Here is a 57671-nt window from a genome sequence, read left to right as displayed (position 1 = left end):
GCCTCGGAATCGGGCACCCTCTCGAATCGCCTCGGTCATCGACACGAGTGCCGGCCCCGATGGGGCCGGGTCGGCGAGAGCGTCCTGATGCGTCGATGTGAGGACCACGGCGATGTCGCCGTCGCCGGCGACAGGCAGCCGCGCCGTCGCGACCGTTCCTCGGCCGGGAGTGACCATCACCGTGCCCGGCCCCGCGGCGGTGGCATCGCGCAGGAACCCGACCAGGTCGTCGGTCTTCAACGCGCCGCCCCTTTGGATCACCGGGGCGAACATGTTGATCGCGGTGTCGGCGGCGGAGCTGCCCACCACGTGTACTTCCAGTCGTGAAGCGCCGACCTCGTAGTTGCAGGTGATGCCCCACACGGCCGGACTCGCCGGGATCTCGGGCCCGGCGGGCGCGGTGCCGACGGCGGGTGTGGCGGGCTGCGCGGGACGCGCCGGGGTCTCGCTGCCCTCGCTCTGCGGGTCTCCGGGCCGGACCGGTTGCGTGATCCCGGCCGCGCGGGCCGCCGCGGCGACATCGAAACGGAAGGGACAGGGCGTGCCCTTGTCGACCTTGCGCGTGCGCTCGCGCAGGTCCTGCACGGACATCGCCTCGTCCTCGTGGGGCGAGTCCGAGGTGCATCCGGAGGCGACCACGACGGCCGAAAGGCCCAGCGCCGCGATCGCCGTGCGTGTTGTTCCCGAGGCAGTGATCATCCGCAAGAAACTACCCTCGTGATCACGGACGCCGCCCGGCGGGAGTTCGCCGCCGTACCCGTTGCGCCGCACGGATATCCGCGCACCGGCCCTCGCGGCACCGATTCGGGAGGCCCACTGCCGGGTTCCGGCAGCGAAGAGGGCCCTCGCCGGTATCTCTTCCTCCCTGTCGCGGCCGCGTCAAGAGCGTGTAAGTTCCTCCTCGGTGTGCCGGGAAGCCTGGTCGGCGGTCAAGAGAACTCTCTTCGTCGATCGGGGGCTTGTCGTGGTGCTCATCGCGGTGTTCGGTGTCGCGCTTCTGGTTGCGGTGCTGTTGTCCGGTTTGGCAGCGCGATCGGTGTTGTCCACATCGTTGCTGTTCCTGGGCGGCGGCGCGCTGGTCGGCGACGGCTTCCTGGGGCTGATCCACATCACCCCGGACAGCGGGATCGTCTCGGTCACCGCCGACCTGGCGTTGTTCGCGGTGCTGTTCACCGACGGCATGCACGTCTCCTTCCCCAAACTGCGCACCACCTGGCGCAACCCCGCCCGCGCACTCGGTGTGGGGATGCCGTTGGCGTTCGTCGGCATGGCGTTGGCCACGCACTACCTCGTCGGCCTGGACTGGACCACCTCGTTCCTGGTCGGGGCCGTGCTCGCACCGACGGACCCGGTGTTCGCGTCGGCGATCGTCGGGCGCAAGGAAGTCCCGGCCCGGTTGCGCGAGTTGCTCAACGTCGAGAGCGGCGTCAACGACGGCCTCGCCCTGCCGGTCGTCCTGCTGCTGATCGCCGCCGCCGGACCCACCGCGCACTCCGCCGAGGCGTCACCGGCGAAGATCGGCGCCGAACTGGTCTCCGGACTCGCCCTGGGCGTCGTGCTGCCGCTGCTGGTCCACCTGCTCACCCGGTTCAGGCTGTTGGGCGCCGAACCCAAACTGCAGCCGCTGTTGCCGTTGGCGACCGGGGTGATCCTGTACGCGACCTGCCACCTCACCCACGCCAACCCCTACCTCGCCGCGTTCTCCGCCGGCGCCGTCCTGGCATCGATCTCACCGGAGTCCAAGGCGGTGTTCGAGCCGCTCGGGGAGGCACTGTCGGAGCTGGCGAAATTCGCCGCGCTGCTGGTGTTCGGGGCGCTGCTGACGCCGAGCCTGTTCGGGGACCTGTCGGTGGGCGGCTACGTCGCGGTGGTGTTGGCGATCGTGGTGATCCGCCCGGCCTCGCTCCTGGTGTCGCTGGTGGGCACCGACATCGACCGGCGCGAGCGCCTGGCCGCGGCGTGGTTCGGGCCCAAGGGATTCGCGTCCGTCGTCTACGGCCTGTTGGTGCTCCAGTCGGGCATCCCGCACGGCGAGGACGCATACACCGTGATCGCGGTGTGCATAGCCTTCTCGATCGTCGCGCACAGCAGCACGGACGTTCCCGTCGCCCGCGCCTTCGACGTCGAGGACCTCGTCGGCATCCCCGACGACGACGCGGCCCCCGTCCACGCCGTGGCCGTCAAGAAGCCGCACGTGCACACACCAGGAACCGGAACCACCGCCGGCGAGCAAAAAGGGAGTTCGTGATGCGCGCACATGACCTGGTGAACGAGCACTCGGGCGAGTCCCCACCCGTCGCGCGCGACGACCGGTCACCGGTACTTCCCCACCACACGCCCGGGAGGATGCGCATGACCCGCGCCGCGATACCCGACGACTACCTCGACACCTACACTCACATGCTCGCGGAGGTCTCCACCACCGGCCGCCGCCTGCGTCGCCCCGAACTCGACGCGCTGCGCGCGCAAGGCGAATACGCCGCCGAAGCCGGCTACGGATGGCGCGAACTCATCACCCTCTACCTCGCCGAAACCCGCAAACACTGGACCACCCTCCCCGGCATCGCCCGCCCCACGAACACCACCCGAGCCGCCACCGCCGGCGCCGACGTCATAACGGCCCTCGAAGCCGCCGTCGACGCCCTCGCCCGAGGCCACGAACACGCCCAACGCCTGGCGGTCCGTCAGGAGGAGGCGGCACGCCGCGAGTTCATCGACGACCTCCTGTACGGGCGCAGCGACCTGGGGCGCCTGGCCGAGCGCGCCGAACGCTTCGGACTGCGCTTGGCGCACGCCCACGCGGTGGCCGTCGCCGTCGGCGGCGACCCGTACGACGACGTCCACCCCCTGGTCCGGCGGGTCGAACGCGAACTCGTCGGCCGCTTCGGCGACCGCGACATCCTGCTCACCACCAAGGACGGCCGCATGGTCTGCATCGCGGCAAGCACCGAACGCGCCGCACTCGACGCCTTCGCCAAATACGCCACCCATCCCGGCGGTGACCGAGCCGGGGCGGACACCGTCGCCTTCGGCCGCCCGCACACCGGCGCCGGCGGAGTCGTGCGCTCCTACGAGGAAGCCCTCGCCGCCCTCGACCTCGCCACCCGCCTGGACCTGCCCGCCACCTTCCTGCACGCCGCCGACCTGCTGGTCTTCCCCGTCCTGATGCGCGACCGAGCCGCCATGGCCGACCTCGTCCGCACCGTTCTGGGACCCCTCGAACAGGCACGCGGCGGCCCCGACCCGCTCCTGGAAACCCTCACAGTCCTGGCCGAGGCCGGCTACAACGGCGCCGAAGCCGCCCGCCGCCTCAACATCATCCCCCGCACCCTGTCCTACCGCCTCCAACGCATCAAAACCCTCACCGGCTACGACACCACCGACCCCATGCAACGCTTCACCCTCGAAACCGCCGCCATGGGCGCCCGACTGCTGGGCTGGCCGGACCACGAGCAACCGTGAACGCCCTGGCGGAAGGCCCTGCCCCCGGCCGAGCGTGCGCGCCCTCATCCACCGGCGGGACCGCGTCGGAAGCCCGACCGGGTACGACCTCGCCGGAACCTTCCCGCCGCCGCCGTGAACGCGCCCGTCCGTTGCGGCACCGATCGCGAGTGTGCGGCCGATCCCGCCTGGTTAAGGTGTGAGCAACGCGTCGATGGCGCGGGGTGTGCCGGGAAGTCTGGTCGGCGTCGGTGGGCGAGTGCGCCCTTCAACCAGTCCGGAAGGCACCATCGTCATGGCATCCGAGAAGGAACCCCGCACCTTTCTGGGGTTGCCGTCGTGGCCGGAGCGGGCTGCGGTGGCGTCCGCGCTGCGCACCGAGACCGTCGGCGGAATCGTGCTGCTCGTCGCCGCAGTGGTGGCGCTGGCGTGGGCGAACTCCCCCTGGAGCAGCAGCTATGCCGACGCGCGGGACTTCCACTTCGGGATCTCCGCGCTCGGCCTGGACCTGTCGGTGGGGCACTGGAGCGCGGACGGGCTGCTGACGGTGTTCTTCCTGGTCGCCGGGATCGAGCTGAAACGCGAACTGGTCGTCGGCGAGTTGCGCACCCCGGCCACCGCGGCCCTGCCGGTGGTTGCCGCGGTGTGCGGGATGGCGGTGCCCGCCGCGGTCTACCTGACCACCGTCGGCGTCGGCGGGGGCAGCACCCAGGGGTGGGCGGTGCCCATGGCCACCGACATCGCCTTCGCCCTGGCCGTCCTCGCCGTGCTCTCCACCCATCTGCCGTCCGCGCTGCGGGCGTTCCTGCTCACCCTCGCCGTCGTCGACGACCTCGGCGCCATCCTGATCATCGCCCTGTTCTTCACCTCCGACCTCAACCCCCTCGCCCTTGCCGGCGCGGCCGCCGGGCTGGTGGTCTTCTACGTCCTGCAGCGGCTGCGGGTGCGCGGCTGGTGGTGGTACACCCCGCTCGGCGTGGCGATCTGGGCGCTGATGTACAACGGTGGCGTGCACGCCACCGTTGCCGGCGTCGCCATGGGACTGATCCTGCGTACCCGCCCCGACGACGGCACCGGACCCCATCCCCACGAGGACGCCTCGCCGGGAGACCGCGCCGCGCACCTGCTGCGCCCGGTCTCCGCCGCGCTGGCCGCACCGCTGTTCGCGCTCTTCGCCGCCGGCGTCACACTCTCCGGGCCCGCGCTGGGCGAGGTGTTCACCCACCCCGAAGCGCTCGGCGTGGTCTTGGGGCTGGTCACCGGAAAGACTGTCGGGATCTTCGCAGGCACCTATTTGGCGGCGCGCTTCACTCGCGCCCGCCTCAACCCCGACCTCGCATGGGCCGACGTCCTCGCCCTCGCCGTCCTGGCCGGCATCGGCTTCACCGTCGCCCTCCTCATCGGCGAACTCGCCTTCACCGACCCGGCCACCGCGGAACACGTCAAAGCCGCCGTCCTGGTCGGCTCCCTGCTCGCCGCCGCCCTGGCAGTGCCGCTCCTCAAACGCCGTGACGTGCTCTACCGCAGGTTGTTCAAGGCCGAGAACGCCGACCTCGACCACGACGGCATCCCCGACATCCACCAACACCCATGACACCGACCGACAACCGCCGACGTCCCCGGCGCCGTAAAGACAACGCCACCGACCGGCAGCGAATCCTGGACGCGTCGCGCACTCCCCTGTTCCACCCGGGCATCAGCATTCGGGTCTCCCCACGAGTAGCGGCCTTGCTTCACCGCCGCAACGGCGTCCCGGTCGACCTCACCCGGGACGGCACTGTGTGCGCCGGCGAATCTCGGGGATCATGGCCGCCACCGCGGGCAAGAGGGTCACCGCCGCGTCGTCCTGGAGATCGGCACCGGCCTCGGCCGGATCGCGGCCCTCCTCGCCCGATACCTGGGCAACGAGATCGTCGTCTCGGTCGGGATCGGCCCAGCACTCGTGGACGACGCCCGCGCTGCCCACGCCCGGGTTGCGACTCGCGCCCACGGTGATCACCGGCGACGGGACACTCGGCGCCCTCGACATCGTGAGGCGTTCGGGCATAGAGGCGTCGCGGGTCTCGGCCGACGGGGTGGTCTTGTCGGTTGAGACATCCCATGACGCTGGGTGTCAAGCCGCGGCGAGGTCGCCAGGGTGAGCCCAGGCGTTGGCCTCGTCGCAGCGGGTGCGGGCGGTCGGTCTCGATCCCGACCACCACCTGCTCGGGTTCCTGATGCTCGCCACCGTGCCGGGCGACCAGGGCGTGCAGCCTGGCGATGCCCTCGACGCCCTCCATCAGCCGGGCTACCGAGCCCGCGATCCGAGGAGTCCTGGACCTCGACATCTGTGGCTCGGGTCGGCCGGACCGCAGCGGGTACGCCTGATGTAGGCGCTTGCGATGTCGGCGGGCATCGGACGGCGAGAGGAAAGGACGATGCCTCGAGGCCGAGTGGCTGTGACGCGGGCTCCGCTGCTCGCGGTGATCGGCGTGTTCGCCGTCGCAGCCCTCTCGCTCGCCCCTCCTGCCTCGGGGTCAACGGTGCTGGTCACACGGGTGGACGACACAATCACCCCGGTCATCGCCGACCATCTGGCCGACGGCGTGCGGGTCGCCGAGCGGGACGGGCAACAGGCGTACATCGTCGAGCTGGACACTCCGGGCGGGCTTTTGGAATCGACACGCGACATCGTGGGCGACTTCCTCGGCGCGCACGTGCCGGTCGTGGTGTACGTGGCTCCGTCGGGCGCGCGGGCGGCCTCGGCGGGGGCATACATCGTGCTGTCCTCGAACGTCGCGGCCATGGCGCCGGGCACCCACATCGGCGCCGGTACGCCCGTCACGGGAAGCGGCGATACGGCGAGCAGTAAAGTCGTCAACGACGCTGCGGCGTTCGCCATCGCCGAACAGCGTGGCCGCAACACCGCCTTTGCCGAGGACATGGTCCGCGAGGGTACGGCCATCACCGACCGGCAGGCGCTGGACGACGGAGTCGTCGACCTCACCGCCGCCACCCGCGGCGAGCTGCTCGCCGGCCTCGACGGCCGTGAAGTCACCGTGGCACCCGACCGGCAGGTGACGCTGCAGACGGCCCGGGCCAAGGAGGTCGGGCACGACCTCGGCTTCTTCGATGACGTACGCCAGACCCTCGCCAACCCGGAACTGGCCTTCCTCTTCCTGTCCATCGGCACGCTCGCGATCGTCTACGAACTCGCCGCTCCCGGCGTGGGCCTGGCCGGCGTCGCCGGCGTCGTCTTGTTGGTCCTCGGGTTCACCGCCTTGAGTGTCCTGCCGTTCGACGTCGCGGGCCTGCTTTTGCTGCTGCTCGCGGCGGCGTCGTTCGCCGCCGAGGTCTTCACGGCCGGATTCGGGGTCTTCGCCGTCGGCGGCACCGCCGCCCTGGTCTTCGGCGGTCTCCTGCTGTTCGACGGCGACGTCGGCGTCGACCCCGCGGTGTTGTGGCCGACCGCGGTGGTCACCGGCGCCGGCGCGCTGCTCGCCGGGCGCCTCGCATGGCGAGCCCGCAAGGCCCGACCCACCACCGGCCAGGAAGCACTCGTCGGACACGACGCGGTCGTCCACCACGCCGACGGACCCACCGGCCAGGCCTGGGTCGACATCGGCGCGAAGGGCCCGGGACTGTTCCTCATCATCCCGTTCGTGGACCGCATGGTCCGCGTGTCCCTGCGCACCGTCACCATGGACATCCCACCGCAGGACGTCATCACCAAGGACAACGTCACCGTCCGCGTCAACGCCGTCACCTACTTCAACGTCGTCGACCCCAACCGCTCCGTCGTCGCCGTCGAGAACCACATCCAGACCACCCTGCGCAGCATCCTCGGCCAGGTCGACCTCGACGAACTCCTCGTCAACCGCGACGAGATCAACCAACGCCCACAGCAGATCATCGACCAGGTCACCGACCCTTGGGGCATCAAGGTCACCCTCGTCGAGGTCAAGGACGTCGAACTGCCCGAGACCATGAGGCGCGCCATGCCCGGCGGGCCGAATCCGAACGCGACCGACGCGCCAAGGTCATCCACGCGCGCGGAGAGTTCGAAGCCGCCGAAGCGCTCGGAGCCGCCGCGATCCCCTCGAGGAACACCCCGCAGCCCTCCACCTGCGCATCCTGTCGACCATGGCCGAAGTCGCCGGGGAACGAAACTCCACCCTCATCTTCCCCCTCCCCATGGAAATCCTGCGCCTCGTCGACCTGCTGCGCCAACCCGCCACCGCAGCGTCCACCGATACGCCACAACCACCCGAGCAAGCCTCCACAGCCGCCAAGACCGGACCCGCGTAACCCGTGCCGGCGGCCTCTCACCGCCCGTCCCCGCAGGCGGCCGTCGGCACAAGGCAGGTGAACCGACATGGATACCTCGAACGGCGACGACCGCGTCCTCGCCGGAATCGAACAGCGCCTCGCCGACGACGATCCCGACCTCGCCGCCCGCCTCGCAGCTCTCAACCGCCGCCTCGACGAGGCCCAACCACACACGAACCCCCGGCGCCAGTTCGTGGCGGTGCTGTGTGCCGTGCTGATCACCGCAGTGGTCGTGTTGGCCTCTCTCGCCAAGGTCGAATTGGAGGACAACAACCGGCCACCCCCGGCACCGAGCAGCCCGGCAGTACCGGTACCCGCCAACCCCGGACCACCAGGCGCACCGTAGACCGTGACGTTGACGGCCGGGGTCGGCGTGTGGAGGTCGGTGTCCTGGCCGCCGCCCGCTTTCCAGGGCATCAGGGTGAGGATGGCGCCGACGACCAGGGCTCCGATCGCGACGCCCCAAGCGGGCGGCGAGCAGGAAGCCTGTGATCGGTCAGGCCGCGTCATCCGGTCCAGCGCGGCGCGCGCTCGGGCCTCGTCCGGATGTCCTGGTCGGCCTCGCCATGCACCACGACGAGAGGCAGCGCGAGCACGGCGAGCACCCGCCGCAGCCCACCGGCCGCGTCGGGGGCGCGCTGCACCGCCCACGCCGGCGCCTCAGGTCGTGGCCCACGGATGCAGCTCCGACAGTTTCAGCAGCGCCTCGCGCGCCGCGATCAACGCGAACTCCTCGCCGCAGGCGGCCGCGTCGACCAGGCCCCGCGCAACGTTGCGCGACGTGCGGTCCACGCCGGCCGAGCCGTCTCCGAACATGTCGTGGTCGCGGTCCGTCGGGTCCAGGCGTGCGAGGAGGTCGGCCCAGGCCGCCACGGTCGTACCCCACGCAGCCTCGGCGCTGATGCGTGTGAGCGCCGCTTCCGCGGCGCTTCCGCCACCGGCGGCGTCGTCCGCGTTCAGCCCGTCCAACACCTCGAGCGTCAACCGCCGCACCGCGTCACCCCGCACGAGCAACACGAGGCGAAGTAACGGCCGGTGACGGTGGGTCCTCGCACAGCGGGCCTGGTCCAGGCGCACGAACGGCTCGGCCCCGCCCCCACGCGGACGTGGGGGCGGGGCGCACTGTGTCACTCCGAGCCCACGTTGCTTGCGGCCGGGTTCCAACCGGAAGTCGGGACGGTCTCGGTTTTGACATGCACTGCACCCGGACCCCGCACGGGATCGAATCCCCCGAAGGTCTTGCGGCAGTGGACTGCGGTTGGCACGGGCTGTTTGCAGGTCGGACACACGTCCGCGTCGACCTCACTCTTCATCTTGACTATTTCTTCTAGTATGTTCATTTTTGTATGTCGGAAAGTGTTTTTCTTCGTCGCCGACTCGAGGCAGAGGGGATTCCCCGTCTCGACCCGGTGAACCGGCCGGGGACTCGGGGCCATCCACCACGGGTGGGGCGTTGGGCGCCTCGAAGTGCTCGGTGGCTGCGGAGGCGTCCCTCGGTTTGTCAACCTGTTTCGGATCGCCTGTCGGGGTCGGCCTTCTGAGGCTGAGCACCACGGAACCGGTCAGGACGATGACGATGACCGCGAGGCTCACCGGTGAGGGGATTTCCGGGATCCCGGGGCTGACTATCTTGTGGGAAGCCTGAAGGATGAGCTTGACCCCGATGAAGGCGAGAATGATCGCCAGGCCTTTGTTCAGGTAGTGGAAACGGTCCAGGAGGCCCGCCAACATGAAGTAGAGCGCCCGCAGGCCGAGAATGGCAAAGGCGTTGCTGGTATAGACGATGAAGGCGTCGTCGCTGACGGCGAGGACGGCGGGGACGCTGTCGACGGCGAAGATCAGGTCGGCGGCCTCGATGGCGGCGATCACCGCGAGCAGCGGGGTCGCGATTCGCTTGCCGGCCTCCTTGACGAAGAACTTCGTGCCCGCGTATTCGTCGCGGACCGGGATGATCTTGCGGAGCAGCCGGACGGTGAAGCTCTTGCCCGGGTCGAAGCTTTCTTCTTCGTCGTTGAGGAGTTTGTAGGTGCTGTAGAAGAGGATGGCAGCGAAGGCGAACAGCACGGCGGTGAAGCGACTGACGACGGCGACGCCGAGAGACAGGAATATCCCGCGGAAGACGAGGGCGCCCATGACGCCGAAGAACAGCACGCGGTGCTGGTAGGCGCGGGGAACCTTGAAGTAGGCGAAGATCACGGCGAAGACGAAGAGGTTGTCGACCGACAGGCTCTTCTCCAGCAGCCACGCGGTGGTGTACTCCGTGCCCGCAGTGGTGCCGAGGACGAGGAAGACGACCGCGCCGAAGATCAGGGCGAGGCTCACCCACAAGGCACTCCACGCGGCGGCTTCCTTGAAACCGATGACGTGCGCGGTTCGGTGGGCCAGCAGGTCCACCGCCAGCGACACCACCACCGTCGCGGCGAACGCCCCCCACAACCAGAGCGGGACCTCAAGCACGCCGAACACCTCACCATGGCCTGCGCGGAGTGCGCCGGCCCCTATACCGCAGTGTGCGGCATCACGCTCCCTCCGGCATTCTGAGCAGCGCCCGCCAAACGTCCCCGACCGAACACCGGGCGTGATGAGGCGCAGGTCGCCGTATCCCACGGTGCTGACCGTGGTGATCGCCCACCACAGCGCGTCCGGAGTCGGTGATCTTCGCGTCCTCGCCCGACATTCCGGAGCCAGGACCGTCGCCGCCCCGGCGACGATGAGGTTCAGCACCGAGACGGTCGTGCTGACCAGGAGTCGCTCGGCGCGTCCCGGACGGGCGATCATTCCGATGCGTCCGACGACCGCGATCAGCCTCGGCACCCGAAACGCGGGCAGGATCACCGCCGCCAGGTCCAGGGGAATGGGTGCGCACGAACGTCAGCCGTTCCTCGCTCAACGCCAATCGCACGAGGTAGTCCGCCAGGAACACCGCCCAGATCGCCTACCCCAGGACGATCACCTGCGAACTCGTGCGGCGGTGGCCTCGCTGACGACGAACCGCGGTCACGGACACCAGGCCAGGAGCGCCAGAAAGGGTGTGCTCTTCTTCTCCCAGCGTGCACAGGCTTCCGCCACAACCGACCCACCTACGCGAATCGGCATCGTAGTCAAGCAGCAATCGACCCCACGGGAAGCCACCGGGCGTGCAGGTCGGTGTCGAAACGCGCTTCCACCACATCGAACGGCGTGAACACCTCCGGACTACCGAATGGTTGACCAACGCCTCCGTCCACGGTCGGAAGCGTCAAGCCGGGCGGATTCACCGGACGACGGCGCAGCGGGAGGCGCTGACGGGCGTGGGTGTCGACGTCACCGAGCAGGAGGAGCAGTCGGCGGTGTCGGCGGCAGGGCCGATGCGGGCAGACCGGTGGACGCTCACCCTCGCCGCTGCAGCTGCGTACCGGCGCCGCGAAGGCCACCTCACCGTCCCCCGCAAACACGTCGAAGCCGTCGAACACGAGGGCGAAACACACCATGTGGGATCCGGGCCGGCAGGCGGAGTCGTTCTTTGAGGGCGCGTCCGTCTCTTTGGGGTGAAGTTCCCGCGCTTCGGCGGGGATTGTCAGCACGGTGGGTGACTCGTCGCCGAAGGCCACACCTCCAAAGAGATCGGCGACATCCTCGTCATCAGCACCAAGACCGTCGAACGCTACCGCGCCAACCTCCTCCAAAAACTGGGATGCGCGACCGCCTCGAACTCACCCGCTAAGCCATCCGCGTCGGCCTGATCGAACCGTGACCACACCCAGCGGCTGACGGGCACAGACCGCGAGGTGTGTTTCCCGGCTGCCGACCCCTTGCTTGCTACTGATCACGCACGGTGCCGCGGCGGGCATGTCGGGCGTCGACGGCGCGTCAACACTGCCGAAATCCGGCAATGACCGCGCAACTCGGCCTCCGCCATCATGGCCGCATCGACGGCACGAGCCGAGGAGCAGGCACGGGGTGGGGTGGACGAGATGACCGACACGTTCCCGGGGTGAACAATGCTCAAGACCTGTGGATCGGTGTCGAGGAGGAACGCGAAAGGGCGTACCTTCCCGAATGATCCTTTGATGGTCATCGAGTAGGCCGACGTTGGCGCGTCGGTCGGGAAGGCACGCCCGTGCTCACGGTAATCAATGCCGACGGTTCCACGCCAAGCGGGTCGTTGATCGACGAGATCGTCCGCGAAGGCGCGAGGCGGATGCTCGCCGCCGCTCTCGAAGCGGAAGTCAACAGCTACGTATCCGAGTTGGCGGGCGAGCGCGACGAGGCGGGACGGCGTTTGGTCGTCCGCAACGGATACCACCAGCCCCGGTCGGTCACCACCGTCGCCGGGGCGGTCGAGGTCAGGGCCCCGCGCGTGAACGACCGCCGCGTCGACGAGGCGACCGGGGAGCGCAGGCGGTTCTCCTCGGCGATCCTGCCGCCGTGGTGCCGCAAGTCCCCGAAGATCAGCGAGGTGCTGCCGCTGCTCTACCTGCACGGGTTGTCCACCGGCGACTTCGTGCCCGCCCTGGAGCAGTTCCTCGGCAGCTCGGCCGGTCTGTCGCCGGCCACGGTGACCCGTCTGACCGCGCAGTGGCAGGCCGACCACACCGCGTTCATGGACCGGGACCTGTCCGGCTCGGACTACGTCTACGTGTGGGCCGACGGCATCCACCTGCGCATCCGCCTCGACCAGGCGAAAGCCGCCGTGCTGGTGATGATCGGGGTGCGCGCGGACGGCACCAAGGAACTCGTCGCCCTCGCTGACGGCTATCGCGAGTCGACCGAGGCCTGGGCCGGGCTGCTGCGCGATGCCGCCCGCCGCGGCATGCGCGCCCCGGTCCTCGCCGTCGGCGACGGCGCCCTCGGGTTCTGGAAGGCCATCGCGGAGGTGTTCCCCGAAACCCGCGAACAGCGCTGCTGGGTCCACAAGACCGCGAATGTCCTCGACAGCATGCCCAAGTCCGCGCAGCCCGCAGCCAAACGTGCGATCCAGGACATCTACAACGCCGAGGACAAGGACCGGGCGCTGGAAGCCGTCACTGTGTTCGAGCTGCAGTACGGTGGAAAGTTCCCCAAAGCCGTCCGGAAGATCGCCGACGACGCCGACGAACTGCTCGCGTTCTACGACTTTCCCGCGGAGCACTGGATCCACCTGCGGACCACGAACCCGATCGAGTCGACCTTCGCGACGGTCCGCCTGCGGACCAAGGTCACCAAAGGCGCGGGCTCCCGCGCGGCCGGGGTGGCCATGGTGTTCAAACTCGTCGAGTCCGCGCAGGCCCGCTGGCGCGCGGTCAACGCACCCCACCTCGTCGCCCTCGTCCGCGCCGGAGCCCGCTTCGAGCGCGGCCACCTCGTCGAACGCCCCGAGACCCTGGCCGCTTGACCAGATCAACTGTGAGGAGGGGCTGGTGAGCTTCGACGTCATCTGCCTGATCGCCGAATGGGAACCTGCTGTCGTGGCCTGCCGGAAGTCCCGTGGCACCGACTTCTACTGGGACGCACCCGAAAATCCCAACGGGGACGATCTTCCGTTCGCGATCGAACGAGACTATCGCGGCTTCGATTTCATCGAAGCCGGCTTCTACTACGAGATCTTGCGCCGTCAGTTGCCGGGTCGACTGCGTGACGAAGCAGACGCCTTTCTCGGCTGCATCTTCGACGACCTTGGACAGGGCTGTCCCGAGCCGCCCGAGGACCTGGCCGACGACGTCGACATCGAACTTGCGGAATACGAAACGTATTACTCGATGCGTCCGGCAACGGTGCGGGCAGTACTCGAACGCGCGAGGTCGGTGCCGTGGCCCGCGCTGGAACAAGCCGCCGCGCAAGCGGCAATACCAGCACGTATCACCAGACGTGACGTCCGTGACATCGAGCACTTTCTCCGCATCGTGGACATGCACGAGAACTGGTTGGAGGAAGCAGCCCGAACAGGACGCGGGCTGATCGTCCTCCTCAGTCAGTAGCCGGCGCGAGATCCCAGCCGCTCAGCACCACATCCACAGTTCTTGACAATTACTCGGGGGTTCGACTTCGTTCGACGCGGCTACGACTGCGACCACGGGCACCAGGTCATCACCGTGCTGCGGCAGCGGCGAGCATGCAGCGCCCCACCGGAAGACACGACCGCCACCGCATGACAGGCACGTCCCGTATGCGTCCCTGCCGGTGGCGACTATCGAGCGCGCACAGCGTGGCCGTTGCCCCTCTGCGCCGCACAGTTCCGCCGAGTGCCGGCCGACGTCAGCCACAAGGCGTTGCGGGCGCTTCGTTAGAGTGCGTGGCCTGTCAGGAGAGGCACGTCTCCCCGCACCACGGGCGATCACCGGCGCGGAAACGTTTCTCAACCACGAACGGCGCCACCCGTCCAGGGACGGGGCACGGCCGCTGCCGGGCCAGGCCCGGGCGAGACGAAAAGGGGGACCGGGTCTGCCCCCTCCGCGTCTGAACACGACACCGCTGCCGGGAATCGGCGTCAAATACGACCTGACCACCCGCGAGCACAAGCACCTGTCCGTGGTGGCGCACCGCGACGGCAGCCGCACGCTGAACGCCTACCGCTCCGACGACCCCGACGCCTGCTCGCTCTCACTCAAACTCACCGCGACCGAGGCGGAGGCGCTCGTGGACGCGCTCATGCCCGCACACCACAGCCCCAACCTGCTGCACACCACCGGGCTGGGGCTGGTCGCCGAGCGCATCGAGATCGCCGCCACCTCGCACTGGAACGGGCGCCTGCTGGCCGAGACCCAGATGCGCACCGCCACCGGCGTGTCGATCGTCGCGGTGCTGCGGCGTACCGACGCCATCCCCTCGCCGTCCCCGGACTTCCGTCTTTCCGGTGGCGACGCCGACGCAGATCGGCAGCGAGGACTTCAGCACGCTCGACGAGAGAGCACTCATCCGCGAATAGACGCGAACCGGCCCGGCTGGAAAGCCCAGGTGAACTGCCGCGCGTCACGCAACAGCGCCGACCACCGAGGCCGTGCACCACCGCGCACAGTGCGGCCATCGACCCCGTACGTACGCACTTCACGATCGAGCCAAAGGAGCTCTGTGGACGATAGCCACGAGACCGAGCGAGCGCGCCCTCCGCGTGCCGGTCGCCATGGCAGCGTCGGGGGGCTGTTCGTGATGTGGCTGATCTGCCTGCCGGTCGCCTTCTTCTTCGTGCAGCTCACCTGGGACGTCCCGATCCGCAGCGTCAAAGCGGTGGGGGCCGCGTACGACTGGTACGGCGAACGCGGCACCGTCACGGTGACCCAGACCAAGAACGTCTCCGTGCCGGAGGGAAAGAGGCGGCAGTGCCACGGCGACTTCCGCCCCGCCAACGGCGACGCGATCGTGGTCGACGTCCGCGTCCACGTCTCCGGGGCCTGCACGCAGGGCCGACAAGCCGAGGCCCGCCTGGTGCGCAAGGACACCGGCAGTTGGCTGATCACGCACGACGACCACGAGGCCTACGCCGGCACCGGAGCCGCCGAACCCATCGTGGTGGGCCTGTTCATGAGCGCCTTCTGTCTCGTCGTCGGCGGCCCGTTCGCGGTGTGCGCCGTCTTCTTCCCGTTCCTGATGGTGATCACATGGCGCCGGAACCGCGATCTCAACCCGACCTGACCAACGTGCGTCACCCAGACCACGCGCGCCGGTACAGCGTCCTCGCGCGCAGCCCGAATCGCGCCGCGCGCTCAGCCCGGTCGATTGCTTGGACCGCGCTGAGCGCCGAGGCGCGCCCATGACCGACGCGCGGCGCGGCCGCCACCAGCGCAACCTCGCGTTTATCCGCCACGGCGACCCGCCCGCGGCCGCCGCCGCGGCGCGACCACGCCGCGGACGCGTCACGTCTCGGGCGAGGAAGCGTTCGTCGTCCGCCGTGCGGCCGGCGCGGATCTCGTCGAACTCCGGGACCGGGGCGGTGTCGCGGGCCGGCATGAATTGGGCCAGGCCCCGCAGCCACCCCGTCGCCGAGCGGCCGTCGGCGGCGACGGTCACGGCGAAATGCCCCAACCGGCCCCACGGGAACACCAGATCCCCACCGGGGCGCAGCTGTTCGATCCATGTCCAGGGGACGCAGTCGACGGCGTAGGTGGCGATCACGCGGTCGTGGGGGGGCGGTGTCCGGGTGCCCGATGGCGCCGTCGCCGAGGACGACGGTGGTGGTGGTGTCGAAGCCGGCCCCGGCCACGGTGGCGCGGGCGTTCGCGGCGAGGTTGGGGGCGGCCTCCACGGTGGTGACGTGTCCGGTGGGGCCGACCCGGTGTGCGAGCAGGGCGGCGTTCCAGCCGGTGCCGGTGCCCAACTCCAGGACGTTGTGGCCGGGTTCGACGTCGAGTACGACGAGCATGCCCGCCACAACCGACGTGTCCATCGCGTCCATGGCACGGGTACGGAAAGGGTCGAGGTCGGGGTCGGGGTTCCTCACGGCTTCGGCTTCCGGTGTTGGCCGTCCGGCTCCGGCTCCTCAGGGACCTGGCCGTGCTTGTTCCCGGGCGGTGGCCTGCCCTTCGACGGATCCGGGTCTGGCTTGTTGTGCTCGCCCACGTCCCGCCCCTTTTCTCATCTTGTCACGGTAAGGAGTATCATAATTACGTTCCGTGGAAGTTGAAGGGAACCCCCGCCGGGAGTACACGGAAGCCGAGACGATGCCGCATGCCGGCCGTGTGAGCGGGTCGTACGGCCCTGCCGCAGTGCCGGGTCGGCGTCGGGCCGGGAAGCGCTCTGGCGAGGCTCGGTCTTCGCCGTTTGTCGCCGGTGCCCGCTCGGTGGGCTCGTTAGCCTGGGATCATGGGGCGTAGTTACACCGATTTGACGATCAAGCTCTTGTTCGGCGGCGCGCAGTCTTGCGCGTACCCCGGCTGTGGGCACTCCTTGATTCTGCGGGAGCGCGGTCGTCTGACACCGGTCGTGCAGATCGCGCATATTGCCGGTCATCCGGTTGACGGTGCGGCCGGGCACGCGTCGCCGTCCAAGCAGTCACCACCACCACGACGTAGACGGCCGCGTGCTTCCGGTATGGACGCATGACTCCCCCGTGGACTCGGACCCGCGACACAGTAGCCACGGCTCCCGACACCGGCGCCCACCGATCCACGCACGGTACGTTCGGGATTCCGGATGAACGCACGGAAGGCCGCCCGGAGTCGGGCTCGACCCTTGAGCGTCGTTGTCGGCGCCGCACGGTCGGACCGGACCAGGCCCCGGTGTGTCCGGGTCAGCACGGTCACGGGGGGGGAAAGGCGGCCGCCGGTCAGCCCTGCGGTGTGAGGCGTTCGAGGAGTCGGCCGCGCTGTCGGACACCGAGGCCGCGGATCCGGCGGCTCTCGGAGACTCCCAGTTCGGCGAGGAGTCTGTCGGCACGTACCGTCCCGATGTAAGGGAGAGCCTCGAGCAGGGCTCGCACCGGCATCCTGCGGACGGCCTGGGAGTCGGTGGCCAACACCTCGCGCAACGACAACGTGCCGTGTTTGAGACCCTCTCGCACCTCGGCTCGCTCCCTGCGGACGGCAGCGGCCTTGTCGAGCGCGGCTTGGCGCCGCTCGGAACTGAGCGGTGGAGGCGCAGTCGGGGCCGCGACGAAGCAAATTGAGCAGCTCGGATCGATGGGGGCGTTGGCCAAGGCGTCCCCCGACTTGCTCGCGGCGGCGCGGCCGCGTGAGGGAGCCGCTGCGGACACCTCCGGTCAAGGAGCGACTGACGGCCGTGCAGACCGCGGGCAAGGACCTGCTTGCCACGGCTCCGACGAGTGGGTCCGCGGGCTCTGCGGTCCCGGCGAAGCCCTCGGTCACCCAAACCGGGCGGGGTCCACGGTCGTCTCGAACGCCGAGGCGCTCGCGGCGGCGATCACGAGCACGGAGACCAAGCCGATCACTCCGCCGGCCGCCAAGGGTGGCCGCGACCTTCCCGACATCGTTTCCCTGGTCGGCTCCCTCGTCGGCACCCTCACCGGCGGCGGCTTGGCGGCCTGAGCCCGCCACCACCCCCTGGTCGACGGCAACGCCGACCCGGAACCGGGCGGGCCACCTTCTCGGCGTCGAGGAGGCGGCCCGCCCGTCCAGGGGCAGTGGGTCCGCCACATGAGCGGCAAATCCGTTCGACACGCGCCTGCCCTGCCGCACTCCGCCCTGCATACATTGCCGAATCGACGCGATCGCGACTGTCCGGCCCCTCACATCCGAGCCATCCGCGGGTCGCGAACCGCGCAGGGTTCGATTGTTGACCCATCGGGCTGACACGCGGGCGCGTTCGTGTCCGACGGTACGCACCGGGAAAAGGCTTTTGTCGCCTCCGCGACTCTTCCCCGACAAGGAGCTGCTCGAATGGCCACACAACTCGACCCCCGGGAAATGACCGGCGCAACCGTTCTCGATCCCGAAGGCACCAAGGTCGGCACTGTCCGACAGGTGTATCTCGACGACCGTTCCGGACGCCCCGAATGGGTCACCGTGCGCACCGGACTGTTCGGAAACAAGGAATCCTTCGTGCCTTTGAAGGGCGCTCGGCACGACGAGGACGGCCTCCGGGTCGCCTATCCGAAGGACACCGTCAAGCACGCGCCCCGCATCGACGACGACGGCCACCTGGAACCCGCCGAGGAGCAGCGCCTGTACAGCCACTACGGCCTCGAGCAACCCGGACAGGGCAATGCCTCGGACGCGGCCGCCGGCGCCGCCGTCGCCGGTGGTGCCGACTCCCGCTCTGCCCGTCGCGACGCGAACGCCGGTGGCGAAGAGAAGGCGGACGCCATGATCCGCTCCGAGGAGCGCATGGTCGTGGAAACCGAGCGCCGACAAGCCCGGGCGATCCGGCTGCGCAAGTTCGTGGTGACCGAGGAGGTCACCACCACGGTGCCGGTCACCCATCAGGAGGCACGCATCGAACGCGAGCCGATCACCGACGCCGACCGTCGCGCGGGCGCGTCCGGCGGCCGGATCAGCGAGGAGGAGCAGGAGATCACCCTCTACGAGGAACGCCCGATCACACACACCGAGGTCACTCCCGTGGAGCGCGTGCGGGTGTCCACCGAGGAGGTCACCCGGGACGAGACGGTCACGGGGAAGGTCCGCAAGGAACGGATCGACGTCGAAGACCAGGAGGGCGCCCCGCGGGGCAAGCACCCCAAGGACGAGCGCAAGCGCGACCGTTGACGCGTGGTCGGCGTACGGCGGCCCCGTCGTGCGCCGACCCTTCACCGGCGGCCCGGACCCGGCTGCTCGCGCGGGGGGGGAGGTGGTGCCGAACGTGGTGCGCAAACGCCGGCAGTCGGCGGTCGACGCCCGCATCCGCCGCTCCGAGGTGAACTGCGGGCGCGGACGCAGACGTCCACGCGGACCTCACGGACGCGGACGTACGGAAGATGGAACGCCACAGGCGCGCCACCGTCCTACCCTCCGACCGGATCGAGTTCTCCTGCCCCATCCGGGTTTCGCCTCCGTGATCAGCACCGGCGTCCGGGGATCGATTCCTGTTGCTCATCGCCACGTCGTCTTCGCGGCGACCGCCCATGTCAGTCGCGCAGGGCGGGCAGAACGTGGTGCTGGTAGGCGTCGAAGAAGATCTCGTGCTGCGAACCGATCTGGCCCACGTAGACCTCGTCGAAGCCGGCGTCGGCGTAGGCCCGGACGGTTCGCACGTGCTCGTCGGCATCGTCGCCGCAGGTGACGGCGTCGGCGACCATATCGCGGGTGACGAGTTCGGCGGCCTGCTCGAAGTGAGCGGGTGTGGGCAGGATCTGGGCGAGTTCACCGGGCAGCAGCTCATTGGGCCACAGGCGATGCACCGTGTCGACGGCCTTGTCCCGGTCCGTGCCCCAGCACACCTTGACGCCTCCGATCACCGGCTTGTCGAGCCCGCCGCCGGCCCGGAATGCGCGCACCAGATCGGTGTCGGGGGTCATCGTGACGAAGCCGTCGCCGATCCGCCCGGCGAGTTCGGCCGCGTTCGGCCCGAAGCCGGACACATAGATCGGCAGCGGCGCCTCGGGCGCGGTGTACAGGCGCGCGTTGTCGACCGTGTAGTGCCGACCCCGGTGATTGATCAGGCGGCCGGTGAACAGCTTTCGCATGACTTCGACGGCTTCCTCGAGCATGTCTCCCCGGTCCGCGAAGGCAGGCCAAGGATTGCCGTTCACATGCTCGTTCAACGCCTCTCCCGTGCCCACGCCGAGCACGAAGCGCCCACCGAGCAAAACGAAGGATGTGGCGGCGGCCTGCGCCGTGATGGTGGGGTGCAGACGCACGGTGGGACAGGTGACCAACGTAGTGACCGGCAGGTCAGTGGCCTGCGACAGCGCGCCGATCATCGACCAGACGAACGGGCTGCTGCCCTGCGCGTCGTTCCACGGGTGGAAATGGTCGGAGATCGCCAAACGGGTGAAGCCCGCCCGCTCGGCGCGTCTGGCCTGGTCGAGCAATTCCTTGGGGGTGAACTCCTCGCAGGACAGGAAATAGCCGTACTCGGTCATCGTTTCGTGCTCCCTCGCCACTGGTCCGACTCTCGCCACGCCGGTACCCCGTCACGCTCGTCGGATGCCTGCGCATGCCGCGACCGGCGAGCGCTGTTCGCAAGCCGACAAGGACGCCGGCCCGGTGGCGCTCCCAGGCGCGTGGAAGCCCCGCGACAGGGCGCACGAACGGGATGTCGAGTTCGATGAGGGCGTTGCGCCTTCGATGTGTCGGCAGCGTGCTGCCCACCGGTCCACCGAGTGGCGGGAATGTCGAGCGGGCGCGAGCCGTAGCCGCCGGCGCCGTGCGCGGCGCCTGGGAGTTCCGGAGCCGTAATCGTGCGCCGCGATCTCGACCGGCGGGCCCCGCAAGCTATCCGCCACCACCCGGCGATAGCCGAGGGACTTGCCCCACGCCTCGCGGGGGATTCCCGGTGGTGCGCGGCTGGGTTCGATGATTGTCGGGGGTGGCGCGTGGTGGTCCGTCGGATTCCGAGTGGGAGTTGGTCGGGCCGTTCCCGCCGGTTGGGCGAGCGCGGGCCAGCGCCGTTGGATGTCGGGTGCTGGGAGTCACAACGTGCGGACGGCGCCCGGCACACCCTCCGCGCAATATGGATAGCGAGTCACGAAGGGCAAGCGGAAGATCGTATTCCTCTTAATGCCGCGATTGCCGGGGAAAGCCCGAGGTCCTGACGTGGTCACGTGTCATCCGCCTTCGACGCACGCTCAGGGCGCCTACGCCCGCGAGCCCCCTTCCCCACGGGGCCGGCCCGCCGCCGACGCCGAACGCGTCGCGCACCGGACCCCCACCATCGGACTTCTCGCGGGGCCGCTCGTCATCGAGGGAACGCAGTGAAAGCAATAGTCGTCGGCGCGGGTCCTATCGGCTGCCTCATGGCAAAACGGCTCAGAGACCGGGCTTTCGAGGTCGACGTCTACGAGAAGGGGCCGGATCCCAGGCTGCCCGCGTCGGGCTCCCGGCGGACCTATTCCTTCAATCTGACACTCACCCTGCGCGGGACCGGCGTCCTCGAACCCGAACTCCGGACCATGCTCGAGTCCGAGGGTGTGCGGTGCGGGCATCGCATCGTCCATCACACCGACGGGACGTTGTCCGCGCACGCGTACGGCTCCGAGCCCGGGCACCACCTGCTGTCGATCCCCCGTCACCGGGTCCACCACATCATGCTCGACGAGGCCGAGCGCGCCGGGGCGCGACTGCACTTCGGCCACGAGTGCGTACGCGCCGATGCCCGCGCCGGCCGGGCCGTGTTCATCGCCGGCGGCGACCACCTCGTCCACGGACAGGCCGCTCTTCTCGTGGGATGCGACGGAGCCGGCAGCGTCGTCCGCCACGCGATGTCCCGCGGCGGCAGCCGCCTCGACGTCCATCAGGAGTACATCACGCACGGATACATCGAGCTACGGATGCCCGCCGGCCCGCGCGGCCAGGACATCCTGGTCGAGTCCGCCATGGACCCGGATCTCCCTGCCGGGCTGCATGTCTGGCCGCGAGGGGACCACCTGCTGCTCGCCCAGCCGAACCGCGACCACTCCTACTCGGCGTCGCTGTTCCTGCCGATGAGCGTCGACGATCTCGCCGTTCCCAGCTTTCGAGACCTGCCCACGGCAGCGGACACGGAACGATTCTTCCGGACCGAATTCCCCGACATCGCCCGCCTGTTCCCGGGCACGGCTCTCCATTTCCCGCACCGGCCGCCCGCATCGCTCAGGATCATCGAGGCCGGACGCTATCACCACGGCCGAGCCGTCCTGGTCGGCGACGCCGCGCACACGATGGTTCCGTTCTACGGCCAGGGCATCAACTGCGGCTTCGAGGACGCGCACGTCTTCTTCGACATCCTCGACCGCGTTCGCGGACGTCACACGGGGGACTTCGTCCCCGAGACGTTGGCCGAGTTCACGGCGGCACGCGTCGGTCCGTGCCACGCCATCAGTGCCCTCTCACGTGCGCACCTCGACACCTTGGCCGACGACACGACGGACGCGACCTTCGCACACCGCAACCGTGTCGAGCGGTTGGTTCAGGAGGCACACCCGCACGACTTCACCCGGCTCTACGAGAGCGTCGCATTCTCCCGGATCCCCTACGACCGGGTCGTGGACACGCACGACCGGGGCAGGCGGCTGCTGTACGAGTTGTTCCGCACCTTCGATGCCGAGTCCCAGGCGGAGCGAATCGTCGAGGAATTCGGCCGCCGAGTCCGGTCATCGCGACCCGCCGAACTGTACAGCGCGTAGGCATCGCATACCGCCCCACCTGCAACTCTCCGCCCACACCGCGAACGAGGGACGACGACGATCCATGGCCGAATTCGCCCATGACAAGGCCCCGGAACCGGCCGGCCCCTCGGGGCCGGGACTCAACCTCTCGATCGCGCAGTCGCGACAACTGCTGGAAACCGTGTCCGCGTATGTGCTGAGGTTCCACCAAGACCTCGCGGCCGGCGCCTATCCCGCCTCCTACGTCGACGACTCCCTCGACGTCGCGGCCTACTCCGACGGCCTGCGCGTTTCGAAGGAACTACGCGAAGACGACGTCCCCACGGCACCCACGGCCCTCGAACCGCTCCTGGACACGCTCTTCGGGCCGGCGATGACCAACGGCACGATGCATCCCCATCCCGGTTTCATGGCGCACATCCCCTCCGGCGGCCTGCTCCAAAGCGCCGTCGCCGACTTCGTGGCCGCCTCCGTGAACCGGTTCGCCGGTGTCTGGATCGCCGCGCCGGGCTTCCAGCAGATCGAGCGCAACGTCATTCGCTGGTACTGCTCGATGCTCGGATACGACGAGGGGTCCTTCGGCTACCTCACCACCGGCGGCTCCATCGCCAATCTCATGGCCCTCGTCTGCGCCCGCCGACACCACGAGCGCATCTCCCCCGCCCTGCGCACGCCCAGGATGTACGTCTCCGGCGAAGGACACTTCTCGATCTCCAAAGCCGCCCGGACCGTCGGCCTGCCGGCGGCATCGATCACCACCATCACCACCACCGCGAGCCACACTCTGGACGTCGACGAACTCATCGCGACCATCGAGTCCGACCGCGTGGCCGGGCTGAGCCCGATGTGCGTCGTGGCGACCGCCGGCACCACCAACTCGGGCGCCATCGACGACCTGGACCGCATCGGCGCCTACTGCGAAGCCAACGACATCTGGTTCCACGTCGACGCCTGCTTCGGTGGCTTCTTCCGCATCACCACCCGAGGAAAGGCCGCCCTCGCCGGGATCGAACGCGCCGATTCGATCGCGGTGGACGCGCACAAATCCCTCTTCCTCCCGCACGGCAACTCCGCACTCCTGGTCCGGGATCGACGCCGTCTCGCGGACGCCTTCGAAGTCCCCGGTGCCGCCTACCTCCCGGGCCTGACCGAGGATGAGGACGTCGTCGACTTCTGCGGCCTGGGGCCGGAACTCTCCAGGGAGATACGCGGCCTCACCGCGTGGCTCCCGCTGAAGATGCACGGAATCCGGGCCTTCGAGGAACGCCTTGACGCGACCATGGACCTCGCTCACCACCTCGCCGAAGGCATCAGGAAACTGCCCGGCGTCGACCTGGTCCAGGCCCACCCCGCCGTCCTGCCGGTGGTCACCTTCACCGCCGCCGCCGACCCCGCCGACGCCGGACAGGAGAACAAGGACCGGCGGAACGCCCGCTTGTGCGAGCTGATCTGCTCCCGCAAGAACACCTACCTGACCACGACGGAACTCCCCGGCGTCGGTCTGGTCGTACGCGCCTGCATCCTCCACCCGCGCACCGATCGCACGGTCGTCGACCGCCTTCTCGAGGACATACGTTGGTCCGTGACCCGGCTGGCCGCCGGACCGGCGAAGGCATGGTCCTGATCCCGATCGCGTCGAAAGCGAAGACTCGGTCGGACCGGCGTTCCCCGTCCGATCGGCCCGGGCGAGCCGCTCCACACGACCCCACCGGTGCGCGTCTTCACAAGGGCGACAATCGCGCTCCGTTGCGGGAGCCGTTGTCCGCCGCGCTGTCGGCCAGGGTGAGCCCCCGGCTGTCGAACCGCGTGGCGATCACAAGGGCCAGGAGTACCTCCGACACGGCGCCCGGGCTTCCGCCTCGGTGACATCCGGGACCCGTCGGGTCGCGACCGAGCCGCAAGGCGATTTCCCGCCTCCACCGGGGCGCAACGGTTCGTCGCGGATCAGCTCGCTTCCGTTGGGAGGAACCATCCGCTTCAACGCCTCGCGCTGACCGTCAACCATCACCGGAACCGTCGAACATCACGCGAGACACCGTCAGGGATGTCCCAGGACCGAACTGTCAAGCATCTCCCTGGCCCTCCCTTTCGGGCAGATCAAAGGTTCTGTCGCGAGTTCCGCGATCTCCTTCGTGTTGATCTTCATCGGTAGAGAACGACGCGTTTGCGGAGGAGGTCGGGCTTGGCCCGGGTCGGCGCGCATGAACCTGCGGACGGTCTCGGGGTCCCAACCGAACTCGGCGACGATCCCGGTTCCGTAGACGTGGCCCTTCTTCAGAGCGAAGTCGTCGACCCCGAGGGCCCGGACCGTGCGGACCTCCGGGTCGGGCAGGGCCCGGATCAGTCGCAGGAGGGCGTCCTTGCCCAGGCCGATGGCCTGCACCTCGGTGAGACGGGCGGCTGGCCCGGCCGCCGAGCGCGAGGGCGATCGCTTCGCGGATCGTGCGCAGGAGCACGGTGCAACGTCCGTACCGGAAGCGCAGATCGGGTATCTGCTCGGCGAAAGTCCGCTTGTCGCACGCACCGGCATCGCAGAAGAACCGGCGAACATACAGGTGGAGCACTGTCTGCCGGCTCCCGCACCCGTGCGTCCGGCGCAGCAGAGTGAGGCGCAGCTCGAGCGCTGGTCCCGCGTGGCGGGCCCATCGTGCGCGAGGGCCGAGCGCGGGACATCGCCGACGACGGCCCGCGTTCCGTCTGTCTCGGCGCCGCCTCGCCGGCCGCTCGGCGACGAACGTCAGTTCGTCGTTGTCGGGATCGCCGCCGAGAACGGATTGCCCGGCCACGCCCGACTCCCTGCCCTCCTCGTGCTCCGCAGCGGGGTGAACCGCGCCGGCAGGTGCGCCAGGGCGCTGTGGAAGGGGCCGATACGTGCTTCCAATTCTTCCTCGGGGATGGTGAGTTCGAGGTCGGTGCAGCGCCGGATGAGCTGTTCGATCGCGGTGGTGGCGATCACGAGAGCATCGTGACGCACCGGACACGCGTGCGGGCCGGCGGACCAGGCCAGATGCGCGCCGCCCCCGGCGATCCGGTCGGTACCGGGCCCGTTCGGGTCCGTGTTGGCTGCGGCGAAGGACACCATGACGAGGGTGTGCGCCGGAATCGTGGTGCCGTGGAAGTTGACCGTGCGTGTGGGGTAGTGCGGGGCGAAGTTGCTCATCGGCGGTCGCTCCCGCAGGATGCGACCGATCGCGTGCTCGGTACTCAGCGCGCCGTTGGACAGGTCGTTGTAGTACTGGTTGTCGCTGAGCATGAGCGAAAGTGTGTTGGCGATCAGATTGGTGGTCGGTTCCTGCCCGGCGGCGACGGTGAGAACCACAGTGTGCAGCAGTTCCTCCGTGGACAGGTCGGCCGGGTGGTCCAAGAACCAGGACGTCAGGTCGTTGTCGCGCCGCTCGAGCTTGGCACCGACGAGCCGGTTCATGTACTCGTAGAACTCCGCCTCGCCCGCCCCGCTTTCCAGCAGGCTCGCCAGCGCGGTGATCAACTGTGGTGCGGCATCGTCGCGTTGGCCGAAGAGCCGGTTGAAGACGTAGGAGGGAAGCGGACGGGAGAAGTCGGTGATCAGGTCGACCTGCCCGCTGTGGGCGAATCGGTCGATGAGCTGATCGGCGATCTCGCGGACGAGGTCGCGCAGGTGATGCGGCTCGACCAGATCGAAGCAGTCGGTGACCACCCTGCGGTACCGTTCGTGTGCGGTGCCGTCGGTGTACAGCGGGTTGGGACGCGGCCCCAACATGCCGAGGATGGGGTGGTCCGACGACAGGCTCGCGGCCCAGGTCGTGGGATCCTTGCTCCACGTCTCGGTGTCGTGCAGCAACTCCAGCGCTGCCCGATAGCCGATCACCAGATGGCCGTACACCCCCGGCGCGATCTCCACCGGAGCGATCACCCCGTGGTTGGCGCGCATGTCGCGGTAGTGGCCTTGCTGGTCCCGGGCGAACTCCCGGCTGTACAGCTGGTAGGCGTTGGGCAAGTACAGCGGTGTGGTCACGAGGCGGCGTCCAGGCGGATTCGGGTGAGGGCGTGGCGGACCAGTTCGATCAACGCGTCCAGCGAGGACGTGAAGTCCAAGGCGTTGCAGGACACCACGGGAGTGTCCGCGTCCAGGTCGAGGTGGTCGCGCAGTACGTCGGGGCTGACATCGGGTGAGGTGGGGAAGCGGTTGACGGCCACGCAGTACGGCAGTCCGCTGCGTTCGACCAGGTCGAGCGCTTCGAAGCTCGCGTCCAGCCGGCGGACGTCGAACAGGACAAGGACGCCCTTGGCTCCGTAGGAGACGTCGTCCCACGCCTCTTTGAAGCGGCCCTGTCCGGGCGCACCGAACAGGTAGAGGATCGTGTCACCGGGGTCGAGCGTGATCCGCCCGAAATCCATGGCGACGGTGGTGGTCGTCTTCTCGGGAGTGAACTCGAGGTTGTCCAGGGATACGCTCGCGGCCGTCATCACCTCCTCGGTGTGCACCGACCTCATCTCGGAGACGGCGCGGATCAACGTCGTCTTGCCGACGCCGAGGCCGCCCGCGACGACGATCTTGACCAGGTACGTCGACGACTCGTCGAGATACGCCGGTTCAACGGGCGAGGTCGTTCTCGCGAGCCTTGACGAGTCCATTGAGCACTCTCTCCAAAAGATCGACGTCGGGAAGGTCGGCCGGCGGCACGGCCTGCACTACGCCCAGGTCCACCAGGTCGCCGACCAACACGCGGATCACGAAGACGGGAAGGCGCAGGAAGGCCGCGGCATCGGCGATGGTGAGCGTCCCGCCGGCCAGTACCTCCAGGAGCCGAAGGTGGGGTGAGTCCAGGCCGTTGGGTACGTACTCCCCGAGCCGTGAGAGCCTGGTGAGTTGGTCGTAGGTGTTCCGGTGCGTCGCGCTGCGTCCGCCGGTGGCCAGGTACGCAGGCACGGTCCGTGGGGCCTGCCTGCGTGCGTTCATTGGGCGACGTCCTCCCGTGTCTCGGCGCCCACGCCCCGCCCGACCAGCGCGATCAGCTTGAGCATCGAGTAGGCGGCCGTGCCCAGTTCCGCGTCGGGCGTGGTGAAGGCCGCGAGGCGGGTGTTCTTCCCGGCGTCCATGACGATCAGGTAGCCCTGATCGGTGTCCACGACCACATTGCGAATCTCCAGTTCGGCGCCGTTACCGGGAGCCATCGCGCGGACCGTCGCCTTCGCGGTGCTGTGCAGGCCCGAGCCCATGCTCGCGACGCTGTCCTGGGTGTCGACGTCCATCGCGTGGGCACCGGCCTTGAGACCGTCCGCGGTGAAGAACAGGGCGCTGGCGATGCCCGGTTCGGACCTCACGAGTCGCTCGGCCCACGCTGAATGGTCCGGCTGCTCGTTCATCGAGTGACGACGGGCCTGGGTCATGTGGGATTCCCTTCGATGTATTTGGGACGATCGGCGTCGACACGGTGCTGCCGGGTGACATCTTGGAAGCCGGCGAAGCGGTGGCGCACCTCGTCCGCGTCCTGTGGTCGTTCGCTCTCCAGCGATACCGGCTTCGGGTCCGGGCGCTGCCGTCGCCGCCGGGGCATGCCGTCGGGCGCGGTGGCGGGCAGCGCCGCAGCCGCGGCTTCGGGCGTCGACGCCCGGGATTGTTGCCGCAGCAGACCCACGGGTACGGCGGCGGCGGCCGAGACCGGCTGAGTGACGGGATCCATCGACACCAGCAAGTCCTTCGCGATGTGTACGGCTGCGTGCACTCCTCCGTACTGGGACACCGAAACGTTCACGTCGATCGGATACTCGCGTACCAAGCGGCCGATGCCCGCGAAGCCCAGCCGCGGCGGTGACCCGAGCTCGGTCAACAGCACACGCCTGCTGCCCGAGGTCATCCGGTCGACGAACTCCCGGTCGTCGGGATGGATTCCGGGGCCCGCGTCGTCGATGACGACCAAGGCTCCGGTGGCCGTTTCGTGGATCGCGACGGAGACGGGCACCGTTCCCGTGGAGAAGTAGGCGGCGTTCGCCATCAACTCCGCGAGGATGACGGCCACCGGTTCGGCCGCGTGCGCGACCACGCCCACGCGTCGCTCGACGCTGAGGTTGTTCACGGGCCTGATCAGTTGGTAGCTCTCGATGCGCGCCTGGGCGCCGGCGACCAGGTCCTCCAAGTGCGAGTCCACGCGCGACAGTCCGGTCGAGTCGCCGCAGGCGACCGCCATGATCTGCCACAGCCGCTTGGTGCGCTCGTTGAGGTGGTCCAGCTTGACCAGGCTGTCCAGGATCTGCGGATCCTCGAATCGGTCCTGGGCCTCGATCAGGATGCGCTGCATCTGCTGCGAGAGGGTTCGTGAACCGGCCGCCGTGCGACGCAGGATGTCCTGCGCCGCCTCGTCCACGCGGATGCGTTCGTCGCGAACGCCCGAGGCCACGACGTCCAGGATCTGTCGTTGCAGTTCGCCCAGTTCGGTCCCCGCCCAGCGTGGATTGTCCAGGGGCGGCACGGGCACGTGGGGATGCGCGAGGTGGGTGATCAGGCCGGGGAGCCGAACCTTGCCCAGGTGACGCAGCTCCTCGTGGACGTCTCGGAGATCGACACGACACGTGTCGGTCTCGATCCGGAGTGCTTGGAGAGCCTGCTCGGCTCGGGCGGTGCCGACCTCGGCCTCGTGCAATGCCCGTCCAAGGCGGCGTGCACGCCGTTCAGTCCGGATCAGCCAGGGCACTGCGATGACGCCGGCGGCGGCGACGACGGTCAGCACCACGGCGAGTGCGTGGGGTATCTGCATCAGGCGATGTCCAGTCGGGCGAGGGCGATTTCCCTGGTCGATATAGGTGTCGTGCGATGAACTGTCGTGTGGATCGCACCCTTTGGTGATCTCGAATTCGCAGTCGGGATCCGCCTGTGGGCGGCATCGGAGGTGACGCGATTCACGGTCGTCAGGGAACTTTCGCAACCGGCAGGGTCTCTGCGGCCGATGTGTTCCCGGGTCGGGTCTGGTCTCGGTGTGAACGTGAGGGGTGGCGCGCGACCGGGCTGTCGGAATCGGCCGTCCGTGGGAAGACGAACAAGCCATGGGGCCTGCCGACGATATCCGGCCAACCGTTACGATGCATCTATCAGGAAGGAGGAAACAGCACGAAATCAACGCTGTCGTGGCCGAAAACCCGCAGAACTCCTCGCGAACATCCGTAAAACGCGAGGCGAACGTGCCGGCCCGCGCTGCGTGGCCGAACGTGGCTGGGCCCGCGAGGGCGTGCCGCTCGCTCCTCGTCCATCGGCCCGGGAATCACGCCCACGGTTCATCCATCTGCGCCTTCGGTTCGGTCACGTCGACGAATTCCATGGCGTTGCCCTGCGGTTCCGGCAGGCGCGTACGGCGGTACTCGCCCGGAGTGACTCCGTACCGGCGTCGGAAGCCGCGAATGAGGACCCCGGGGTCGGTGAAGCCGACGGACTGGCCGACCGAGCTGACGGAAAGGTGCCGTTGCCGGGGATCGGCGAGTCTGCGACGGGCTTGGTCGAGGCGGGTATCGCGGATGAACTCGGCGGGAGAGCTGTCGCCTTCGCGAAAGACCAGGTCGACGTAACGGGTCGAGACGCCGAAAGCGGCGGCGAGCGTTCTCGGGGACAGGTCCGGGTCGGCCAGATGGAGGCGGATGAACTCGCGCATGCGCGTCGACTGTGCACGCCGGGAGAGTTGCACGTCGGAGCTCCACATACCTGGTCCTGCGGCTGTGCGAAGTGTGGACACGAGCAACTCGTACGTGGTGTGCCCGAGTTCGGCCAGGACCTCGGACGGTCGACCGAGCGGGCTGCAGGCGAGTTCGGTGACGACCGCGGTGAGCACGCGCAGCGTCGGGTCGTGGGCCGGGATGACGCGACCGACGGCGGGAGCTGTGCGCAGGTCCCGCCGGAGCGCGGCGCGTGGCACGTGGATGGACAGGTAGTGGGCGAAGGCGTCGGCGGTGAGCGAGTAGGGCTGGGTCGAGTCGACCAGCACGGCGTCGCCCGGGCGCAGCAGAGCGTGGTGCGTGCCGGCGGCGGCCCGGCTGGGCCGCACTGCGAGCAGGAGGAGGTACATGTCGACCGGATTGCGTCTGATGAGGCGGGGAGTTCGGGCGACTTGTACCGGATCGGAGGCCACATCACTGATGCTGACGGCGCCGAAGTCGTGGACGTTGACCCAACCCGTATAGCCGCGGGGGTCCGGCGGGCGGAACGGGGTGGCGTCCAACTGGAAGATCGCGTCACGCAGGATCTCGCGCCAGGTGTCGACGTCCGGAGCGGAGCCGGCCGAGGGCGCGGCACCGGGGCGCGGCGTCGACCGCCGGCGACCGTCCGAACCGATGCGGTGGCGTGGGGCGTTCCCGGAGCCCAAACCCGCGAGCGACCGCTTCCGTGAACGCGGCGTGTCGGGTTCTCGTGGACCTGTCATGCGGCCAACTTCTTTCCAATGTGGGCATATCGGGGAGCGTCCGCCCATCGACGAGGGCCCATCGTAGGGGCGGCGCGCCGACGGTGTCCGGCCGAGGACGGCCACCGGGAGGTGCGGGGGTCCTTCCGGTCACCGTGCGCGGATCGCCTGTTCGCTGTGCGCGGACCGCCGATTCCAATGCTGCGCCGCTTGCGAGGGTCTCGGTATACGACGCGAGACGGTTTTCGTCGCCCGGCGCCGCTGTGCCGCGCGACCGGGAACGAGACCCGCCTGCGTCGCAGGTGCTTGGTGACACGGAGGTTTTCAGGATGGCTCGCACAGCACGATCCCGGCTTGTCGGCAGGTGGGCGACCCGCCCGTCCGCCGTGCTGTTCCTCGCAGCGGCTCCGCTGCTCGTTGCGGCGCCCGGCGTTGCGGCGCCAAGCGGTGCGGCGCCAAGCGGTGCGCCGGCGGCAGCGGTCGAGAGCGACGCCTACAGTGCGCGCTACCTCGTGCAGCCCAATCCGCTGCCATCAACCAATGGGTTGGCTTTGGATGGCCGGGGGAACCTGTATGTGGCCCAGGCGCTCTACGACCGCATCACGCGGATCGATCTCACCACGGGTGCCGCCGTGCGCATCGCGGACGACACCGATCCGGTGGCCGATGCCTTGCAATCTCCCGACGATGTGGCCGTCGGCCCGGACGGGAACCTCTACGTCACGAACGCCTTGAAGAAGTCGGTGGTCCGGATGGCGCCGGACGGCTCCGCGCGGACCACCATCGCCTCCGAGGTGACCGACGGGGTCACCGGGCCGAACGGCATCGCCTTCGCCTCCGACGGACGGCTGTTCGTGAGCGATCTGGCGTTCGACCCCGCGCACCCGGGTGGCCTGTGGCAGGTCGATCCCCAAGGAGCAGCCGCTCCGAGGCAGCTCACCCACCGGCTTCGCGTGCCGGAGGGCTTCGGCATGGCGTCCGACGGTCTGGCATACATACCGGAGTACTACGCCGGGCGGATCGCCGTCGTGGACCCCGGCAACCCGGGCTCTGTCGCCGGACTCTCCACCCGGTTCCAGGGTCTGGTGTCGGCGGTGAAGGTGATGCCGAAGACTCTCGACCCGGCCGAGTCGTTGGTCCTGGTGGAGAACCTTCCGGGCCAAGGCAATGTGTGGCGGGTGGACCGGGCCTCGGGGAGCAAGACGCTGCTCGCCGCCGGCCGCGGAGCCTTCGACAACCTGGCAATCGATCCGGGCAGCGGCACGATCTACGTCTCGAACTTCGTGCAGGGCGGGATCCAGCGGGTGAATCCGCGCACGCGCACGCTGACCGGGGTCTTCCCGACCGGGCCGCTGGCCACCCCCACGTCGTTGAGCCTCAACCCCGACGGATCTCTCCTCGTCGCCGGTGCCACGTCGCTCGCCTCGGTGTCGCCCCGCGGCCGGGTGACGACGCTCTCGCAATTCCTGATCAGCCGGAACCAGGGCGTCACCCCCGGAGCCGTGCAGATCGGCACCACGTTGTACTACACCGACTGGCTCGACTCTTCGCGTCCCGGACGCCTGATGAAACTCGACCTCCGCACCGGCGCCCGAAGCGTCGTCGCGAGCGGGTTCGTCATCCCCTGGCATGTGCGGCAAGGCCCTGCGGGCACCGTGCTGGTGTCCGACGAGGCACTGGGCAACGTCTACCGCGTGAACGTCGCCGACGGCGCCCGGACGGTAGTCGCCACGGGGCTGAATTCTCCGGCCGGCCTCGCGTACGACGCCCACACGCAGCAGGTCTACATCGCCGAGGCGGGCGCCGGGCGCGTGGTTGCCGTGCCGGTCCAGGGCGGCACCCCCGGCACGGTCGCCGGCGGTCTCGACAAGCCCGAAGGCGTGACGCTGGACGGCCAGGGCCGACTCCTCGTCGTCGATGCCCAGGGCAGTGCCCAGCAGAACCCCGCCGCTCCCGGCAGCCTGCTGCGCGTCGTTCCCGGGACCGCGAGCCGAACCGTTCTGGCGACCGGGCTGCCCACCAAGATCACCGGAATCACGTTGATTCCCGGCTTCACCTTCACGTCGGATGTGGTTGCGCGTGCGGACGGCACAATCGTGGTGAGCGGGGCGGCCAACGGCTCGATCATCGAACTCTCCCCGAACCGCTGACCCACTCGGCACGGGATCCTCGTCCGACGGAACCGGTTCCAGCGTCCGCAGCCCCGCAGCGATGCGGGGCTGCGGGTCCCACTTGGGACGTTCGAGGCCGGGACCTGGCGCTGGGACGCCTGCTGAACGTGCCCTGCACGGACAGGTACGCCAAGGCGACGGTCAACTGGAGTCGGTCGGCGCGCGCGGCATGGGTGAGGTCTGGCAAGGCGTCGACCGCGGACTCGACCACACCGTGGCCGTGAAGGTGCCGCCCATGGAACCGACGCGTCAGGAGCGGTCCCGCCAACGGGGCGGGCACCTGCGCCGGCCCTGGCATCGCGGGCGGACGTCGACCAGGCCAAGGGCCTGCCGATGGCCCGATACGGCGTGGACGCCAACCGCGCGTTCGCGATCCTCTCGCGGACCTCCCAGGAACGAAGCATCAAACTCCGCACCAGCGCCCGCGAGTTGCCCGCATCGGTCACCCCCACCCGGACCGACCACACGCCCGCACCACCGTGAACCAGGCGCCACACGGATCGGGAGGTGCACGTTCGCAGTACGCAGGACCGCGGTGAAGTGGTCGGCCGACCACCCGCCCGCGAAGCGGCGCCCGCCGCCCGCGGCACACCGCAGCGCCGATCCGGTGACTCCCGGCACAACGGCCCGAACCGGCGGCACGGCCCGACACGGCATCGGGCGCGGGCGGCACCCGTGCGGTCGGGCGCCTCCTCCCCCGCCGGAAGGAGACGCCCACCCACCACACGCCATCCCTCCCCGGTCGGGAAACAGAGGGGAACGGCGTCCACCACCCCTGCCCCGCCCGCCACGACCCTCACGCGCCCGACCGAGTGAAACCCGACACCACCGCCCGGACCGACGTCAGCCCGGATCCGACCGAACCCTGCACCGAATACCGGCACGTCCACCGGATCCACGTCCTCCCACAGACCAGCAGGCGGATCGGTGGCGCCACCTGCCTCGATATCGACGTCGAACCGAACGCACCGGGCCCTGACCCGCTACTGAGAAGACACACCCCCCATCGGGAACCGAGCCCGGAAGTCGTACGGGAAACCAGACAGGAAAACCGAGCGAGAACCACAGGCCACCACCGGCACGGCCCCGTTGGTCACGGTCGTCCACGACAGCAACCACGCCCGTGTTCGGCGCACCGGCTGCCGGACCGCCTGCCGCCCGACCGGCACGGCGGGACGAGGGCCGGGTCAGGAGCGTTCGGGGATCTCGCGATCCGGGCTCGCGTACCAGGGGCCTGGTGGACCTCTCCCGCGCCGACGGTCACGGTCAGACCGAAGTCGAACACCTCCGGGCGACCCACCCGGTCCCACCAACGGTAAGCCTTTTCGACCTCGGTCCACAGCGAACGCGGCCCCGGCTGAAGGACGTTCGGACGACGACCATCGGCAAAGCCCGCCGCGGCCACCGAGGGAACCGCACCGCCGGCCGTCAACCACAGCGTGCCGTCACCGGCACCCTCGCCGGGAACCAACACCGGCACACACCCCGGAACCCGCAGACCGACGACGAAGGCGATCGGATCGTGGGGACCACCGACCACGTCCGCCGGTGCCAGCTCGGTGCCGCCGGCACGCGCCACGCCCGGCCATCCCTCGGGGAGGTCGATCACCGGCGGCACCGCACGTTGGGCGCGCAGCTTCATGAACGAAACCGCCATCGTGAACGGCCCACTCGCCCGGCCCAGTCCCGAACTCCGAAAACTCCGTTCCATAGTCGGGTTCAAACCGCTCCGCGAAGTCGGGATCTTGGCCACCGAGACGGTCCATCGCGGCCCGCACACGAGGTTCCCACCCGGGCATGCCGAAGTGGTCGGAGACATCCCTGCTCGGCGCCGCTGCAAGGAGCATGAATTCCTCGGAGGACAACTCCTCCTGCAAATACACCAGGTAGGCGACGCGTGGCCTCACGTGCTTCTCGATCCCAGCCAGTACGCCGCGTCCGAACTGCGCCGGCGTGCCGGATGTCCCCGGATCATCGCCGCGTAGTCGACCCCGGCCCCTGTCACAAACTCCCCGATGCTCAAAAACCGTTACCAACCACAGCGAATGGTGGCCTGTGCCGAGCCGGGTCGCGAACGTCGACCGCGGTCATGGTGGCCTCCGGTTTCACCGATCCCGGTTCGATGATGTCGATCCTGATCTGGGGACTCTTCGGCGGTGTCCTGGTCCTCACGGTGGCAGGCGCCCTGCGTGGCGACTGGTACTTCAGGGCTGACGTCGACGGGCCTGCGATCTGCGCCACGACGATCCGCGGCGAGTACCTCGCCCGTCTGCCCTGGGAGCAGGTGCAGGCCATCGTCATGTGGAAAGCCCAGCACAACCTGTGGATCGGCGTCGTTACCCCGGTGTCCCGACCTGCCGCAACTCGCTCTGCCGCTTGATGAGATCGCGCCGCACGTCACCCTCGTCGACCACAGCCGCCGCCGATCGATCGTCCATCGCCGGGGTATCGACCCCAACCCGATCGGCTGACCGCGCGGTTCCGCAGGGGCCACCGGAATCGTGCAGGAAGCTCGCTGAGACGGGCTCCCGCACAAGCTGCGGCCGGCCCGTCAAACGGCTTCCCCGCCACGCCGGGTGGTCCGCCCACCGGCCATCGAACACGCCCGCCGCGACGCCCCCGGGGAACTCGATCCCGGCCACGCCGTAGGTCTCCGGGTGTGCGCGAGAACGGCAGGCCGACGGGAGAACCCGCCCTCCACAGGCCACCACACCACCGCTGTCGGCGTACAAGTGAACGTTGACCCGTACGCCGACAACCGCCGGATCCTGGACGGCACGCACTGGGCATCCCTGACCACCGGGCGTGGGACAGGGGCACCCTGCCGGAGGCATTGGCACCCCTGCCCGACCCCGACCCGGCCGTCCGGGCCGACGCCGCAACCGACGCGCTCGGGGAGGTGAACCGCCAGACACCATCTACGAGGCCACCGTGCCCGTGGCCCGCTACGTCGCGGCCATCCTCGACCAACCCCACCTCACAGCAGGCGACTTCGACCCCGACGCCGCAGCGCCGTCACGCCCGACCCTGGTGAGACTGCTGGAATGGCTCGGCGACATCACCTACGACGCGGACGACGAATGCGTCGCCATCGGCGAACGCATGCACGGGGAGCGGTTTCTCCACGAGTACGCGGAGATGCGCGCGTTTCGAGACCTGCGGCCGGTCATCCTCGCCGCCGTCCGGCCCTTCCTCGGCCACGAGAACGCGGACGTCCGCGACGCGGCTTTCGTCGCCACCATCCCCCTCGCCGAACACCCTCTCCTGGGCGGGCATCGCAGCGAGCGGGCCGATCACGCCCGCCGCCTCCTGGCCACGAGCACCGATCGCCACAACCGGGACCGCGCCCTGGATCTGGGCGCGCTTGCCGATGGTTGATGGGGGTGGGTCGGTGAGCGCCTCTGCGAATCGATGGGGCTGCCAACGCTCAATGAGCGGCTTGGCCTCGTCGGTCACTTGTCGACGGCTCGGTGGAGAACAGCGCGGAGATGGCCGATGTCGGCGCGGCCGTTGTCGAGGAGGATCGCGGTGCAGAGCCCGTCTGAGGCGGCGACGAGGGCCGCGATGGCCCGGGGGTCGTCGGTGAGGGTGGTGCCCAGTTCGGCGATGTTCTCTCGCCAGCGCCGTGCCACTGGGCGCAAGGCGGGACGGCGGGCGGCAAGAGTCGCCAATTCACGTTCGGCGAGGGCTCGATCCCTTCCCGAGCCGGCGGTCTCGGCGATCAGTTCGGCCAGCCCGGTGAGCTTGTCACCGTCGCCGTCGATGATGGTGCGGACACGGGCGGTATAGGCGTCTGCGACGCTGGTCAGGGCGGCGACCAGCAGGTCATCGAGGGTGGCGAAGTAGTAGGTGCTCAGGGACGTGGTGATGCCGGCCTGTTTGGCGACAGTGCGGTGGGTGACTCCTGCCGCACCGTCGCGGGTGACCACGGCGAGGGTGGCGTCGATGATTCCGGCGCGGCGCTTCTCTCCGCGCGCCCGGCGTCCGTCGGCGTGCTCATCGGGGTCGTTGTCAGCCATGCAGTCCTCCTCGCGCCTACCTCCAGAATAGTCGGACCATTGTTCAAATGTTGGCGTCGATGTCCTGGTTGTGTCCAAGGCGGGGGAAGTGGCGCAGCATCGAAAGGCACAGCACGGTAGCGGCGGCGATGGCCACACCGGCGATCAGGGAAGCGACGTTCAGACCCGTGGTGAAGGCCAGTCGGGCAGCTTCCACGGTCACGCCCGGGCGATCCTCGGCGATCGCGACCGTCGCGCTCAGGCTGTCGGTGAGCGCGTTCGACGATTCCGGCGAAAGCTCCTCGGGCACGCGGACCTGAGCGCGGTACACCGCGGTGGTGAGGCTGCCGAGCAGCGCGACTCCCACGGCGATGCCCAGTTCCTGGACGGTCTCGGACATCGAGGCGGCTGAGCCGGACTTCGATGCCGGGGCCGCGCCGACGACGATGTCGGTGCCGAGGGCGGCGATCGCTCCCAGGCCGAGATAGACGAACGCGAACCCGATCGCGACGGAAACCTCGTCGCCGAGCCCGGCGGTCGCCAGCAACGCATAGCCGACGAGGGAGACACCGAGGGTGGTGCCCATGACGTAGCCGGGTCGAATGCGCCGGGCGATCAAGGGTGCGCCGACCGCGGCGGCGAACATCGCCAGCGCCGGCGGGCCCATCCACAATCCCGCCGCGAACGGTGTGAGGCCTTCGACGAGTTGGAGGTACTGGGTGACCAAATACATGGAGCCCCCGACGCCGACGAGTCCGATCAGCAGCACGAGGAGCGCAACGGTGAAGGCCCGATCGGCGAACAGGGATACGTCCAGCAGCGGGTCGGCCAGGCGACGCTGCCGGCGCACGAACACCGCACCGGCCGCGAGGCCCGCGACGGCGAGCACCACCGGCCGGCCGCCGGTCCCGTGGGCGGCGACGTGCTTGACGGCGTAGATGACCGGCAGGGTTGAAGCCAGCGACAGACCCACGCTGATCAGGTCGAGCCGACCCGCCGAGGGGTCGGCGTACTCGGGCAGCAAGGTGCGCCCGCCGATCAGGACGATGACCGCGATGGGCACCGCCAAGAGGAACACCGCGCCCCACCAGAAGGCGTCGACCAGCAGCCCGCCCACGATGGGTCCGGCTGCCATACCGAGGGCGAACATCGTGGCCCACACGCCGATCGCGACCGCGCGCCGGCGGACATCGGGGAACATGTTCGAGATCAGGGACAGCGTGGAGGGCATGAGCGTGGCGCCGGCTATTCCCAGCAGCGCACGCGCGAGGATCAACAACTCGGCCGTGGGCGCGAACGCGGCGAACACCGAGGCCGCAGCGAAGGCGACCATGCCGATCATCAACAGGCGCCGCCTGCCGATCCGATCGCCCAGGGTTCCCATCGTGATCAACGAACCGGCGATGAAGAATCCGTACGCGTCCATGATCCACAGCAACTGCGCCCCGGAGGGCGAGAGATCGGCCGTCATGCTCGGTGCCACGAGATAGAGCGCCGTCACGTCCAATCCCAACAGTGCCGTCGGCAACGCCAACAGCCCCAATCCCGCCCACTCTCTCGCTCCTGCACGCATCGGCTTCTCCCGTCCGTGTGAGACCCCCGGCAAACAAGTTGAACCATAGTACAACTAGTACTGTCGTTCAAATAGTTTCGCGCCGTGCCGCCGCCTCTCGACCCGATCGAGGTGCTGATCCGCAGTCCCTGGATCGGCAAAGAGAACGGGCCTGCCTCACATCCGGTGGCAGCAGCCGAGGGTTACGGGGCGCCCCAACAGACAGGTCGACGAGCTGACATTCCGGAACGGGTGGGCCGCAGGCGGCGCTGCAGCGGGTGGCCGTGATGCCGGCCGCGCCGGCTCTCGCCCTGGCGCACACGCTCGCGGTCCGGGCGAGGTGGTCGACGCACTTGCGGCTGACACGCCTCCTGCCGGAACCCGTCCACGCCGAGAGTGCTCGCGAGCTGATCATCGGCCTCACGGGGGTTGATGTCCGCGATCGGTCGATGCGGGCCGTCGTCGGCTACCGCTGCACGCGCGACCCGGGTCGTGGCGGCGTCCGACTCGAGGCCGAATCCCGCAATGAACCGGTAGTCGTGCACAACTACGGACACGGCGGCAGCGGTGTGACGTTGTCGTGGAGCTGTGCCGTGCGAGTCGCGGCGATGCTCGGTGGGCCCCAAACCCCAACGACGCCGGCACCTTCGCGACAGCCTATGCATCGCCTCCTGCGCGAAATGGTCGTGGGCGTCCTTGAAGACTTCGAAGCGGGAGACGCCTGACGAGATCGTTCTGGTCTCGACTACTCCCCATCAATCATCGTGGCGTTCGCCCTGGTCGCGAGCGACCAGGGCGTCCAAACCGTCGGCGTGGACGGCATGACCGTCACCGACGTCGAACGGGACGTCGAAGCACCCTGGTTCCTGAACGGCCCGCGCTCGGGCGTGAAGTCCGGCACGTTGCGACGCCCCCCTGTTGACACGCCAACGACAGGCTTCTTGGGCGCCAGAGCACGTCGAGGCCCTCACCGCACTCCGGATGCGGCGGGCGTAGCGCCGACGACCAGGCGCCGGTCTCGGGCACAACCCTCCGGCGAGAATCCTCAGCGCTCTTGCGCAGCTCTCTCGATCCAACACTGCAGGTCGACCACGCCCGCCCCGCGGTGCGCTGTGGCTTGCACAGGTGATGCGGAGGACGTCTTGCAGGACAGCCGTTTGAGGGAAACATCCGTGTCGTCCCGTCATCGACCCCAGAATCGTCCGTTAAGCTCGCGCCGCCATGCAGGTTCCGACTTTTCACGGAGGGCAGGACGGCGAGGATCAATCGCGAGCGTCTCGTCGGAACGCTGACGTTCTGGCTGCGTCCGGCCTTCGCGCTGCGCGTCGTCAATCGGTTTCAGCGGATCCTTGGTTTCGACCGCTCGATGGCCCTGGCGTCCAGCGCTCTCACCGCACTGATTCCGCTGGCGATCCTCGGTAGCGCCGTCCTGGGCGACTTCGTCCGCTACGACTCCGGGGGGCGGATCATCAAGCGCTACCGTCTCACCGGAGCGGGCGCCGAGGCGGTCGAATCCCTCTTCTCCCCTGCCGAAAGCACGAACGCGAGCGTGGGCACCTTCGGGGCGGTGTTCCTGCTGATCTCGCTGCTGAGCTTCGCGCGAGCCGCCCAGCGGCTCTTCGAACAGACGTGGGAACTCAAGCCGCTCAGCGTGCGCAACACGCGAAACGACCTGTGGTGGATCCTCGCTCTCGGTGGCTACACGGTTGTCATCGGGTGGCTTTCCGCCGTTCTCGGCGGGAGCAGGCACGGTGTGGTGGCCGCCGTCGGCGAGGCACCGGTGACCGCCGTGTTTCTCGTCTGGAGCGGCTGGATCCTGTCGGCGAAGCGGATCGTGTGGCCCGACCTGATCCCTTTCGGTGTCACCGCGGCCGTTCTGACAGCGGTCTATTCCGTGGGTGCCGGCCTCTACCTGCCGCGTCTGTTCAACGCCTCCGTCTCGCGCTATGGGGTGGTCGGTGCCGTCTTCGCGATGATCTCGGCCCTCTTCGCGGCCATGCTCGTCCTCGTCGCATCGGCTGCGCTGGGACGAGAAGTACGAGACGAGCTCGGTCGGATCCGTGAAGGCCGACGCCCTTCCGACCACGAGGTCCGCCGGCAGTGGGACAGCGTGGTCGAGCAGACACGGTCACGGTGGCGGGCGGCACGTGAACAGGTCTCCCGTCATCGGACCAACGGTGCGGACCGCTGATGGGCGCGACGGCTGACCAGCGCGTTCTCACAGCGACGCGATAATGGCGTCGCGGATGAGAACAGGGCGCGGATCTTGAGACGTACACGATGGAGGGTCTCAACTCCCGCCGCGGCCAACCCCATGCGCCCGATGACCTCCCTGGCGCCCCCGCGCGTCCACCGCCTGCGCGCGCAACTCGGGTGCCCGCTCCACCACGGTCACCTCGGCCCCCCGCCGGCGCAGCCAGTGGGCCAGCGCGGGCCCCGCGATGCTCGCCCCCGCCACCAATACGCTGGGTCCACCCACTCGCGTCCCCTGCCCGCTCGACCGGATCGCGTACCCTCGGTCGAAGTCGTCGACGCTCATCACTGCCTCCCCGTGCTTCCGCCCGCGCCGGCACGTTCCCGGCACAGACCCATCGCCGTCGGTGTATCCAGCCGTACCGACCACGGATCCGCACGAAACTCATCGGTCACGGCAGACATCGATGAGAAACGCCCACTCCGATGAGACACGCATCGACCCAGAGGGGCGTAAACCAGCCTGTCAGCCAGACCGTCTCCTGAGACTTCGCCAGAGGAACCCGGTCGGTACGAGGAGGCCGAGACCTGGTAGCGGCGTTGTGCCGACGCGGGCGACACGGCTGCGCTGTTCAACCTTGGGTGGCTGTGCAGAACATTGGTGGCAGATCTCGGCTGATTTCGGCAACGCCGCGGCCTCGTCGTGGTTCCCGTGCTCGGCGAACATCCGTCCCAGGTCGGTCAGAGCGTGAACATGCTTCGTGTCGGCAGCGGTCCGCCACAACCGCTCGGCGTCTTGGAAACATCCCAGTTTCCGGCGTCGACGACTCGACGGCACGTCTGCGCAGGCTCACGGGATCCTCGCCGCCGGTACCCCGGCGGGTCTCGGCGGCGCGCGATGCGTGGGTGTGGGAAGTCGCGAGGTGGATGATGAGTCCCGGCCTTGACGCCGGCCTTCGACATCTCGGCCGTGGCCCCGGAGCACATTCGCGGCGCCGTCGGGTCCCTCGGTGAGCTCGCGTCGTCGGCACGTCCACCGGGTGCGTATGGCGGGTGACGCGGTCGGGTCTACTCGTCGTCTCGTGGCGCGCGGACGAGATGGACGATGCCGGCGGGGTTGGTGATCCAGTGTGCGTCCGTGTCGGGGGCGAAGGCCTCGAGTTCGTCCTGGGTGTGGATGCCGCGTTCGGCAAGGTGTCGACGTGCGAGGGGAACGTCGTCGGTGAACAGTTCGAGCCACAGGTCGGCGCGGGCGAGGTTGTCGACCTGGTCGAGCCACAGTTTGACGGGGCCCAGTCGCACGGAGGCGCATCGCGAGACGACGCCGTCGATGCCGGTGCCGGTCTCCTCCACGACGTCCATGCCGAGTGTGTCGCGGTAGAACGCGACGGTCTCCTCGAAGCGGGCCTTGGGGAGTTTCATGGCGACGTTCGCGCCACCGCGGAATGTGGGGGTCACGGGTTGGTCTCCGATCGGCGGTTGAGGTGGTCTTCGAGTGCGCCCAGTCGGTTGTCCCAGTCCTGGGCGAGGGCCGCGAGGAATGCCTGGGCGACGCGTACGGGTTGGGCGTTGGGGTGGAACCGGACGCGTCGTCGTTCGCCGGTCTCGGGGCGGACCAGGCCGGCGTCGCCGAGGAGTGTCAGGTGTTTGGCGATGGCCTGGCGACTGATGGGCAGGCGGTCGGCGAGGTCGGTGGCGGTGGCGGGTCCGCGGCGGGCGAGTTCGGCGAGGATGTGGCGCCGGGTGGGGTCGGCCAATGCGGTGAACACGTCCGCCGCGATGGTCTCGGCGTCGGGTTGGGATGCGGTCATGGCTCAGGCGGACGTGTCGAGGAATTCGACGAGTTCGGCGAGTTCGGTGCGCCAGCCCTCGACGTTGCCCGTGTAGGCCGTCACGGGGTCGTCGCCGGCCCCGAGTTGCGCGAATCCCGTCTCGACGACGGTCAGACGGGTGCCGGTCCCGATCGGGTCGAGAGTGAACTCGACGTAGGTTCGCCGCGGGTCGTCGGCGGGCAGTCCCTCGATCGCCCAGGTGTAGCCGAACCGATGTACGGGTTCGACGATCTGGATCCACAACGTGGAGCGGCCGATTCCGTCCCAGTGCACGTGTGCCTCGCCGCCCGGGCGCAGGTCGATGTCGGCGTTGTCGCCGAACCAGCCGCCGAGCCCTTCCGCCGTGGTCAGGGCTTCCCAGACCTTCTCGGGGGGATGAGCGAGGTCGAGCACGCGCTCGATTCGATCGGGGATGGTCACGAGCCCCTCCTGGATGGCAATCGTCGGGTTGCCATAAATATATAGCAACGCTTGGGTTGCGACAAGCGTGGACGACACGATCGCCCGCCGCCCGCCGCTCGCCTGACACGGACGGCGGCCGGGCACCCCGGGACCGGACGGGCCGTCGCCCCGATCGTCGCGCCGAGGGCGCCACCCGGCGAGTCGGGTCGACTCGGAATCGACACCCGGACTGCGGCCCCGCGCAGGTCGGGCGTCGACGGCGATCCGTTCGGAGAGTTCGAGGTCCACCAGCCCGTTGACGAGGCTCCGCTGGGAGGTTCCGGCAAGAGTGCCGCAACCACCCGGGAGAGCATCGTGGCGGCGTGTCAGGTCTTGGAACCGCCCAGTGGTTGCGTGACTGCGGATGAAGCGTCATCGCGCTCGTGGCACACTCGTCCGCCGCCGGTTACTCGACGGTTGATTACCGGCGCGGCACGAGCCCACCAAGGGCACCGGCGGGTGGGCGTTGTCGGCGACGGGCTTGAGAACCTCCCGGCCGGCCATGGTGGCCATCGCGGCGGGATCCGAGGCCTTGACTGGCGTACGCGTCGCCCTCTGCGCGGACGGGGACGTTGCAGGGCAGTAGCAGGCGATGAAGCGGTCCGCCTCGATCGCCCGGTGAGCCAGGGGGGCTCGCGGGCGCCGAGGACCAGGTAGGTCCCCACGTCGTGGCCGATTGTCTCCCTCCGCGTGGCCTGCGCGTCGATCTCGGTCAGGATGCCGAAGCCCTACTTGGCCAGGGCCTCGCGTACGCCCCTCACGGTCTCCTCGAAGTCGCCGTCCACGTGCACGGTGCGGCTGTGGGTCATCGTCATCACCTCTTCCTCGTCTGCTGGTCCCGCTGGGCGCGGAAGCCGCCGGATACCCGTCCGGGCACGGCGACCGACCCACGGAATATACCCCCGGGGGTACGGGTGTTACAGTGGAAATTGATACCCCCTGGGGTAATTTTCAGTGCGAAAGGAGCATCCGCGTGTTCTTCGTTGACACCATCGAGCTGGAAGGTCTCGGCAACCGCAGCTACCTGGCCGGCGGTGAGGACGCGGCGGTGGCGGTGGACCCGCCACGTGACATCGACCAGGTCCTGGCGGCAGCCGCCCTGCGCGGCGTGCGGATCTCGCATGTGGTGGAGACCCACATACACAACGACTACGTCAGCGGTGGCCTGGAACTCGCCCGGATCACCGGCGCCCGGTACCTCGTACCGGCCGGTGCGAACGTCCCGTTCGCGCGGGTGGCTGTCGCCGACGGCGACACCGTGGAGATCGACACGGGCAGCCGGGTGACGCTGGTGGCGATCGCGACCCCCGGCCACACCCCGCACCACACCTCCTACGCGCTGCGCGAGGCGGGGCGCCCGGTGGTCGTCTTCACCGGCGGGTCGCTGCTGATCGGCACGGTGGGCCGGCCGGACCTGGTCGAGCCGCGCCTGACCGAAGCGCTCGCCCGCGCCCAGCACGCCTCCGCTCACCGTCTTGCCGTCGGCCTTCCGGACGACACCGCGGTGCTGCCCACGCACGGCTTCGGCAGCTTCTGCTCCTCGGCCCAGTCCGAGGAGGAGGAAACCACCATCGGCAAGGAGAAGAGCGCCAATGCGGCTCTCACCGTCGATGTGGACACCTTCGTCGCCGACCTGCTGGCCGGGCTGGAGGATGTGCCCGCCTACTACGCGTACATGGGCCCGGCGAATGCCGCAGGCCCGGCGCCGGTGGATCTGACCCCGCCCGCGCTCGCGGACCCCGCCGAGATCGCTACGCGGCTTGCCGCCGGGGAGTGGGTGGTCGACCTGCGCAACCGAGTGGCGTTCGCCGAAGGGCACGTGGCCGGGTCGTTCAATTTCGAGGCCGACGGCAAGATCGCCACCTATCTCGCCTGGATGATCCCCTGGGGCAAGCCGGTCACCCTGCTCGCCGAATCGGCCCAGCAGCTCGCCGACGCCCAGCGTGAGCTGGTGCGGGTGGGTATCGACCGGCCGGCCGCCGCTGCCACCGGTGGCCCCGCCGTCTGGCTGCCCGCCGGTGAGGAACCCGTCTCCTTCCCGCGCTCCACGTTCGCCGGACTCGCCGACCGCGGCATCGACGACGTGGTCGTCCTGGATGTGCGCCGCGACTCCGAGCGGGCGAACGGCTGGATCGAGGGATCGGTGCACATCCCCATCCACGAACTCCGCGGCCGCCTCGCCGAGGTACCGAAGGGAGAAGTGTGGGTGCACTGCGCCGGCGGCATGCGCGCCGCGATCGCCGCATCCCTGCTGGACGCGGCAGGCCGGAATGTCGTCGCCGTCGACGACGGCTTCGACGCCGCCACCAACGCCGGCCTGCCCCTGACCACCGGCTGACACCCACCCCCAGCACCGCACGAGAAAGGGGAGAACGTCATGTTCCCCTTCCGCCGCAACCAGCGCCGCGTCAGCGCGGAACAGGCCCGCAGCCGCACCAGTGGCCTGGCCCCCGACGCGATCCTGCTCGACGTCCGCGAAAGGCCGGAGTGGAACGCCGGCCACGCCCCGGGCGCCGTGCACGCCCCGCTGTCGCAGCTCGTCGCCGGCGGCGAGCTGCCGCCCGGAGCATCGGGCCGGCCACTGGTGGCCATCTGCCGCAGCGGACGCCGCTCCCAGCAGGCGGCCGAACTCCTTATCCGGCGCGGAGAGCGAGCGGTGGACGTCAAGGGCGGCATGAACGCGTGGGTCGCCCGCGGATACCCGGTCAGCGACGAACGCGGGAACAGCGGCCGGATAGCGTGAGTGCCCTCGTTCTCGCCCTCATCGCCGGAGCCGTCATCGGCCTCGCTCTCGGAGCCCTGGGCGGCGGCGGCAGCGTCCTGGCCGTACCCGCGCTGATCTACCTGCTCGGCTTCACCCCGGCGGCGGCCACCACCGCCAGCCTGATCATCGTGGCCGCCACCTCCGCCACCGCCCTGTACGCCCACGCACGCGACGGCCACGTCGCCTGGAAAGCCGGATCACTCTTCGCAGCCGCAGGCATCATCCCCGCCTACCTCGCCGGAGCAGCCTCCAGTCACGTGCCCGAAGCAGCCCTGACCACAGCGTTCGCGGTGATTGCAGCACTGGCGGCCCTGCGCATGCTCCGTCCCTCCCCGTCCGAGCCGGCAAGCCGGACACGGCCCGGCAAGGCAGTCGGGGCAGGCGTCGGTCTCGGCGCGGTAACCGGATTCCTCGGCGTCGGAGGCGGATTTCTCGCCGTCCCAGCCCTGGTGGGCGTGCTCGGGCTGACCATGCGACGGGCGGTGGGCACCAGCTTGCTCGTCATCACCGTCAACTCACTCGCCGCTCTGACAGCCCGCGCGGGAAGTGGCGGCGGCCTCGACTGGGCGCTGATCGGACCCTTCACCGGAGCGGCGATCCTCGGCGCCTGGGACGGCAAACGCCTGAGCGCCAAGGTCTCCGGCAACAGCCTTCAAAAGGTCTTCGCCGGCGTGCTGCTGGCGGTGGCCGCGTTCATGCTCATCGACGTGATCACATGAACACGGCAGCCACCACCGCCGTCAGGCCAGGGACAGGAACAGCTTCTCCAGCCGGGCCCGCATCTGGTCGCGGTCACCGGCCGCCTGCCCGCCCTCGGCCATGCAGTACTGCAGCCCGGTAGCGATGATCGCGAACCCGGCCCGATCCAACGCGCGGGAGACCGCCGCGAGCTGCGTGATCACATCCTCGCAGTCCCGACCCTCCTCAATCATCTTGATGATCCCCCCGATCTGCCCCTGAGCCCGCCGCAGCCGGTTCAGTACCGACTTCAGCTCATCGGCCGCCATCTCAAGCTTCACCATCCACCTCCACCGAGTAGATACCCCTAGGGGTATCATACCGGGTGCGGGCACCCGCCCCGGAACGCCACGGAAGGACCACCCCGCATGAGCATCTCCACCGCCCTCATCCCCGCCCAGGCCGCCGCCCGCCTCGACGAATACACCGTCATCGATGTGCGCACCCCCGGCGAATACGCCGCCGGCCACCTCCCCGGCGCCCACAACATCCCCCTCGACCACCTCCACGCCGCCCTGCCCGCCCTCAAGTCAGCAGCCGCCCGCAGCAACCTCCTCATCGTCTGCGCCTCCGGCAACCGCTACACCACCGCCTGCGCCGAACTCGCCGCAGCCGACATCCCCGCCACCACTCTCACCGGCGGCACCACCGCCTGGGCCGGCGAGGGGCACACCCTCCACCGCCCCGAAAACGCACGGGCCCCCTGGCCCATGGAACGCCAGGTCCGCCTCGCCGCCGGAACTCTCGTCGTCCTCGGCCTCGCCGTTGGCAACCGCTGGCGCCCCGCCCGCTGGCTGTCCGCCGCCATCGGGGGCGGCCTGGTCTTCTCCGCCGCCACCAACACCTGCGGCATGGCCGCCGCCCTCGCCAAACTCCCCCACAACCAGCCCCGCACCACCGACCTCGACGCCGTCATGCGAGCCCTGCAGAACTGACCGACGGATAGACGAACTTGAGGCCAATCACCAACGCCCATACGGGCCGGCCCGGAAGGCGTTCATGTCGCGCACCGTACGAGCCACGATGTACAGGCGCACGGACTCCTGGTTCGCGCGCTACGGGAGCGTTTCCCACGGGCGGGGACAGCCGCTATTTCACCAAGACAAGGGCTCGGTGCTCGCGCCGCGGCAAATCTGCGCCGCCCGGCCGCCGCCCCAGATGGTCGGGGGTGAGCGTGTTGCCGAGCAGGGCGTGGTCGCATCGGCCACGGTCATGATCGTCATCCGATGTCTGGGGTCAGGTCGCCGGTGCCCATCGGGAACCAGACCACGTCGGCCTGAGCCTGTCTCCCGTCAGCGTCAGGGTGAACTCGGCGTCGGCGGATACGGCACCAAGAGGTCGACGGGCACCGAAGTCACTGCCCGATCCTCGACGTTGTCGGGAGCGGAGACCACGAGCAGGAACGCGATCGCCGCCTGGGTGAAGTGCTCCACCGCGTAGGCGCAGGCGGATCCGGTGCGCTCCGGCGTGATCGGGTCCGGCGACCCCGGCCGATCGGACCGCCACAGCACACGTAGCCACAGTCACCCGTCGGTCCGTGCCAGGTCAGCGTGACGGAGCCGTAGCGGGCGATCTGCGGGAGGTTCGGAACGAAGTCGGTGAATCAAGCGGGCTGTCGGCGAGACGCGTCATGTCATCGCCCCTCCTGTGTTTCGCCGGACTGTTGCGTCGGCTTCTGCTTCAGGGTGAGATATCCGCTCCGCGCGTCCGGGGCCTGTGTCGTCAATCGTGCCTCGGCCGTGCCCGCCGCGAGCGTGTAGTGGTCCCATGCCGCGTCCGACGGACCCCGCACGACCGGGGCGCGGCGGGGTCACGAACTGCCAGTCCCCCGCCGCGTCCGGGGTGGGTAGGGTCAGTTGTGGCAGGGCTGCGGTCGCCGACGGCCGGGTGTCGGCGGGCTGCGTGCGGGCCAGGACGGGGCCCAGCGGGACGGCCAGGGTCAGCCGTTGCAGATGCTCCCCGACCGCGGCGGGCGGCACCCGCAGGCGCACCACCGGAAGGATGTCGGTATGCGCCGTGATAAGCACCATGCGGCTCGTCGCCCGCCTCTACATGCAACCCGCCACCCTCACCCGCCCGGCCCTGTCATCGCTCCTGCTGGACCGGGCCTTGATCTTCACTCCGAGGAAGTAGCCCCGAACACGGCAACGACACGCGGCGATCGGGAGTCGGTCAACGCGGCTCCGGACCACCTTCGACGCGTCGTTCCACCAAGGTGACCCGGACGGTCGTGGCCATCTCACCGGTGAGCCGATCGATCTCGACCAACGCCCGGCCGCTGCGCCGTCGCAGGGTGCGGGAGACCTGCCCCAACCCGGCGTCCGGCCGAGCGGCCGCGGTCGCGGTCGCGGAACCGGGTGCGAATCGCGGCATCCTCGGCCCTGATCCGCCGGACGAGTCGGTCCAGTTCGCCGACCCCGTGCGCAGACGGCATGTCGGCGTGCGGGGGGTGGTCGATGTCGACCTGGCCGTCGCTGATGTCCTCCACGCGACCGTCGCGTGGCACCGCCAATACGACACCACCGGCTGCGAACAACCTGCGGCCCGAGTCCTCCCCCGGCGCCGGCCGGACATCCCGAACCACGCCGACATTCGCACCGTCGACTGGGCCCGTGTGGAATCGGTCGACGTCGGTACCGCCGGTTTCAGAGCTCAGTGGGTTGGATCGAGGTGTCCGTTGAGGTGGTCGTAAGCGATGTGGGCGTGCAGGCGGACGCCGGTTTCCAGCGGGGCGTCATCGGCGTAGAAGCGCGGGTTGTGGTTCATGGCCAGGCCGCGACCTCCGGGGACGGGCTCGGGGCGCCCGTGGGCGTCGAGTCGGGCGTCCTGCACGCCGAGGACGACGTAGAGGCCGCCGTAGGTGTTGACGAACTCGGAAATGTCGTCGTAGCCGAGGGTCGGCACGGTCTCGACGACCTTGTCGCCGCCGACGACGCGTAGCAGGGTCGGCAGGGCGGCGTCGATCCAGCGCTTCTCGTTGTGCACCGCCGGGACGTGCTGCAGGTAGTCGATGGCGGCCGTGCAGTCATACGCACGGGCGGTGTTCTCGGCGAGGGTGGTCAGATGGCGCCGGAGGTCGACCATGTCGGATTCGACGGTGCAACGGATGGTGCCCCACAAGGTGACGGTCTCACCGATGATGTTGAAGCGGCCGACATCCTCGATGTGCCCGATGGTGACGGTGACCGGGTCGAACGCGTCGACCCGGCGGTAGAGCTGGCCGATGCCGGTCATGATGGCGGCGGCTGCGGGCATGGGGTCGATGCCCTCCCACGGGGTGGAGCCGTGAACCTGCTTCCCGGTGACGGTGATCTTGATCAGGCAGGACGCGCCGAACTGGTTGCCGACGCGGTAGCCCACACAGCCCTTCGGGTACGGCACGACGTGCATGCCGAAGACCATCGACGGGGTCGGGTCGGCGAACGCGTCCTCGGCCAGCATCCGGCGTGCGCCACCGGTCTCGTCGACGGGCGGGCCTTCCTCGGCGGGCTGGAAGACGAACATCACCGTGCCGTCCAGGTGTTCGCGGACGCCGGCCAGCACGGTGGCGGCACCCATGAGCATCGCGGTGTGACAGTCGTGGCCGCACGCGTGCGAGACCGGGAACGGCCCGCCCGGATAGTCGTTGTCGACGACCTCGGCGACGAAGTCGGCGCCGCACAGGTCCGGCACCGGAAGTGCGTCGATATCGGCGCGCAACGCGACGACCCGCCGTGCCGCCCCCTGCCCGCCCCCTGCCGCGGTACCGCGCAGAATCCCGACGACCCCGTGCCCGGCGATGCCGGTGCGGACCTCGTCCAGACCGAGCGTGCCCAGGTGCTCCGCGATCAACCGGGCCGTGTTCGCCTCGCGATTGGACAGCTCGGGATTGCGATGGAGGTGACGGCGCCAAGCGACCACCCGGTCCGCGACATCCGCCGCTCGATGGTCGAGTTCCGCGTGGATATCGCCGGTGGCCCCGGAGGCAGTGGTCATGGCAGCCGTCCCTCACCTCACTCGTAGGCCACCGCAACCGCAGCCACTGCGTGCGACGCTAGACCGCCCCGGACGCGGCCGCACGTCAAAGAGGCCGACCGGACGATCCGCGGGCAAGACACGCCACTCGCGGTCCTGATCCCACGCGAGCGTCCTCCAAGCCTCGGGATCCGGGCCGTCCCCGAGCTGCCTCACGGTGTCGCCGCCCCCGTCGCACCCCAGGGCCGAAACCCGCAGCCCGATGTGACCTGATCGGGCGGACCGGTCCTCTCCCGGACCTCGCGCAACGGCCGTCGCGCTTTCGTGATCGACGATCTCCTGCTCGAGATCGGGCAGGCGGTCACGGAAGCCGGGTGGTGGATCCGCGTGTACGTCGTGTACGAGTTCAGCGGCCGAAGTGGGAACCGCCGCCGCCGGTTCTTTCCCGAGTCCTTGGGGATCCACGCCTGCGGCGACCGCTTGGCGGAGCCCTCGTGCGGTGTCGATGTCCGGGTCGGGTGCGGAGTCGGCGATGTAGACCCGCGGGTGCGGGCTCAGGCTGTTGCGTGGAGCGAATGCCTTTCGATCCGCGAGGCGACCAGGATGCTCACGCCGGCTGCGTCGTCCTGGGCTCGGAGCAGGCGCAGAACCCGGTCTCGGCCGATTCGCTTGCGGCCACACGTCCGAGCCCCTTCGATCACGGCGCCGGATCCACGGCATGCAGGACCGCACGGTCCTCGTCGCCGGTGAGCAGGAGCGCGGCCGGCGCCGACGCTCCAGGGGATGGCGGCATGGTCGGGCACCGCGACGACGCCGGACGTCGTCCACGCGACGGGATGGTGGTCGCGCGTGCCGTATACACGACCACCGGCGACGGAGCGGGCCACGAAGCCCGGGGTGACCGACGGGCGCCCTGCGGCGAGATCGACGACGACGGGTCCCAAAGCCACGAGGGTATCGCCGTCCGCGCGGATCCAGGCGCTCGTCAGGGACCCGGCGGGGGCGTCGGTGCCGGCGAGTACCCGGCCGGGAGGACGAGTCGTGCAGGGCGAGTGTCTCACTGCCGTCTCCAGGGCCGGACCACACGACGGCGACCGTCCCGTACCCGCTGCCGGCCATACGCAGTATGCGCGCACCGGGGCGCGGAGGCAGCGGAGTCACCACGCGTGTCCGCCCGTCGAAGCCGAGCAACTCCCAGGGTCCGACGGTGCGTCCCGCGAGAACGTGCGCCGCGTCGGCGGCCATCGCAACGGTTCCGGGAGACAACCGAATCGGAACGAGGACATCGCCACGCAGAGCGGCGGCCGATCCGTCGGCCCCGGTCACCAGAGGGAGGGCGCCCGCGTGGCTGACGCGGGCGCCGGGCGCGAGTTCGATGGTGGTGAGCGGACGCGAGGGGTCGCGAAGCGCGCTGTGGGGCCCGCACCACGAGTCGGCCCGCGGTCTCGGCGACGAGCACCGGTGCGGCCGGGTCGCCGGTCGCGTGCAGCACGGTGTTGCCCGCCGGCAGCGGGTCGCCGCCCCCATCGATCCGCCCGTCGTGCGGGTCGAGAAGGGCGACCCGACGGTCCGGTGTGAGGACTGCCGGCATGCCCCCAAGTGCCGCCACGCTCGGCCGACCGGCTGCCGGCGGCGCGATCGACCGCGACCAGGCGGACGTCTGCCGCCGGCCGGCCGGAGCGGTGACCGCGGCGGGATCGGCACGCGGGGTCGTGCTCGGTGAGGACCCTGCGGATTCGTCGTCCGGCCGTGCGAGGACCCCGACGACCGTGATCGTCGTGGCGACCGCGAGAGCGATCGCGGCCGGCGCGACGCGGATGCGGAAGCGGGCCGCACGCCGCCGCGCGCGTACGGCGACAACGCCGTATGACGCTCGGGGGCGGCCATGGCCGGTCGGGTTTTCGCAGCCGGCGGACGAGCACTCGGCCGCGGCCCGCTTCGGCCATGGCCCTCATCGGCCGGGCGAAGGAGCACGCTTCGATGCCGGTGCCGTGACCGCCTCGGCGAACGCGGTGTCGAATCAACCGTTGTCGGCCTTCACGCACCCTGACCCGCGATCCGCAGGAGAACCCCGCAGAGACCGGACGTCCGCCGTGCTGCCGAACGCGCGACGACACCCGCTACATCGCTCCAACGGCAACCATGTCCGTCCCGAGCGGCGAGACCGTCCCCACCATCCTGCACCACTGATTCACTCCAACGGGGGAATCGGGGCGATACCCGCGTGTGCGGAGGAGTCCTGGCGCGATGGTGGATGGGAAGACGATGTCCGCGTCCGATCTCCGGCTCGATTCGGATCCGGGTTCGCTCGTCTCCGGGTTCCGGTTCGACAGGCGGCCTGGTTCGTCGTCCTCATCATTCAGAAACACGGCTCTTCTCAGGGGGACTCATGGTCGGCGTCGTGCGTCGGGACATCCACGCGGAGGGTGTGGGAGGGGGTGTCGGTCTGACCGCACTGATGGTGGCCGCGGCACGGGCGATCGAGACCCACCGCCACGACAGCCTGGCGCGGGACGTCTACGCGGAGCACTTCGTGCTCGCGGCCCCGGCGTCCGCCGGATGGCCGGTGCGCATGGAGCAGGTCCCGGACGGGGACAAGAACCCTTTGTGGGGGCGCTTCGCGCGCTACTTCGGTCTGCGAACGCGGGTTCTGGACGACTTCCTCCTTCGGTCGGTGCGTGCCGGCGTGCGCCAAGTGGTCCTGCTCGGGGCGGGCTTGGATGCTCGTGCGTTTCGACTCGAGTGGCCGTCCGACTGTGTGATCTTCGAGATCGACCAGGAGGGTGTACTGGCGTTCAAGCACGATGTGCTCGGCGGTCTGTCCGCCGTGCCGAAGTCGGCCCGTGTGCCGATTCCGATCGATCTGCGCGGCGACTGGGTCGGTGCGTTGACCGATGCCGGATTCGAACCGGCCGCTCCCAGTGTCTGGTTGGCCGAGGGGCTGTTGTTCTACCTGCCCCGCGTCACCGAGACGTATCTGATCGACGCTGTGGATCGATTGAGTATCGGAGGCAGCGCTCTCGCGTTCGAGGTCAAGCTGGAAAAGGATCTGTGGGAGTACCGGGACAGTCCGATCTACACCTCGACGAAGCACCAGATCGGCATCGACCTGCTCGACTTGTTCGCCCGCGACTCGCGACCCGATTCCGCGGGCGAGTTGGCCGGCAAGGGCTGGTCCACCTCGATCCACACCCCGTTCGAATTCACCCGTCGGCACGGGCGCGGTCCGCTGCCCGAACACAACGACGCGCTGGCGGGCAACCGCTGGGTTTTCGCGAACAAGCCCGCGGGATGATCTGCTTGTCCGTCGTTGTCCGACCGGCCCGGCTCACTCCTCGCGCCCTACGGGATCAGGACGGGTTTCACCACCAGGCCCGCGTCGCAGTCCCGTTCGGCGTGGTTGATGTCGGCCAGCGGGTAGGTGCGGATCAACCGGTCGAAGGGGAAAAGCCCGGCCCGCCACAGTGCCGTCAGTCGAGGAATCAGCAGCGCGGGGACCGCATCGCCTTCGCAGATGTGGAAGATCCCGCGGCCTCGGTCGAGTGATCCCGGTTCGAGCGACAACGCGGTGTGTAGGCGGGCCACCAGGCCGAGCCTGCCGGTGGGGCGCAGGGCCCCCAGCGCGTCGTTGATCAGCTGCCCGGAGCCCGTGGTATCCAACGCGTAGCGTGCGCCTCCGTCGGTCAGTCCTCGGATGCGGTCGGGCAGGCCGGTTGTCGAGGCCGGCAACGCGAGCGCGCCGAATCGTTCGGCGAGTTCCAGCCGTTCGCGATGACGATCGACCGCCACGACGAAGGCCCCGGCGGCGTGGGCCGCCATCGTCGCGGCCAGGCCCACCGCTCCCGCACCGAAGACCGCGAGGGTGTCGCCGAGGCCGATCCCGAACGAGTTGAGCACCACGCCGGCACCGGTGAGGAATCCACATCCGAGCGGTCCGAGCAGTTCGACGGGCAGGGCGGGGTCGACTCTGACCGCGTTTCGAGCCGAGACCATCGCATATTGGGCGAACGCGGACTGGCCGAACCACTGCGGCGCCAGTCGGTCCCCTGCCGTGTCGGTGAAGCGTGCCGGGGTCTGTGGTCGTGCGCCATAGAGGTTGAGCGGGGCGAAGGAGTCGCAGTAGGCCGGGGATGCACCCAGGCAACTCCGGCAGTGTCCGCAGGAGTCGAAGCTCAGTACAACATGGTCGCCGACGTTCAACCCGGTATCCGGGCCCCCCGTCTCGACCACGACCCCCGCCCCTTCGTGACCGAGCACCGCCGGGAGCGGTGAGCGGCCCGCGGAGTGCCGCACCGCGAGATCGGTCCGGCACATCCCACACCCCGCGATCTCGACCAACACCTCGGCGGGCCCCGGGCCGCCGTCCAGGTTCACCGTCTCGATGGCGAACCGGCCCTCGTAGGAGCGCAGTACCGCGGCGTCGAACCTCACGGACGCTCCCTCCGCGGTGGATTCCCGTCCTGCCGGCGTCCGTCCGGATCCCGGCCCTGTCGTTCCTCGGCCGCTGGTTCCCTCTCCGGCGCGGGCCTGTGCACCACGAACGGTCTGAGGTTCCCATACAGCCCCCAGGGCCCGCCCGCGACGCCGACGCCGCTGTCCTTCGTCCCCGCAAAGGGTTGCGCGAGGGACAACTCGGCGTGGTGATTGATCCACGCCGTCCCGCACTCCAGTCGCTCTGCCACAGCCTCCGCCCGGTCGAGGTCGGTGCTCCACACCGAGCCGCCGAGCCCGAAGCCGGTGCCGTTGGCCGCCGCCACGGCCTCGTCGAGGTTGTCGTACGGCAACACCGGCAGGACCGGTCCGAACTGTTCCTCCACCACCACCGGGCTGTCCGGCGGGACATCGGCCAAAATGGTCGGAGCGAAGAAGTAGCCAGGCCGGTCGAGGCGCCGACCGCCCGCCGCCGCTCTCGCGCCATCACCCAGCGCCCGCGCCGTGTACCGCTCCACCCGTGCCAGTTGGGGAAGGTTGTTGAGCGGCCCCATCTGCGTACCCGGGTCGAGCCCGGCGCCGACCACCACCGCCCTCGCGCGATCCACGAGGGCCTCCACCACCCGCGCGTACAGTCGGGCCGGAGCGTACACCCGCTTGATCGCCATGCAGACCTGCCCGCAATTGCGAAACGCGGCCCAGAACAGGCGATCCGCGATGTCGTCCACGTCCACGTCGTCGAGCAGCACGGCGGCGTCGTTGCCGCCCAACTCCAGGGTCACGCGCGCCAGCGAGGCGCCCGCGCCGCGCGCGACGGCCCGTCCGCCGGCAACCGAACCGGTGAACGTGACGTGCCGGATTCCCCGATGGGCCGCGAGGCACGCGCCGAGCGGTTCTCGCCCCGTGACGACCGTCAGGACGTGCTCAGGCAGGGCGGTGGAGACGACGGATCCCAGCAGTTGCGTGGCCAGGGGGGTGAACGGGGAGGGTTTGAGCACCACCGTGTTGCCCGCGGCGAGTGCGGGCGCGAACTTCGCCGACGCGAGTTGGAGGGGAAAGTTCCACGGGACGATCGCGGCCACCGGCCCCAGCGAGCGCCAGCGGATCTCGCCGCGCACCGGCCGGTCGTCGACGATCGGCTGCCTGCCCGGATCCAGCGCGGCGAAATAGCGCAGACGTGCCACCGTGCGGGTGACCTCCGCGTGCGACTCGGCCAGCGGCTTGCCCTGTTCCCGCGTCAGCAGCGGAGCGAGGTCGCCCGCGGCCGCCGCCACCGCGTCGGCCGCGGCGAGCAGCGCGACGCCCCGTGCGGCAGAGTCGGCTCGCCATGCGTGCCAGGCATGGTGGGCCCGGTCGACGACGGCGTCCAGTTCCCGCGACCGCCGGTCGCGGGCCTTCTCGAAGGGTTCACCCGTTGCCGGGTCCACGACGGGGAAGCGCCCGTTGCCGCGCTCGGACACCTCGTGTGGAACCTCGATCGCCACCACGGCCCTCAGGCCGCGCCCGCGGCGGCATGCGCGCGGGCCTGCCGGTCCATCTCCGCCCGGAAGTCGGCCACCAACCGTGCGTCGATCCGCCCCCTGGTACGGTCGCCGCCCACACACACCGCGCCGCGCACACCCACGATGTCCGTGCCCATGGCGGTCAGTTCGCCGACATCGCCGACCTTGATGCTGCCCGCGAGGGCGGCGAGCAGATCGGCCTCGTGGGCCAACCGTACGAACTCGGCACAGACATCGGGCGGAACGTGGTCGAACAGCCGTGTCCCGTCCTTGATCGCGGTGTCGAGCATGGCCGCGTCGGAGCCGGAGCGATGGGCGATGTCGGGGAGCGCGAGCGGATTCACGCACCCGACCCGGTGAGCGTCGGCATAGCCGGAGGCGACGACGAACGCGTCCGGCCGGTGGTCCTTCACGGCCCGAACAACCCCACGCATGACCTCGACGGCCTGTTCGGGCGTCGTACATCCGTGGAGACCGACCTTGATGTAGGTCGCTCCGGAGACAACCGCACCCAGCGCTGCCTGGGCCACCGTGCCCGGCTTGTACGGGACATCACCAACCGTGGCGGATACCGGCTTGTCCGCCGGAACCACTTCACGGATCTCCCGAATCACCCATGGGAAATTCGCGCCGAGCGAGCCTTCGTCGGGCTTCTTGACGTCGACGATGTCGAGATGTGCCGCCGCCCTCGCACAATCAAGGGCCTCCTCGACACTGTCGGGGGAGATGAGAAGCAACAACGCGGACTCCTTCCACCTCGCGCGCCCGCCATGAGCCGGTGCGCAAAGTCGCCTGGGCCACTTACGGTTCGCTCATCATCACCACGATCCGACGGCTCCGGTAGGGCGCACGAAGCGCGAAGGGATCGCCACACCGGTGCGCGCCGCCATACACGCCACGCCCCATACGCGCCACCCGCGCGGGCGCGTACAAACCCCGGACGAACGCCCCGCGTTCGGACCATGCGGTCAGCGGATGCGAACAGCGAACCCGACCCCGCCACCGGACCGCGTCGGTCTCGCGCACACGTACTCGTGCGGCGACGGCGGTCGACGCGTTTTCGCAGGTGCGCTTCGTCAAGCGCGTGCGACCATCGACTTCGCCCTCGCCCAGCCCCGACGACCCCTCTCCGCCCGACAGGCAGCCGCGGCGGGGAGGGGTCGAGGGCAAGCGAAAGCGGATCAGGCCTTGCCGGGCACCGCCAGGATGCACAGCAGCGAGCAGGCCACCGCCTCAGCTTGACTCTGTCGGTGATCTTGGTGTTTCCCGGCGCGCGAGCATGATCGGCGGGCATGCTCGGGGCTGTTTCGAAGGCCGATCAGCAACCGAG

General features: G+C 69.5%; 45 protein-coding genes and 8 pseudogenes (1 of these 53 running past the window's edge). 23 read left to right on the top strand and 30 right to left on the bottom strand.

The features are described 5' to 3' along the window. Positions 1-699, bottom strand: partial view of a hypothetical protein gene (locus tag ACZ4FV_RS31765; RefSeq protein ID WP_395873985.1) — the 5' portion only. The gene continues 24 nt to the left of window position 1, outside the view; the window shows 699 of its 723 coding nt (coding positions 1-699); the start codon lies at positions 697-699; its stop codon lies beyond the left edge, outside the window. 265 nt (positions 700-964) lie between these two features. Between ACZ4FV_RS31765 and ACZ4FV_RS31760 the strand changes: the two genes are divergently transcribed. From ACZ4FV_RS31760 to nhaA, 3 genes are all read left to right on the top strand, one after another. After that, complete coding sequence (locus ACZ4FV_RS31760; protein WP_465323876.1) at positions 965-2248, top strand: cation:proton antiporter; 1284 nt, start codon at positions 965-967, stop codon at positions 2246-2248. A gap of 104 nt (positions 2249-2352) precedes the next feature. Next, entirely contained in the window at positions 2353-3462 is a 1110-nt protein-coding gene (locus ACZ4FV_RS31755; protein WP_395874019.1) for a PucR family transcriptional regulator, read from the top strand. Between the two features lie 274 nt (positions 3463-3736). Next, positions 3737-5035, top strand: a complete 1299-nt coding sequence (nhaA, locus tag ACZ4FV_RS31750; RefSeq protein ID WP_465323858.1) for a Na+/H+ antiporter NhaA — start codon at positions 3737-3739, stop codon at positions 5033-5035. A 168-nt stretch (positions 5036-5203) separates the two neighbouring features. On the opposite strand, the gene ACZ4FV_RS31745 is transcribed toward nhaA, so the two are convergent. Further along, the gene (locus tag ACZ4FV_RS31745) at positions 5204-5470 is read right to left on the bottom strand and encodes a hypothetical protein (protein ID WP_465323857.1); all 267 of its coding nucleotides are present in this window, start codon (positions 5468-5470) and stop codon (positions 5204-5206) included. Positions 5471-5591: 121 nt separating this feature from the next. Here ACZ4FV_RS31745 and ACZ4FV_RS31740 point away from each other — a divergent pair, with 121 nt between their 5' ends. The 3 genes and pseudogenes from ACZ4FV_RS31740 to ACZ4FV_RS31730 all read left to right on the top strand — a co-directional run bounded on the left by ACZ4FV_RS31740 (position 5592) and on the right by ACZ4FV_RS31730 (position 8095). Further along, positions 5592-5813, top strand: coding sequence for a hypothetical protein (locus ACZ4FV_RS31740; protein ID WP_402239122.1), 222 nt, complete (start codon positions 5592-5594; stop codon positions 5811-5813). Positions 5814-5822: 9 nt separating this feature from the next. After that, positions 5823-7361: pseudogene (locus ACZ4FV_RS31735) on the top strand (SPFH domain-containing protein); the annotation flags it as partial. A gap of 434 nt (positions 7362-7795) precedes the next feature. Beyond that, entirely contained in the window at positions 7796-8095 is a 300-nt protein-coding gene (locus tag ACZ4FV_RS31730) for a DUF3040 domain-containing protein (RefSeq protein WP_465323856.1), read from the top strand. 160 nt (positions 8096-8255) lie between these two features. Here ACZ4FV_RS31730 and ACZ4FV_RS31725 read toward each other — a convergent pair whose 3' ends face one another. The 4 genes and pseudogenes from ACZ4FV_RS31725 to ACZ4FV_RS31710 form a co-directional block, all read right to left on the bottom strand. After that, positions 8256-8393, bottom strand: a complete 138-nt coding sequence (locus ACZ4FV_RS31725) for a hypothetical protein (RefSeq protein WP_465323855.1) — start codon at positions 8391-8393, stop codon at positions 8256-8258. A 16-nt stretch (positions 8394-8409) separates the two neighbouring features. Continuing rightward, a complete protein-coding gene (locus tag ACZ4FV_RS31720) occupies positions 8410-8766 on the bottom strand; it encodes a hypothetical protein (protein WP_465323854.1) in 357 nt (118 codons plus the stop codon). 506 nt (positions 8767-9272) lie between these two features. Beyond that, positions 9273-10206: pseudogene (locus tag ACZ4FV_RS31715) on the bottom strand (TerC family protein); the annotation flags it as partial. Between the two features lie 120 nt (positions 10207-10326). Next, positions 10327-10527 (bottom strand): annotated as a pseudogene (locus ACZ4FV_RS31710) (ion channel); the annotation flags it as partial. Between the two features lie 794 nt (positions 10528-11321). Between ACZ4FV_RS31710 and ACZ4FV_RS31705 the strand changes: the two are divergent. The 4 genes and pseudogenes from ACZ4FV_RS31705 to ACZ4FV_RS31690 form a co-directional block, all read left to right on the top strand. Then, a pseudogene (locus ACZ4FV_RS31705) lies at positions 11322-11452 on the top strand (helix-turn-helix domain-containing protein); the annotation flags it as partial. A gap of 396 nt (positions 11453-11848) precedes the next feature. Next, entirely contained in the window at positions 11849-13102 is a 1254-nt protein-coding gene (locus ACZ4FV_RS31700; protein ID WP_465323853.1) for an IS256 family transposase, read from the top strand. 25 nt (positions 13103-13127) lie between these two features. Next, complete coding sequence (locus ACZ4FV_RS31695; RefSeq protein ID WP_465323852.1) at positions 13128-13685, top strand: hypothetical protein; 558 nt, start codon at positions 13128-13130, stop codon at positions 13683-13685. Between the two features lie 463 nt (positions 13686-14148). Then, a pseudogene (locus ACZ4FV_RS31690) lies at positions 14149-14568 on the top strand (cation:proton antiporter regulatory subunit); the annotation flags it as partial. Between the two features lie 183 nt (positions 14569-14751). On the opposite strand, the gene ACZ4FV_RS31685 reads toward ACZ4FV_RS31690, so the two are convergent. The 3 genes and pseudogenes from ACZ4FV_RS31685 to mihF all read right to left on the bottom strand — a co-directional run bounded on the left by ACZ4FV_RS31685 (position 14752) and on the right by mihF (position 17302). Beyond that, positions 14752-15816, bottom strand: coding sequence for a hypothetical protein (locus ACZ4FV_RS31685; RefSeq protein WP_465323875.1), 1065 nt, complete (start codon positions 15814-15816; stop codon positions 14752-14754). An 88-nt stretch (positions 15817-15904) separates the two neighbouring features. Continuing rightward, a pseudogene (locus tag ACZ4FV_RS31680) lies at positions 15905-16063 on the bottom strand (methyltransferase domain-containing protein); the annotation flags it as partial. 903 nt (positions 16064-16966) lie between these two features. After that, complete coding sequence (gene mihF / locus ACZ4FV_RS31675) at positions 16967-17302, bottom strand: integration host factor, actinobacterial type (RefSeq protein ID WP_465323874.1); 336 nt, start codon at positions 17300-17302, stop codon at positions 16967-16969. A gap of 733 nt (positions 17303-18035) precedes the next feature. Between mihF and ACZ4FV_RS31670 the strand changes: the two genes are divergently transcribed. Continuing rightward, positions 18036-18863: a PRC and DUF2382 domain-containing protein gene (locus ACZ4FV_RS31670; protein ID WP_465323851.1), complete on the top strand. Its 828-nt coding sequence runs from the start codon at positions 18036-18038 to the stop codon at positions 18861-18863. A 359-nt stretch (positions 18864-19222) separates the two neighbouring features. On the opposite strand, the gene ACZ4FV_RS31665 is transcribed toward ACZ4FV_RS31670, so the two are convergent. Continuing rightward, a complete protein-coding gene (locus ACZ4FV_RS31665) occupies positions 19223-20179 on the bottom strand; it encodes a TIGR03557 family F420-dependent LLM class oxidoreductase (RefSeq protein WP_395873971.1) in 957 nt (318 codons plus the stop codon). 681 nt (positions 20180-20860) lie between these two features. Here ACZ4FV_RS31665 and ACZ4FV_RS31660 point away from each other — a divergent pair. Together ACZ4FV_RS31660 and ACZ4FV_RS31655 are read left to right on the top strand one after the other, a co-directional pair. Continuing rightward, entirely contained in the window at positions 20861-22420 is a 1560-nt protein-coding gene (locus tag ACZ4FV_RS31660) for an FAD-dependent oxidoreductase (protein ID WP_465323850.1), read from the top strand. 64 nt (positions 22421-22484) lie between these two features. Beyond that, on the top strand, positions 22485-24026 hold the full coding sequence (locus ACZ4FV_RS31655; protein ID WP_465323849.1) for a pyridoxal phosphate-dependent decarboxylase family protein: 1542 nt from the start codon (positions 22485-22487) through the stop codon (positions 24024-24026). A gap of 414 nt (positions 24027-24440) precedes the next feature. Here ACZ4FV_RS31655 and ACZ4FV_RS31650 read toward each other — a convergent pair whose 3' ends face one another. The 7 genes from ACZ4FV_RS31650 to ACZ4FV_RS31620 all read right to left on the bottom strand — a co-directional run bounded on the left by ACZ4FV_RS31650 (position 24441) and on the right by ACZ4FV_RS31620 (position 30786). Then, positions 24441-24785, bottom strand: a complete 345-nt coding sequence (locus ACZ4FV_RS31650) for a hypothetical protein (protein ID WP_465323848.1) — start codon at positions 24783-24785, stop codon at positions 24441-24443. A gap of 354 nt (positions 24786-25139) precedes the next feature. Further along, complete coding sequence (locus tag ACZ4FV_RS31645; RefSeq protein ID WP_395873963.1) at positions 25140-26396, bottom strand: cytochrome P450; 1257 nt, start codon at positions 26394-26396, stop codon at positions 25140-25142. Continuing rightward, positions 26393-27016, bottom strand: coding sequence for a GTP-binding protein (locus tag ACZ4FV_RS31640; RefSeq protein WP_395873961.1), 624 nt, complete (start codon positions 27014-27016; stop codon positions 26393-26395). Before ACZ4FV_RS31640 ends, ACZ4FV_RS31645 begins: the two co-directional genes overlap by 4 nt. Next, positions 26976-27341: a DUF742 domain-containing protein gene (locus tag ACZ4FV_RS31635; protein ID WP_395873959.1), complete on the bottom strand. Its 366-nt coding sequence runs from the start codon at positions 27339-27341 to the stop codon at positions 26976-26978. Before ACZ4FV_RS31635 ends, ACZ4FV_RS31640 begins: the two co-directional genes overlap by 41 nt. Next, the gene (locus tag ACZ4FV_RS31630) at positions 27338-27772 is read right to left on the bottom strand and encodes a roadblock/LC7 domain-containing protein (RefSeq protein ID WP_395873957.1); all 435 of its coding nucleotides are present in this window, start codon (positions 27770-27772) and stop codon (positions 27338-27340) included. Before ACZ4FV_RS31630 ends, ACZ4FV_RS31635 begins: the two co-directional genes overlap by 4 nt. Further along, the gene (locus ACZ4FV_RS31625; RefSeq protein ID WP_395873955.1) at positions 27769-29136 is read right to left on the bottom strand and encodes an ATP-binding protein; all 1368 of its coding nucleotides are present in this window, start codon (positions 29134-29136) and stop codon (positions 27769-27771) included. The genes ACZ4FV_RS31630 and ACZ4FV_RS31625 overlap by 4 nt, the downstream gene beginning before the upstream one ends. Before the next feature lie 501 nt (positions 29137-29637). Then, entirely contained in the window at positions 29638-30786 is a 1149-nt protein-coding gene (locus tag ACZ4FV_RS31620; protein ID WP_465323847.1) for an AraC-like ligand-binding domain-containing protein, read from the bottom strand. 134 nt (positions 30787-30920) lie between these two features. Between ACZ4FV_RS31620 and ACZ4FV_RS31615 the strand changes: the two genes are divergently transcribed. The 4 genes from ACZ4FV_RS31615 to ACZ4FV_RS31600 all read left to right on the top strand — a co-directional run bounded on the left by ACZ4FV_RS31615 (position 30921) and on the right by ACZ4FV_RS31600 (position 36314). Next, the gene (locus ACZ4FV_RS31615) at positions 30921-32915 is read left to right on the top strand and encodes a hypothetical protein (protein ID WP_465323846.1); all 1995 of its coding nucleotides are present in this window, start codon (positions 30921-30923) and stop codon (positions 32913-32915) included. A gap of 201 nt (positions 32916-33116) precedes the next feature. Next, complete coding sequence (locus ACZ4FV_RS31610; protein ID WP_395874017.1) at positions 33117-33419, top strand: ANTAR domain-containing protein; 303 nt, start codon at positions 33117-33119, stop codon at positions 33417-33419. A gap of 1606 nt (positions 33420-35025) precedes the next feature. After that, the gene (locus ACZ4FV_RS31605; protein ID WP_465323845.1) at positions 35026-35316 is read left to right on the top strand and encodes a hypothetical protein; all 291 of its coding nucleotides are present in this window, start codon (positions 35026-35028) and stop codon (positions 35314-35316) included. Positions 35317-35867: 551 nt separating this feature from the next. Further along, positions 35868-36314 (top strand): hypothetical protein, encoded by a 447-nt coding sequence (locus tag ACZ4FV_RS31600; protein WP_465323844.1) that lies wholly within the window; start codon positions 35868-35870, stop codon positions 36312-36314. Positions 36315-36388: 74 nt separating this feature from the next. On the opposite strand, the gene ACZ4FV_RS31595 is transcribed toward ACZ4FV_RS31600, so the two are convergent. Beyond that, a complete protein-coding gene (locus tag ACZ4FV_RS31595) occupies positions 36389-36955 on the bottom strand; it encodes a TetR/AcrR family transcriptional regulator (protein WP_465323843.1) in 567 nt (188 codons plus the stop codon). 43 nt (positions 36956-36998) lie between these two features. Beyond that, the gene (locus ACZ4FV_RS31590; protein ID WP_465323873.1) at positions 36999-38507 is read right to left on the bottom strand and encodes an MFS transporter; all 1509 of its coding nucleotides are present in this window, start codon (positions 38505-38507) and stop codon (positions 36999-37001) included. A gap of 1345 nt (positions 38508-39852) precedes the next feature. Between ACZ4FV_RS31590 and ACZ4FV_RS31585 the strand changes: the two genes are divergently transcribed. After that, positions 39853-40677 (top strand): hypothetical protein, encoded by an 825-nt coding sequence (locus ACZ4FV_RS31585; protein WP_395873944.1) that lies wholly within the window; start codon positions 39853-39855, stop codon positions 40675-40677. A gap of 116 nt (positions 40678-40793) precedes the next feature. Here ACZ4FV_RS31585 and ACZ4FV_RS31580 read toward each other — a convergent pair. From ACZ4FV_RS31580 to ACZ4FV_RS31565, 4 genes and pseudogenes are all read right to left on the bottom strand, one after another. Continuing rightward, positions 40794-41025 (bottom strand): annotated as a pseudogene (locus tag ACZ4FV_RS31580) (NAD-binding protein); the annotation flags it as partial. A gap of 722 nt (positions 41026-41747) precedes the next feature. Then, entirely contained in the window at positions 41748-42137 is a 390-nt protein-coding gene (locus ACZ4FV_RS31575) for a VOC family protein (RefSeq protein ID WP_465323842.1), read from the bottom strand. Then, positions 42134-42490: an ArsR/SmtB family transcription factor gene (locus ACZ4FV_RS31570; protein ID WP_465323841.1), complete on the bottom strand. Its 357-nt coding sequence runs from the start codon at positions 42488-42490 to the stop codon at positions 42134-42136. Before ACZ4FV_RS31570 ends, ACZ4FV_RS31575 begins: the two co-directional genes overlap by 4 nt. Before the next feature lie 3 nt (positions 42491-42493). After that, the gene (locus ACZ4FV_RS31565) at positions 42494-42931 is read right to left on the bottom strand and encodes an SRPBCC domain-containing protein (protein WP_465323840.1); all 438 of its coding nucleotides are present in this window, start codon (positions 42929-42931) and stop codon (positions 42494-42496) included. A gap of 994 nt (positions 42932-43925) precedes the next feature. On the opposite strand from ACZ4FV_RS31565, the gene ACZ4FV_RS31560 reads away from it, so the two are divergent. Genes ACZ4FV_RS31560 through ACZ4FV_RS31550 form a run of 3 tightly spaced genes read left to right on the top strand, consistent with a single transcriptional unit; the run spans position 43926 to position 46435 of the window. Continuing rightward, positions 43926-45290 (top strand): MBL fold metallo-hydrolase, encoded by a 1365-nt coding sequence (locus ACZ4FV_RS31560; protein ID WP_465323839.1) that lies wholly within the window; start codon positions 43926-43928, stop codon positions 45288-45290. Positions 45291-45329: 39 nt separating this feature from the next. Further along, positions 45330-45695, top strand: a complete 366-nt coding sequence (locus ACZ4FV_RS31555) for a rhodanese-like domain-containing protein (RefSeq protein ID WP_465323838.1) — start codon at positions 45330-45332, stop codon at positions 45693-45695. Beyond that, complete coding sequence (locus ACZ4FV_RS31550) at positions 45692-46435, top strand: sulfite exporter TauE/SafE family protein (RefSeq protein WP_465323837.1); 744 nt, start codon at positions 45692-45694, stop codon at positions 46433-46435. Before ACZ4FV_RS31555 ends, ACZ4FV_RS31550 begins: the two co-directional genes overlap by 4 nt. 21 nt (positions 46436-46456) lie before the next feature. Here ACZ4FV_RS31550 and ACZ4FV_RS31545 read toward each other — a convergent pair whose 3' ends face one another. Further along, positions 46457-46735, bottom strand: a complete 279-nt coding sequence (locus tag ACZ4FV_RS31545; RefSeq protein WP_395873617.1) for a metal-sensitive transcriptional regulator — start codon at positions 46733-46735, stop codon at positions 46457-46459. An 87-nt stretch (positions 46736-46822) separates the two neighbouring features. Here ACZ4FV_RS31545 and ACZ4FV_RS31540 point away from each other — a divergent pair, with 87 nt between their 5' ends. Next, positions 46823-47389, top strand: coding sequence for a rhodanese-like domain-containing protein (locus tag ACZ4FV_RS31540; protein ID WP_465323836.1), 567 nt, complete (start codon positions 46823-46825; stop codon positions 47387-47389). 363 nt (positions 47390-47752) lie between these two features. Here the strand turns inward: ACZ4FV_RS31540 and ACZ4FV_RS31535 are convergent, their stop codons facing one another. The 3 genes and pseudogenes from ACZ4FV_RS31535 to ACZ4FV_RS31525 form a co-directional block, all read right to left on the bottom strand. Beyond that, entirely contained in the window at positions 47753-47965 is a 213-nt protein-coding gene (locus ACZ4FV_RS31535) for a hypothetical protein (protein ID WP_395873552.1), read from the bottom strand. Positions 47966-48665: 700 nt separating this feature from the next. Next, positions 48666-48921 (bottom strand): annotated as a pseudogene (locus ACZ4FV_RS31530) (ISNCY family transposase); the annotation flags it as partial. A 185-nt stretch (positions 48922-49106) separates the two neighbouring features. Further along, entirely contained in the window at positions 49107-50429 is a 1323-nt protein-coding gene (locus tag ACZ4FV_RS31525) for a M20 metallopeptidase family protein (RefSeq protein WP_465323835.1), read from the bottom strand. Positions 50430-52797: 2368 nt separating this feature from the next. Here ACZ4FV_RS31525 and ACZ4FV_RS31520 point away from each other — a divergent pair. Continuing rightward, the gene (locus tag ACZ4FV_RS31520; protein WP_395873554.1) at positions 52798-53703 is read left to right on the top strand and encodes a class I SAM-dependent methyltransferase; all 906 of its coding nucleotides are present in this window, start codon (positions 52798-52800) and stop codon (positions 53701-53703) included. Positions 53704-53750: 47 nt separating this feature from the next. Here ACZ4FV_RS31520 and ACZ4FV_RS31515 read toward each other — a convergent pair whose 3' ends face one another. Genes ACZ4FV_RS31515 through ACZ4FV_RS31505 form a run of 3 tightly spaced genes read right to left on the bottom strand, consistent with a single transcriptional unit; the run spans position 53751 to position 57081 of the window. Continuing rightward, positions 53751-54839: an NAD(P)-dependent alcohol dehydrogenase gene (locus ACZ4FV_RS31515; protein ID WP_395873555.1), complete on the bottom strand. Its 1089-nt coding sequence runs from the start codon at positions 54837-54839 to the stop codon at positions 53751-53753. Continuing rightward, on the bottom strand, positions 54836-56323 hold the full coding sequence (locus ACZ4FV_RS31510; protein WP_395873618.1) for an aldehyde dehydrogenase family protein: 1488 nt from the start codon (positions 56321-56323) through the stop codon (positions 54836-54838). Before ACZ4FV_RS31510 ends, ACZ4FV_RS31515 begins: the two co-directional genes overlap by 4 nt. An 8-nt stretch (positions 56324-56331) precedes the next feature. After that, positions 56332-57081 carry a (5-formylfuran-3-yl)methyl phosphate synthase gene (locus tag ACZ4FV_RS31505; protein ID WP_395873556.1) on the bottom strand — a complete coding sequence of 250 codons (750 nt, stop codon included), beginning with the start codon at positions 57079-57081 and terminating at the stop codon, positions 56332-56334. Positions 57082-57671 lie beyond the last annotated feature (590 nt).

The sequence above is a fragment of the Embleya sp. NPDC025285 genome, assembly GCF_055558835.1.
Note: the sequence above shows the minus strand (reverse complement) of the source record. Positions and strands in the feature narration are given on the sequence as shown.

Coding starts and splice junctions, on each gene's coding strand:
- ACZ4FV_RS31670 (WP_465323851.1), top strand. CDS start 18,036: ATGGCCACACAACTCGACCCCCGGGAAATGACCGGCGCAACCGTTCTC.
- ACZ4FV_RS31525 (WP_465323835.1), bottom strand. CDS start 50,429: ATGACCACTGCCTCCGGGGCCACCGGCGATATCCACGCGGAACTCGAC.
- ACZ4FV_RS31520 (WP_395873554.1), top strand. CDS start 52,798: ATGGTCGGCGTCGTGCGTCGGGACATCCACGCGGAGGGTGTGGGAGGG.
- ACZ4FV_RS31630 (WP_395873957.1), bottom strand. CDS start 27,772: ATGACCCAGGCCCGTCGTCACTCGATGAACGAGCAGCCGGACCATTCA.
- ACZ4FV_RS31755 (WP_395874019.1), top strand. CDS start 2,353: ATGACCCGCGCCGCGATACCCGACGACTACCTCGACACCTACACTCAC.
- nhaA (WP_465323858.1), top strand. CDS start 3,737: ATGGCATCCGAGAAGGAACCCCGCACCTTTCTGGGGTTGCCGTCGTGG.
- ACZ4FV_RS31590 (WP_465323873.1), bottom strand. CDS start 38,507: ATGCGTGCAGGAGCGAGAGAGTGGGCGGGATTGGGGCTGTTGGCGTTG.
- ACZ4FV_RS31585 (WP_395873944.1), top strand. CDS start 39,853: ATGGCCCTGGCGTCCAGCGCTCTCACCGCACTGATTCCGCTGGCGATC.
- ACZ4FV_RS31625 (WP_395873955.1), bottom strand. CDS start 29,136: ATGCAGATACCCCACGCACTCGCCGTGGTGCTGACCGTCGTCGCCGCC.
- ACZ4FV_RS31655 (WP_465323849.1), top strand. CDS start 22,485: ATGGCCGAATTCGCCCATGACAAGGCCCCGGAACCGGCCGGCCCCTCG.
- ACZ4FV_RS31595 (WP_465323843.1), bottom strand. CDS start 36,955: ATGGCTGACAACGACCCCGATGAGCACGCCGACGGACGCCGGGCGCGC.
- ACZ4FV_RS31730 (WP_465323856.1), top strand. CDS start 7,796: ATGGATACCTCGAACGGCGACGACCGCGTCCTCGCCGGAATCGAACAG.
- ACZ4FV_RS31555 (WP_465323838.1), top strand. CDS start 45,330: ATGTTCCCCTTCCGCCGCAACCAGCGCCGCGTCAGCGCGGAACAGGCC.
- ACZ4FV_RS31640 (WP_395873961.1), bottom strand. CDS start 27,016: ATGGACTCGTCAAGGCTCGCGAGAACGACCTCGCCCGTTGAACCGGCG.
- ACZ4FV_RS31605 (WP_465323845.1), top strand. CDS start 35,026: ATGGTGGCCTCCGGTTTCACCGATCCCGGTTCGATGATGTCGATCCTG.
- ACZ4FV_RS31570 (WP_465323841.1), bottom strand. CDS start 42,490: ATGACCGCATCCCAACCCGACGCCGAGACCATCGCGGCGGACGTGTTC.
- ACZ4FV_RS31620 (WP_465323847.1), bottom strand. CDS start 30,786: ATGACAGGTCCACGAGAACCCGACACGCCGCGTTCACGGAAGCGGTCG.
- ACZ4FV_RS31745 (WP_465323857.1), bottom strand. CDS start 5,470: ATGTCGAGGGCGCCGAGTGTCCCGTCGCCGGTGATCACCGTGGGCGCG.
- ACZ4FV_RS31665 (WP_395873971.1), bottom strand. CDS start 20,179: ATGACCGAGTACGGCTATTTCCTGTCCTGCGAGGAGTTCACCCCCAAG.
- ACZ4FV_RS31635 (WP_395873959.1), bottom strand. CDS start 27,341: ATGAACGCACGCAGGCAGGCCCCACGGACCGTGCCTGCGTACCTGGCC.
- ACZ4FV_RS31540 (WP_465323836.1), top strand. CDS start 46,823: ATGAGCATCTCCACCGCCCTCATCCCCGCCCAGGCCGCCGCCCGCCTC.